At 55.1% G+C, this 57,671-nt stretch carries 49 protein-coding genes, 1 pseudogene and 1 riboswitch (1 of these 51 running past the window's edge); of the genes and pseudogenes, 32 read left to right on the forward strand and 18 right to left on the reverse strand.

Translation table 11 applies throughout. From position 1 onward, the window contains the following. Nucleotides 1–486 precede the first annotated feature (486 nt). From RB620_RS25460 to RB620_RS25475, 4 genes are all read right to left on the reverse strand, one after another. Entirely contained in the window at nucleotides 487–1,437 is a 951-nt protein-coding gene (locus RB620_RS25460) for a phosphotransferase (protein WP_308099315.1), read from the reverse strand. Nucleotides 1,438–1,574: 137 nt separating this feature from the next. Next, complete coding sequence (locus RB620_RS25465) at nucleotides 1,575–2,438, reverse strand: PhzF family phenazine biosynthesis protein (RefSeq protein WP_308099317.1); 864 nt, start codon at nucleotides 2,436–2,438, stop codon at nucleotides 1,575–1,577. A 14-nt stretch (nucleotides 2,439–2,452) separates the two neighbouring features. Then, nucleotides 2,453–3,229 carry an AraC family transcriptional regulator gene (locus RB620_RS25470; protein ID WP_308099319.1) on the reverse strand — a complete coding sequence of 259 codons (777 nt, stop codon included), beginning with the start codon at nucleotides 3,227–3,229 and terminating at the stop codon, nucleotides 2,453–2,455. A gap of 33 nt (nucleotides 3,230–3,262) precedes the next feature. Continuing rightward, a complete protein-coding gene (locus tag RB620_RS25475; RefSeq protein WP_308099320.1) occupies nucleotides 3,263–3,838 on the reverse strand; it encodes a LysE family translocator in 576 nt (191 codons plus the stop codon). Between the two features lie 181 nt (nucleotides 3,839–4,019). On the opposite strand from RB620_RS25475, the gene RB620_RS25480 reads away from it, so the two are divergent. From RB620_RS25480 to groL, 9 genes are all read left to right on the forward strand, one after another. After that, entirely contained in the window at nucleotides 4,020–4,970 is a 951-nt protein-coding gene (locus RB620_RS25480; protein ID WP_308099322.1) for a carbohydrate ABC transporter permease, read from the forward strand. Between the two features lie 248 nt (nucleotides 4,971–5,218). Then, nucleotides 5,219–6,007, forward strand: a complete 789-nt coding sequence (locus RB620_RS25485; RefSeq protein WP_308099431.1) for a carbohydrate ABC transporter permease — start codon at nucleotides 5,219–5,221, stop codon at nucleotides 6,005–6,007. Between the two features lie 401 nt (nucleotides 6,008–6,408). Further along, entirely contained in the window at nucleotides 6,409–7,812 is a 1,404-nt protein-coding gene (locus RB620_RS25490) for an ABC transporter substrate-binding protein (RefSeq protein ID WP_308099324.1), read from the forward strand. A gap of 295 nt (nucleotides 7,813–8,107) precedes the next feature. Beyond that, nucleotides 8,108–9,934, forward strand: coding sequence for a cache domain-containing sensor histidine kinase (locus tag RB620_RS25495; RefSeq protein WP_308099326.1), 1,827 nt, complete (start codon nucleotides 8,108–8,110; stop codon nucleotides 9,932–9,934). Then, the gene (locus RB620_RS25500; RefSeq protein ID WP_308099327.1) at nucleotides 9,927–11,540 is read left to right on the forward strand and encodes a response regulator transcription factor; all 1,614 of its coding nucleotides are present in this window, start codon (nucleotides 9,927–9,929) and stop codon (nucleotides 11,538–11,540) included. The genes RB620_RS25495 and RB620_RS25500 overlap by 8 nt, the downstream gene beginning before the upstream one ends. 13 nt (nucleotides 11,541–11,553) lie before the next feature. Next, nucleotides 11,554–13,425, forward strand: coding sequence for a heparinase II/III domain-containing protein (locus RB620_RS25505; RefSeq protein WP_308099329.1), 1,872 nt, complete (start codon nucleotides 11,554–11,556; stop codon nucleotides 13,423–13,425). 14 nt (nucleotides 13,426–13,439) lie between these two features. Continuing rightward, nucleotides 13,440–14,609 (forward strand): DUF2264 domain-containing protein, encoded by a 1,170-nt coding sequence (locus RB620_RS25510; protein WP_308099331.1) that lies wholly within the window; start codon nucleotides 13,440–13,442, stop codon nucleotides 14,607–14,609. Between the two features lie 167 nt (nucleotides 14,610–14,776). Further along, entirely contained in the window at nucleotides 14,777–15,058 is a 282-nt protein-coding gene (gene groES, locus RB620_RS25515) for a co-chaperone GroES (protein ID WP_087571121.1), read from the forward strand. Between the two features lie 46 nt (nucleotides 15,059–15,104). After that, nucleotides 15,105–16,739, forward strand: a complete 1,635-nt coding sequence (groL, locus tag RB620_RS25520) for a chaperonin GroEL (protein WP_308099334.1) — start codon at nucleotides 15,105–15,107, stop codon at nucleotides 16,737–16,739. A gap of 131 nt (nucleotides 16,740–16,870) precedes the next feature. Here groL and rpiA read toward each other — a convergent pair whose 3' ends face one another. Both rpiA and RB620_RS25530 read right to left on the reverse strand, forming a co-directional pair. Further along, nucleotides 16,871–17,551: a ribose-5-phosphate isomerase RpiA gene (rpiA, locus tag RB620_RS25525; protein ID WP_308099335.1), complete on the reverse strand. Its 681-nt coding sequence runs from the start codon at nucleotides 17,549–17,551 to the stop codon at nucleotides 16,871–16,873. A 27-nt stretch (nucleotides 17,552–17,578) separates the two neighbouring features. Continuing rightward, a complete protein-coding gene (locus tag RB620_RS25530; RefSeq protein WP_308099336.1) occupies nucleotides 17,579–18,799 on the reverse strand; it encodes a low temperature requirement protein A in 1,221 nt (406 codons plus the stop codon). Nucleotides 18,800–18,958: 159 nt separating this feature from the next. On the opposite strand from RB620_RS25530, the gene RB620_RS25535 reads away from it, so the two are divergent. From RB620_RS25535 to RB620_RS25545, 3 genes are all read left to right on the forward strand, one after another. Continuing rightward, entirely contained in the window at nucleotides 18,959–19,978 is a 1,020-nt protein-coding gene (locus tag RB620_RS25535; RefSeq protein WP_308099338.1) for a hypothetical protein, read from the forward strand. After that, nucleotides 19,971–20,141 carry a hypothetical protein gene (locus RB620_RS25540; RefSeq protein ID WP_308099339.1) on the forward strand — a complete coding sequence of 57 codons (171 nt, stop codon included), beginning with the start codon at nucleotides 19,971–19,973 and terminating at the stop codon, nucleotides 20,139–20,141. Before RB620_RS25535 ends, RB620_RS25540 begins: the two co-directional genes overlap by 8 nt. Nucleotides 20,142–20,314: 173 nt before the next feature. Beyond that, on the forward strand, nucleotides 20,315–20,533 hold the full coding sequence (locus RB620_RS25545; RefSeq protein ID WP_308099341.1) for a hypothetical protein: 219 nt from the start codon (nucleotides 20,315–20,317) through the stop codon (nucleotides 20,531–20,533). Nucleotides 20,534–20,542: 9 nt separating this feature from the next. On the opposite strand, the gene RB620_RS25550 is transcribed toward RB620_RS25545, so the two are convergent. After that, nucleotides 20,543–20,791: a Spo0E family sporulation regulatory protein-aspartic acid phosphatase gene (locus RB620_RS25550; RefSeq protein WP_308099343.1), complete on the reverse strand. Its 249-nt coding sequence runs from the start codon at nucleotides 20,789–20,791 to the stop codon at nucleotides 20,543–20,545. A 103-nt stretch (nucleotides 20,792–20,894) separates the two neighbouring features. Continuing rightward, a complete protein-coding gene (locus tag RB620_RS25555; protein ID WP_308099345.1) occupies nucleotides 20,895–21,818 on the reverse strand; it encodes a proline dehydrogenase family protein in 924 nt (307 codons plus the stop codon). Between the two features lie 582 nt (nucleotides 21,819–22,400). Between RB620_RS25555 and RB620_RS25560 the strand changes: the two genes are divergently transcribed. From RB620_RS25560 to RB620_RS25575, 4 genes are all read left to right on the forward strand, one after another. Continuing rightward, nucleotides 22,401–22,556, forward strand: coding sequence for a hypothetical protein (locus RB620_RS25560; protein ID WP_308099347.1), 156 nt, complete (start codon nucleotides 22,401–22,403; stop codon nucleotides 22,554–22,556). 181 nt (nucleotides 22,557–22,737) lie between these two features. After that, nucleotides 22,738–24,051: an extracellular solute-binding protein gene (locus RB620_RS25565; RefSeq protein WP_308099350.1), complete on the forward strand. Its 1,314-nt coding sequence runs from the start codon at nucleotides 22,738–22,740 to the stop codon at nucleotides 24,049–24,051. 53 nt (nucleotides 24,052–24,104) lie between these two features. Then, entirely contained in the window at nucleotides 24,105–25,112 is a 1,008-nt protein-coding gene (locus tag RB620_RS25570) for a CobW family GTP-binding protein (RefSeq protein ID WP_308099351.1), read from the forward strand. Between the two features lie 102 nt (nucleotides 25,113–25,214). Continuing rightward, nucleotides 25,215–25,988, forward strand: a complete 774-nt coding sequence (locus tag RB620_RS25575) for a hypothetical protein (RefSeq protein ID WP_308099353.1) — start codon at nucleotides 25,215–25,217, stop codon at nucleotides 25,986–25,988. Nucleotides 25,989–26,077: 89 nt separating this feature from the next. Here RB620_RS25575 and RB620_RS25580 read toward each other — a convergent pair whose 3' ends face one another. Next, nucleotides 26,078–27,331: a Gfo/Idh/MocA family protein gene (locus tag RB620_RS25580; protein WP_308099355.1), complete on the reverse strand. Its 1,254-nt coding sequence runs from the start codon at nucleotides 27,329–27,331 to the stop codon at nucleotides 26,078–26,080. A gap of 190 nt (nucleotides 27,332–27,521) precedes the next feature. Here RB620_RS25580 and RB620_RS25585 point away from each other — a divergent pair, with 190 nt between their 5' ends. Beyond that, the gene (locus RB620_RS25585; protein WP_308099357.1) at nucleotides 27,522–28,364 is read left to right on the forward strand and encodes a helix-turn-helix domain-containing protein; all 843 of its coding nucleotides are present in this window, start codon (nucleotides 27,522–27,524) and stop codon (nucleotides 28,362–28,364) included. 445 nt (nucleotides 28,365–28,809) lie between these two features. Here RB620_RS25585 and RB620_RS25590 read toward each other — a convergent pair whose 3' ends face one another. Continuing rightward, nucleotides 28,810–29,499, reverse strand: coding sequence for a hypothetical protein (locus RB620_RS25590; protein WP_308099359.1), 690 nt, complete (start codon nucleotides 29,497–29,499; stop codon nucleotides 28,810–28,812). A gap of 240 nt (nucleotides 29,500–29,739) precedes the next feature. Between RB620_RS25590 and RB620_RS25595 the strand changes: the two genes are divergently transcribed. Continuing rightward, the gene (locus tag RB620_RS25595; RefSeq protein WP_308099361.1) at nucleotides 29,740–30,801 is read left to right on the forward strand and encodes a LacI family DNA-binding transcriptional regulator; all 1,062 of its coding nucleotides are present in this window, start codon (nucleotides 29,740–29,742) and stop codon (nucleotides 30,799–30,801) included. 119 nt (nucleotides 30,802–30,920) lie between these two features. After that, nucleotides 30,921–33,113 (forward strand): alpha-galactosidase, encoded by a 2,193-nt coding sequence (locus tag RB620_RS25600; RefSeq protein ID WP_308099363.1) that lies wholly within the window; start codon nucleotides 30,921–30,923, stop codon nucleotides 33,111–33,113. A 551-nt stretch (nucleotides 33,114–33,664) separates the two neighbouring features. On the opposite strand, the gene RB620_RS25605 is transcribed toward RB620_RS25600, so the two are convergent. Next, entirely contained in the window at nucleotides 33,665–35,017 is a 1,353-nt protein-coding gene (locus tag RB620_RS25605; RefSeq protein ID WP_308099366.1) for an FAD-dependent oxidoreductase, read from the reverse strand. A 201-nt stretch (nucleotides 35,018–35,218) separates the two neighbouring features. After that, on the reverse strand, nucleotides 35,219–36,664 hold the full coding sequence (locus RB620_RS25610; RefSeq protein ID WP_374121459.1) for an RICIN domain-containing protein: 1,446 nt from the start codon (nucleotides 36,662–36,664) through the stop codon (nucleotides 35,219–35,221). Nucleotides 36,665–36,924: 260 nt separating this feature from the next. Further along, nucleotides 36,925–37,055: riboswitch (guanidine-I (ykkC/yxkD leader) on the forward strand. A 96-nt stretch (nucleotides 37,056–37,151) separates the two neighbouring features. Between RB620_RS25610 and RB620_RS25615 the strand changes: the two genes are divergently transcribed. The 8 genes from RB620_RS25615 (at nucleotide 37,152) to RB620_RS25650 (ending at nucleotide 47,910) form a co-directional block, all read left to right on the forward strand. Further along, nucleotides 37,152–38,171 (forward strand): ABC transporter substrate-binding protein, encoded by a 1,020-nt coding sequence (locus RB620_RS25615; RefSeq protein ID WP_308099368.1) that lies wholly within the window; start codon nucleotides 37,152–37,154, stop codon nucleotides 38,169–38,171. 5 nt (nucleotides 38,172–38,176) lie between these two features. Continuing rightward, nucleotides 38,177–38,983 carry an ABC transporter permease gene (locus tag RB620_RS25620; protein ID WP_308099370.1) on the forward strand — a complete coding sequence of 269 codons (807 nt, stop codon included), beginning with the start codon at nucleotides 38,177–38,179 and terminating at the stop codon, nucleotides 38,981–38,983. A 52-nt stretch (nucleotides 38,984–39,035) separates the two neighbouring features. Next, nucleotides 39,036–39,752, forward strand: a complete 717-nt coding sequence (locus RB620_RS25625; protein ID WP_308099372.1) for an urea amidolyase associated protein UAAP1 — start codon at nucleotides 39,036–39,038, stop codon at nucleotides 39,750–39,752. 44 nt (nucleotides 39,753–39,796) lie between these two features. Continuing rightward, the gene (locus tag RB620_RS25630) at nucleotides 39,797–40,447 is read left to right on the forward strand and encodes an urea amidolyase associated protein UAAP2 (RefSeq protein WP_308099374.1); all 651 of its coding nucleotides are present in this window, start codon (nucleotides 39,797–39,799) and stop codon (nucleotides 40,445–40,447) included. Nucleotides 40,448–40,451: 4 nt separating this feature from the next. Further along, nucleotides 40,452–44,192, forward strand: a complete 3,741-nt coding sequence (gene uca, locus RB620_RS25635) for an urea carboxylase (protein WP_308099375.1) — start codon at nucleotides 40,452–40,454, stop codon at nucleotides 44,190–44,192. Continuing rightward, a complete protein-coding gene (locus RB620_RS25640; protein ID WP_308099376.1) occupies nucleotides 44,192–46,135 on the forward strand; it encodes an allophanate hydrolase in 1,944 nt (647 codons plus the stop codon). The genes uca and RB620_RS25640 overlap by 1 nt, the downstream gene beginning before the upstream one ends. Nucleotides 46,136–46,137: 2 nt before the next feature. Then, entirely contained in the window at nucleotides 46,138–46,977 is an 840-nt protein-coding gene (locus RB620_RS25645; protein ID WP_308099377.1) for an ABC transporter ATP-binding protein, read from the forward strand. 177 nt (nucleotides 46,978–47,154) lie between these two features. Further along, nucleotides 47,155–47,910 (forward strand): SDR family NAD(P)-dependent oxidoreductase, encoded by a 756-nt coding sequence (locus RB620_RS25650; RefSeq protein WP_308099379.1) that lies wholly within the window; start codon nucleotides 47,155–47,157, stop codon nucleotides 47,908–47,910. A 36-nt stretch (nucleotides 47,911–47,946) separates the two neighbouring features. Here RB620_RS25650 and RB620_RS25655 read toward each other — a convergent pair whose 3' ends face one another. Then, nucleotides 47,947–48,489 (reverse strand): TetR/AcrR family transcriptional regulator, encoded by a 543-nt coding sequence (locus RB620_RS25655; RefSeq protein WP_308099381.1) that lies wholly within the window; start codon nucleotides 48,487–48,489, stop codon nucleotides 47,947–47,949. 151 nt (nucleotides 48,490–48,640) lie between these two features. Here RB620_RS25655 and RB620_RS25660 point away from each other — a divergent pair, with 151 nt between their 5' ends. Beyond that, nucleotides 48,641–49,489 (forward strand): SDR family NAD(P)-dependent oxidoreductase, encoded by an 849-nt coding sequence (locus tag RB620_RS25660; protein ID WP_308099383.1) that lies wholly within the window; start codon nucleotides 48,641–48,643, stop codon nucleotides 49,487–49,489. Between the two features lie 55 nt (nucleotides 49,490–49,544). Continuing rightward, a pseudogene (locus RB620_RS25665) lies at nucleotides 49,545–49,640 on the forward strand (SDR family NAD(P)-dependent oxidoreductase); the annotation flags it as partial. A gap of 214 nt (nucleotides 49,641–49,854) precedes the next feature. On the opposite strand, the gene RB620_RS25670 reads toward RB620_RS25665, so the two are convergent. The 3 genes from RB620_RS25670 to RB620_RS25680 all read right to left on the reverse strand — a co-directional run bounded on the left by RB620_RS25670 (nucleotide 49,855) and on the right by RB620_RS25680 (nucleotide 51,774). Beyond that, nucleotides 49,855–50,550 (reverse strand): PspA/IM30 family protein, encoded by a 696-nt coding sequence (locus RB620_RS25670; RefSeq protein WP_308099385.1) that lies wholly within the window; start codon nucleotides 50,548–50,550, stop codon nucleotides 49,855–49,857. 50 nt (nucleotides 50,551–50,600) lie between these two features. Beyond that, on the reverse strand, nucleotides 50,601–50,816 hold the full coding sequence (locus RB620_RS25675; protein WP_308099387.1) for a PspC domain-containing protein: 216 nt from the start codon (nucleotides 50,814–50,816) through the stop codon (nucleotides 50,601–50,603). A gap of 193 nt (nucleotides 50,817–51,009) precedes the next feature. Further along, on the reverse strand, nucleotides 51,010–51,774 hold the full coding sequence (locus RB620_RS25680) for an alpha/beta fold hydrolase (RefSeq protein ID WP_308099389.1): 765 nt from the start codon (nucleotides 51,772–51,774) through the stop codon (nucleotides 51,010–51,012). Between the two features lie 155 nt (nucleotides 51,775–51,929). Between RB620_RS25680 and RB620_RS25685 the strand changes: the two genes are divergently transcribed. Further along, complete coding sequence (locus RB620_RS25685) at nucleotides 51,930–52,886, forward strand: helix-turn-helix transcriptional regulator (RefSeq protein ID WP_308099391.1); 957 nt, start codon at nucleotides 51,930–51,932, stop codon at nucleotides 52,884–52,886. A gap of 32 nt (nucleotides 52,887–52,918) precedes the next feature. Here RB620_RS25685 and RB620_RS25690 read toward each other — a convergent pair whose 3' ends face one another. Together RB620_RS25690 and RB620_RS25695 are read right to left on the reverse strand one after the other, a co-directional pair. After that, nucleotides 52,919–53,749 carry a lipoate--protein ligase family protein gene (locus RB620_RS25690; RefSeq protein WP_308099393.1) on the reverse strand — a complete coding sequence of 277 codons (831 nt, stop codon included), beginning with the start codon at nucleotides 53,747–53,749 and terminating at the stop codon, nucleotides 52,919–52,921. Between the two features lie 174 nt (nucleotides 53,750–53,923). Next, on the reverse strand, nucleotides 53,924–54,925 hold the full coding sequence (locus RB620_RS25695) for an ABC transporter substrate-binding protein (protein ID WP_308099394.1): 1,002 nt from the start codon (nucleotides 54,923–54,925) through the stop codon (nucleotides 53,924–53,926). 294 nt (nucleotides 54,926–55,219) lie between these two features. On the opposite strand from RB620_RS25695, the gene RB620_RS25700 reads away from it, so the two are divergent. Together RB620_RS25700 and alr are read left to right on the forward strand one after the other, a co-directional pair. After that, a complete protein-coding gene (locus RB620_RS25700) occupies nucleotides 55,220–56,410 on the forward strand; it encodes a LolA family protein (protein WP_308099395.1) in 1,191 nt (396 codons plus the stop codon). 161 nt (nucleotides 56,411–56,571) lie between these two features. After that, nucleotides 56,572–57,671: the 5' portion of an alanine racemase gene (gene alr, locus RB620_RS25705; protein WP_308099396.1), read on the forward strand. 91 nt of this gene lie beyond the right edge of the window; 1,100 of the gene's 1,191 nt are visible here — the first part of the coding sequence; it begins with the start codon at nucleotides 56,572–56,574; the stop codon falls past the right edge of the window.

The following is a 57,671-nucleotide window of genomic DNA, read 5'->3' on the forward strand; positions in this document are numbered from 1 at the left end:
CCGTCGACGATCGTCTATGCCGAAAACCATCCGCCCCACCTGAAATTCATCATGTTGAAATCCTGCGAATGAGTGAGCATTCGTGAGATAATCCCTAAAATACGAGGGACGGAAGTATGATGCCTTATTTTGTGTTTCTACCTGAAAAATTGCTATTTCCAGGTAGATTAAGAGTTGTGAGCTCCGTTAGATATCCAGAGAGGCTCATAATCGCATAATAAGAGCGCTGAGCTCCGTTAGAGCATGGAATGGTTACATGACTCCCGCACCTGCTGCTTTGGGTCATTCAACGAAATCGTTCGTGCCAATTCGGCTCCACCGTTCGCCAAGCGTGGTTCAACCTGTCCGGTATTGGCGATGACAAAGTTTCGGTCCACGATCATCTTTACGGTATACATAGGGCGTTCACCCTTAATAATTTTAAACGTTTAAATTCAGCAATTCAATTACACTATAAACCCTTGGTTAGATTGAGATACACATCGCTTAATCTCTGCTAACCATAATCATGTCAACTACTTGTTTCGCGAACGCAGCGTAGGAATCGATCAGATCAGGACTTTGATCAATAGCCCACCTGAGGGTATCGAAAGCCCTTAATAGCAGCAAATGCCTCGTTTCAGAAAGGTCTTTTTCACTTATTCCGTACCCGTCCATTAACACGTTGAATTCCTCAATACTCGGGCCTTCTTCTAGTCCTAGGATTTGGTAATGCATCAATTGAGCAACAGTTGAATGCGGAACCACGCTTACTTCTGCATTGCCCCAATCCAGCAATATAACTTGGTTTGCCTGATTGACAATCGTATTCTTTAAAGAGATATCTCCATGGTTTAAACCGAAGCGGAACGTTTTTTTCTTCAAATTCTCGAACAGCGTTCTTACTCTCCGCGATTCCATCTGAGTGATTACTCCAAGCTCAATCAAGCGATCATGCTCAGTCAAACTATTGATATTATACTGCACATACCCTTGCCAACTGCCATCTGATCCGGCATGAGAAGGTGACTGAAACTCACCATGTTCTGGATCAATCAGATTCTCTCCATATCCCTTCACTTGAATCGAATGAATAAGCTTGGCATACTCGCCAAGCTGCCTCCAAACATCGGACTTGGGAACCTTACTGTCTACCCCGTTGTCGCCATGGATAAAAGTTTGAATCATATATGCGGTTTCATCAACCATACCAACGGACAACACCTCGGGCCCGGGAATGCCAACTGCGGCTGCTTGCTCGATACACCATTTTTCTTTGATAAAGCTTGGAAATGAATCTTTATCGTTCATGCGGACAACGACTTTGCGACTCTCCGTTTCGACTACGCAAACCTGATTTGTGATGCCTTTACCTATGATCTGATATGAGGTTTTTACTTGTTCCAGAAGAAAATCGCCTGCAATTCGTTCTGCTTGCATAACTACAGAATTTTCCATCGTTTCTTTCACCCCCACAAGTGTCGTGCTTCGACTAGATTACCACAGACTTGTTTGGAAAGTACTTTTAAAACTAAACTGTCCTGCCCGGCAGTTCAACGCAAAAGGCAGCCGAACCGGCTGCCTTTTCGTCCATATTAAGCTAATGTTAACGCACCCTCGATACAAGCAACTGAATAACCGCCGATTAAGATTTTTCCGTTATCCTGAAATTGAACCTCGACCTTCCCATTGCGCCCGACACAAAATCCCTGACTAGCGACATAGTTTGGTTGTTTGATAAGTTCAAGCTTTCTAACGAGCGTTGCCACGCATCCATTGCCGCTGCCGCACACCGGGTCTTCATCTACTCCGACAGTAGGGGCAAATGACCGTACTTCAAGATCAGACCCTGTATTTCCATTAGCTAATCCGAATACGGTAACGCCTGTTACTCCTGGCGGTATCAATGTAGAAAGTTTCGCGATATTGGGGCGCAGGCTTCGGACCTCGTCGGCATCGGATAGTTGCAGCGTAATCCATACTGCTCCTACATCAATCGTTGCGCTTGCTTTTACGCTATACGAAGGGACTCCCAGGGCATCTGCAAATTCAACTAAATCAGCAGATTGTATGTTCTGTACCTTCGGCTCAGGCATAGTAAGGAATAGTTTATCTCCATCCATAAAAACTGAGACTAAGCCGCTGCCGCATTCCTGTACCAAACATCCTTCTGTCTTCGGTTTATGTCCATTTTTAAGAACAGCAAAAGCGGATCCTATAGTAGGGTGTCCTGCAAAAGGAAGCTCGCTTTTAGGGGTGAAAATACGCAATCTATAGTCAGCCCGCGGGTCTGTCGGCGTGCATACGAAGGTGGTTTCGGATAGGTTCGTCCAATTTGCGATAGCTTGCATCTGCTCCGTGGACAGTTCATTTCCATCGAGAACCACGGCAACGGGGTTTCCCTGAAATGGAACTTCCGTAAATACATCAACTTGTTGGAACGGAACTTGGTGAGTCATTGATGTTTCCCCCTTCATCTAATATGTGACATGTATTCAAATGCGGTTGTTCCATATACGCTTTTAAAATGTTTATTTAAATGGGTCAAATCAACAAAACCGCATGCGGCAACTGCTGAATAAATATCTTTATGCTTCTCAATTAAACGTTTGGCGCGTTCGATTTTGCAGTTAAGAAAGTATTGGTAAGGTGAAATTCCGGTATGTGCCTTAAATAATCGGATAAACTGAAACTTCGATAACTGAAGCTCACTGCTGATTTCATCCAGTTTTAAAACATGTTCCAGGTTGGCATGAAGCATATCCTTTGCTTTTCGAATCAGGACGTTTTCCTTCTTTCCATCAGTCGAAAGCTTTGTTTGAACGAGACCGTCCGCGAGGGACAAAAATAATTCATTGCATAAAGCCTCGTTTTTTTCGCTCAATATTGCTTCTGTCAGGCTTAATATTCGTTGTTCAAGCCGAACATCATACACAATCGGGGTTAAAAACCTTGGAATATCTTTTTTTTCGATTACTTCCAATAACAATTGGGGCTCGATATAAAGCATGACATAATCGAGACCCGTCCTATCATGGGCCATTCCATCATGGGCTTGTTCCGGATTAAAAAACATAACGCCATTCTGATAGGATAATTGTAAACTGCCCTCCAAGTTATACTCCTGAATCCCACGTAACGTAACACCAATGGCATATTCTTGATGAGCATGCTTTTTATACGTAAAATCAGTCATGCTTGCCGATAACGCGGTAATACCGGCCGATTTTCTATAAATAAATTTGTTCATTTTGTTTCACCTCTCTCTACATAAGCCTACCGCCTACATCCAAATCATAACTGCAGCATAAACGAGAGATATTGCCATTATTGCATTAACAACCTTGTTATGCTTCTGTAGAAACGCTTTAAAGACCGTACCGAAAAGCACCCATGTCATAAAGGATAAAAACCCAATTGCTGTGATTGCTAAAATGCTGATGGACATCGCTGTACTTGAGCTATAGTAGGGCATAACGAAAGCGGGAATTACGCTAAATGCAAATAGTACGACCTTAGGATTAAGAAACTGCATAAGCAAGCCGGAAAAGAACGTAGCCGTTTGGTTTACGGCCGGGTTCGATGCATCCATTTTAAAGATCAGATAAGAAAGATAGAGCATATAAAAGCTTCCGAAGATCTGCATCACAGTCATTATTTTCGGTAAGACCGTTATTAGAATCGTATTCAACATTGCGGAAATAACCAGTAATAAACCAAAACCGATCGTTGCTCCATACGTAAATTTCATCGCCTTTTTCGCCCCAAGATTATGTACGGTGGACAATATGACGATATTCGTAGGTCCGGGCGTAACCGTAGCAATCATGCAGTAAATCAAAAAAGTCGTAATATCCATGAGAACCCCTCTTTCTTGCTATTCTCATATACTACAACTCGGATTAAAGGGCTTATAGTACATTATTGCACCCTCCGAGAAAAAGTCAAAATAACGGCATAGCCAATCAAAATAGCGTTAAAGCCGAGCCCGGGTTGTTTTCTATAATACGTATATGACAACGACAAGAGGTGAGGTAGAGATGCAAACGACAAAGACGGCGACGGGTTCGGCGGCCGCGGCAACGGGCGTCAGGCCGAAGCGGGGAAGCGGACGCTTGCAGCGGCACGAAACGATCGCGGGATTCCTGTTCATCGGACCTATGTTGATCGGCGTTACCGTGCTGACGCTTATTCCCATTATCGCGACATTTTTATTATCGCTCGCCGATTGGAATTTCATAGCGGGCATCAAAGATATCAAGTGGGTGGGCCTCGAAAATTTTCAAAAGCTGTTCCAGGACGATATCTTCCTGAAATCGATGCGCAACAATGCGCTGTTCCTGCTGGCCGTTCCGGTTTATTTGATCATCTCCATGTTCCTGGCCATCGTGATCGACAAACACATTTACATGAAGGCCTACTTCAAGGTCGCATATTTCATGCCTTACATCTCCAGCATCGTGGCCGTGGCCATCGTATGGCAAGTATTGTTTAATCCGTCGGCCGGACCGGTGAACCAATTCCTGACGTCGATCGGCATCGAGAATCCGCCGAAGTGGATCGCGGATCCGAAATACGCGCTGGTTTCCCTGATGATGATCTCGGTATGGACGGCCATCGGGTTTAACATGATCGTCTACATCGCGGGCCTTCAATCGATTCCGAGAGACTTGTACGAAGCGGCGGAAATCGACGGGGCGGGCACTTGGACGAAATTCAAAAGCATCACGTTCCCGCAGCTGTCGTCGACGACGTTTTTCCTGCTCGTCACAGGTATCATCTCGACCTTCAAAGTGTTCGACCTGATCGCCGTATTGACCAAAGGCGGCCCGCTGTCGTCCACCAGCATGATCGTCTGGCAGCTGTACGACACGGCGTTCGTCAACCTGAAGATCGGTTACGCCTCCTCCATGGCGGTCGTCCTGTTCTTCTGCGTGCTCGCCATTACGCTGCTTCAATGGATCGGACAAAAAAAATGGGTGAACTACTAGAATTGAAGTTCAAAAAGTCCGCCTTTGATCACGAAGTAAATCGAGAAGCAGATTCGACATCGAATCTTGAATTCAGCCGAAACTTCCGGTGCTCACGTAGCTACCACTACGCTCCGCTCCTCAGTTCCTAGCTTCATTCAACCTTCTCGGTGCTGAAAACCGGACTTTTTGAACAACTATTTAAGGGGGAGAGAAACTTGACCGCAACAACGACCGCGAAAATTCGAAAGGGCATCGTGACCGCGCTGATGTTCGCCTTAAGCATCCTGTTCCTGATGCCGTTCCTGTGGATGTTGTCCGCTTCCTTCAAGATCGAAGCCGAAGTGTTCACGTACCCGATCAAGTGGCTGCCCACGCAGTGGCACGCGATCGAAAACTACAAGGAAGTATGGGTGGGCAAATTCCCGTTCTACAAATATTATTGGAACACGATCAAAGTAACGGTGGCGACGACGGCCATTTCCTCGGTCGTATCGGCGCTGGCCGCGTACGGCTTCTCCAAAATCCAGTTCGGCGCAAGCAAATATCTGTTTCTGATCGTGCTCGCGACGTACATGATTCCGCAGCAGGCGATTCTGGTGCCGCAGTTCATCCTGTACCGGCAAATCGGATTTTTCGACAGCCATCTCGGCCTCATCATGCTCGGAAGCTTCAGCGTACTCGGAACGTTCATGTTACGGCAATTCTTCATGGGCATCCATAACGAATTCATCGAATCGGCCAAAATCGACGGGGCGGGCCACTGGCGTATCTTCTGGCGCATCGCGTTCCCGCTGGTCCGTCCGGCGATCGCGACTTACGCGATTCTCCGTTTTATCTGGACGTGGAACGATTATCAGAATCCGCTCATTTTCCTGAGGACGGACGCTTTGTACACGATCCAGCTCGCGATGCAGAAGTTTACGACGATCAACGGAGAGTTTTATTCCTTAATGATGGCGGCCGCCGTTTCCGCGATTCTGCCGCTGCTGATCATCTTCGTCATCGGCCAGAAGAGCGTGATCGAAGGCATCGCCCTCGGCGGCGTAAAAGGATAGTTTGGTCGAGGATGTGCGACCGCGCTTCAGAGGTAGGGAATTTTCATGTGGTGATAAAACCTTTATCGAAGTAATTCGAGGATGAGCGACCGCGCTTCAGAGGTAGGTTTTATCGCCAATCAACATGTGGTGATAAAACCTTTATCGAAGTAATTCGAGGATGAGCGACCGCGCTTTAATGGTAGGTTTTATCGCCAATCAACATCCGAACTATCTAATCCTATTTAGATAGTTTGGAGATGTTGATGTGGTAAAAATAGTCGTAATTGTAGTCAAGATCGTAGTATAGAGCGGCTGTAAGCGGTTGCTACAATAAAGTCAAGAAAGCGGATACAGGCGAATAAAGACGATGGGGTCGGCTTTCTAACGTATAATGGAGATACATTCAAGGAGGGGTACGGATGTTTAAAGGGAAAAAGATGTTCTTCGTTCTCGCGTTGTCGGCCGTCATGGCTTTGACGGGATGCGCGGGCAACAACGGCGGCAACAACGGCAATACAGCGGGCAATGGGGGCGCGTCGACGGCGCCAAGCGAACCGCCGAAGGCGGGCGACGAGCCGGTCACGATCCAGCTCCATACGTTCGGTAACGAAGCCACGTACAATTGGGCCAAGACGGTCGCCGCTTTCGAGGAAAAATATCCGAACATCAAAGTCAACGTGAACGTGCTCAGCGAAAAAGGCGATACCCAGGAAGCGATCCAGAAGCTCGATCTCGCGGCTTCTTCGGGCGAGCAGATGGACGTTATCATGTTCTCCGATCCCGCCAGCTACGCGCAGCGCGTAGGCCTCGGCATGGTTGCGCCGCTAGACGAATTTATCGCGGCCGAAGGCTACAAAGTGAACGAAGACTATAAAGTGGATACGACGCTGAACGGCAAAGTGTACGCGCTGCCGGGCAAATTCAATCCGTGGTACGTGCTGCTCAACAAAACGGATCTGGATAAAGCGGGCCTCGAGGTTCCGACCGATTGGACATGGGAGGACTTCGCGACTTACGCGAAAACGCTGACGACCGGCGAAGGCGCGGGCAAACATTACGGCACGTACTTCCACGGTCCGCAAAACGGCGGCTGGATGGAATTCATGAAGCTGGCGCTGGCGAACCAACCTGACAACACGGAATTCCTGAAGGAAGATGGAACGATGAACTTCGACAATCCGCTGTTCCGCAAGACGCTCGAGCTTCGAGTCCAGATGGAGAAAGAAGACGCGTCCGCTACGCCGTACACCGACATGCTATCCCAGAAACTTCATTACCGTAATCAGTTCTTCAACCAGGCCGTCAGCATGATCATGATCGGCAGCTGGATGAACACCGAGCTGGGCGGCACGGAGCAATTCCCGCTTAACTTCGACGTGGCGGTCGCGCCGATTCCGAAGAACGACGCAGCCGACGAAGGCGGTTATACGATGGTTACGACGGACTACGTGTCCGTGGCCGAAAGCTCCAAGAACAAGGAAGCGGCTTACCAGTTCGTTCGCTGGTACACGACGGATGGCCAAATCGCGCAGGGCAAAAACATCCCGGCATGGAACGGCGTAGACCAATCGCAGCTGGAAAGCATCATCGACATTATTCTGAGCGGCACCAAAAATCCGGAGAAGGTCAACAAAGCTTCGCTCGTGAACACGCTGTCGAACGCCAAGTCTTCCAAAATCATTCCTCCGGTGACGTACCAATCCGAGATGTACAAGGTCATCAACGAGGAATACGAGAAGCTGATCTACGGTCAGCAGGACATCGACCAAGTCATCGCGGCGCTGAACGATCGTGTCCAAAAAATCATTGATGCCAACAAATAATAATAAAGGTTCAAAAAGTCCGGTTTTCAGCACCGAGAAGGTTGAAAGAAGATAGGAAATGAGGAGCGGAGCGTAGTGGGAGCTACGTGAGCACCGGAAGTTCCGGCTGAATTCAAGATTCGATGTCGAATATGCTTCAGGTAAGCATCGTGATCAAAAGCGGATCTTTTTGAACATCCTTTAATAGGCTATACTTGTATTATTAAAAATGAGAGGTGCAGCGTAAGAACTGCGCCTCTTTTTTTTCCAACCGCGCCGCTGACGCGACATTATCGACATCCCGGGAGGAAATCGCATGCAAGTTCCCACGAAGCCTTGGCTGTGGTCCAGATCGTTCCGCTTCCGCCTTATGGTCACGGCGGTCGTCTGCATTCTCGTTCCCGCGTTCATTACGCTGGCGATCTATAATATGCTGACCAAGGACGCCGTCAAGGAAGAGGCGGTCGCGCAATCGCGCCAGAAGCTGCAGCTCGTGGACGGCTACGTGACGAACCTGTTCGACTACATGCTTTATATCGCGAACAGCGTGCAGAATGATTCCTCGCTTAGCGTCGTGCTCAAAGAAATCGCGAACGGGAAGACGTACGACGGTCCAAACGGGGAATACGAGCGGTTTCTTGATCAAGCCAAAATTTTGAGCAAAATCGATTTCTTGACCATTCAAGGCGATTCGGCTTACGTAACGATTTTACTCAAAAACGGAACCAAATTCACGAATTACCCGATATCCGATTTCGATCCGATCGCGCTGAAGGACGAACCGTGGTTCGGACAATTGGACGGCCTGACGGGCATGCAGTCCTTATGGATCGGCACGTCCCCGACCGTCTTTCCCATCGAACGGGTGAACAGTCCCTATCAAATTTCCATGGGCCGTACGCTCCGCGCAGGAGTGAAGCCGTACGGGTACGTGTTCGTGACCATCATGGAGAAGCAGGTCGGCGGCATCTTTGGCCGATTGTCGGAAGGGCAGGAGACGATGCTGCTGGACGGCGGCGGGCGCATCATGTCGCATCTCGACAAGGAGAAGATCGGGGAAAGCTTCTCGCATTCCGCGAATCTTGAATCGTCCGTCAGGCCCGAGATCGTGAACGTCGGGGACGAAAGTTATATTTTGACTTCGCAAAAACAAAAATTGACGGGCTGGGAGCTCGTTTCCTTGACGCCTTATAAACAAGCGGTGTTTAAGCTGAATTCGATCTTCAACCGCGTGGCCGTGCTGCAGCTGCTCTCATTTGTCGTTTTTGTGCTGCTGTTCCTGTATTTGCTCGGGACCTTCACGAGGCCCCTGGTACGTCTAGGGAAGATGGCTGAGACAGTGCAGCGCGGGAACCTCGAGGTCCGTTCGAATATACGGGGCAGCGACGAGATCGGTTACCTCGGCCAGTCGTTCGACCTTATGCTCGACCGGGTGAAGGGGATGATCGCGGAGATTACGTTAACCCAATCAAGGAAACGCAAAGCCGAGCTGGCGATGCTGCAGGCGCAGATCAATCCGCATTTCCTATTCAACGTGCTGAATTCCATTCGGATGAAAGTCATGAAGAGCGGCGACTTGGACAGCGCGGAGATGATCAGCTCCTTGTCCAAGCTGCTTCGGATGACGATTATCCAAAGCAAGGATACGATTCCGCTGCACGAAGAGCTGTCGACCATCGCGGATTACGTGCTGCTCATGAACATGCGCCAGAAGGAGAAGGCGGAGCTTCGGCTTGATCCGGCGCCGGACACGCTGATGTGCCTGGTTCCGAGATTTTTCCTGCAGCCGATTATCGAGAACGCGCTCATTCACGGGCTCAGCCAGCGGGCGGGTACGATCGAGATCGCGTCCAGCACTACGAGCCAGGATGTCGTCATCAGTGTCCGGGACAGCGGCTCGGGAATGGAGGAGGTCAAACTTGCTCATTTGCGGTCTAAGCTCGAGCCTGGCGCGGACCTAACCGAGGCGAACGGCGATTCGAGCGGCAGACTCTCCGGCTTCGGCCTGTATAACGTGTGCGAGCGCATGCGGATGACGTACGGCGAATCGTTCCGCATCGAGGTGGACAGCGCCGAGGACGCCGGGACAACGATTACGATGATCATTCCGAAGCAGAGGGCGGAGGTGGACCAGGATGTATAAAGTGATGCTCGTGGACGACGATTATCCCGTGTTGGAGCTAATTCATTATGCCATCGACTGGGAGAGCATGGGGCTCTCCGTCATCGGCATGCACGAGAACGGGGCAAGGGCGCTGGAAGCGGCCGCGACGGAAATGCCGGATATTCTCATTACGGACATCGGCATGCCCCAGATGAACGGACTGGAGCTGATCGCCAAGCTGAAGGACGCGAAGCCGGGCTTGCGTGCGGCCATTCTGTCCTGCCATGACGAATTCGAATACGCCAGGCAGGCCATGAAGCTGCAGGTGCAAGACTACCTGCTCAAGGATACGCTGGATCCGGCCGCGATCCGCGCGCTGCTCTCGCAATTCATCGCAAGCTTGGAAGAGGAGCGCGAGCATCAAACCAAGCAGCTCCGGATGGAAAGGCTGGTCGACCGCAACCGCTCGTTAATGAAGGAGAAGTTCATACGAGCCACGCTTCAGCAGCCGATGCTGGATATCGAGAAGTGGAAGTCGGAGCTCGAAAGTTATGGCCTGCCGCTTCGCGGCGGGGAAACGATCATCCCGGTTATCGGGCTCGTCGACGAGTTCCGGGCGGCGAAGCAACGATTTCAATCCGAAGAAGTGCTGCGGTTCGCGCTGGACAACGTGCTCGAAGAGACGATTCAGCAGTTCGGCCTGAAGGCCGTCCATTTTCAGTACAGTACCCAAGAAACGGTGCTGCTCGCGGCGTTTCAAGGCGGCTTGAAGGTGAACGGCTACGAGAAGACGCGAGAGCTTCTGCGCGCGATTCAAAAGGCGGTTCGAACCTTAAAGCTGTCAATGTCGTTTCTCATCGGCGACGGCTGCCCGGCACCGGAAGGGATCAAATCGTCGCTGCTCGGCATCCAGAAGGACGGGGTTGCCCGGTTCTACCGACAAGGCGGAGAGATCACGCGAGCGGAGGGGCGGGCTCCCGAAAGCTACGACATGTTCAAGGATTTCCAGAAATGCAGCGAGAAGCTGCGGGATTTGATTCTGGGCAAGAAGGTGGGGGAAATCCAATCCGCCGTATCCGGCTGGCTGGAAGAAGCGGAACGGCGGCGTCCGGATCCCGCGGTCGTCAAGGATTGGGTGCTCAGGCTGTTGCTGGATACGAGGTTGAAGCTGCAATCCGTGCTCGACTACCGTTCGGCGGGCAGGGGCGACGTGCTTCCTAATGAAGCGCTGGAGCTGGACACGATTACGGAGCTAAAGGAATGGATGATCAGCCACTGCCTGTCCATCATAGCGGCCGACATGTACGGGGGAATCGCGAGCAAACGAGCGGAAATCGCGGAAGCTTGCCAGTACGTCACGCAGCGCTTGGATCGCAAAATTACGCTGGAAGAAGTCGCGGAGCAGCTTTTTATGAACCCGAGCTATTTTAGCAGGCTGTTCAAGAAGGAAACGGGAGAGACGTTTATCGAATACGTTACGAGAATGAAAATGCACCGCGCGAAGGAACTGCTAGAAGAAAGTGCGACGCCGGTTGGCAAAATATGCGAAACGTTAGGCTACGACAACCAGAGTTACTTCATCAAATTGTTCAAATCGTTTTCGGGGCTTACGCCCGTCGAATACCGGAGCCAACTGCGCAAATAAGGGAGTGGACGCGATGAAGCGGGGAAATGTAGGATTGGGTGGTTTAGGGGAAGCTTTGCATGGCCGGGCGCGCGGGTTCGAGCTGCTCGGCGGCGCGGAAGATTCGCGCCGGATGGCGGACAGGCTGCTGCGCGACGGCTCGCTGTCCGGACTAGTAGGCGAGATCGAGTCGGAGGCGGATCGCATGCTCGGCGAGGAGGAGCCGCTGCTCACCGACGAGCTGTTCCGCGATTATGGCGAAACCGGGGAACGACTTCCTTACGAGCGCGTTTACTTCGAGAAGCGCAAACGGCTGAATGCGTTTGCTTTGATGGCATGGTTGAGGCCGTCCTCGCCGGCTTATTTGGATGCGCTGCACAAGACGGCATGGTCGGTTTGCGAGGAATTTACGTGGTGTTTGCCCGCCCATTACGGCGAGAAGCGCGGTCCGTACGGCAACATCGATTTGTTCGCGGCGGAGACGGGGTTCGCGCTTTGCGAGATGGCCGCATTGCTGGGCGACGCGCTTGAGCCGGAGCTTGCGAAGCGGATCGCGGAGGAGGCGGAGCGCCGGCTGTTCGAGCCGTATCTCGAGCAAGGGCCTTATCCGTGGGAGAAGCTGGAGAACAACTGGTCCTCGGTATGCGCGGGATCTATCGGCTCCGCGGCGCTATATGCGATTGCCGACGCGGACCGACTAGCTCGGGTGCTGGAGAAGGTGCAGGCGGCGATGGATTGTTTCCTGGCGGGATACGGCGAAGACGGCGCATGCGTCGAGGGGTACTCCTATTGGCAATACGGATTCGGCTATTACGTCTATTACGCGGATCTGCTAAAGACAGCGACTAGCGGGGCGTTCGACGGTTTCTCGGGATCAAAGGCGAGAGAGATCGCGTTGTTCCAGCAGCGCTGCTTCTCCGGCGGCGATACGGTCATCAATTTCTCGGATTCGCCGCAGTATAACGGCGTGTACATGGGGCTGACGATGCGGCTGCGCGACGAGTATCCGGAGGTTGCTCTGCCGAACCCTTCCCTTCGGGAGCCGTACGCGGCGGATCATTGCGGACGCTGGGCGCATGCCCTTCGTAATTTGATCTGGGCTTCTTCTTCGAGGGAAGGGGCTGTCATAGCGGAGGCCGAAGCGGGCGATTGGCCGACGGAAGCCCGGTACTTGGCGGACGCGGGCTGGTTCCTGTCGCGTTACGTTCCCGAGAGGGGAACCTCGTATTGCTTCGCGGCCAAAGGCGGCCATAACGGCGAATCGCATAACCATAACGATTGCGGCCATTTTATTCTGCACGCGGACGGCGAGGCGTATTTGGCCGATTTGGGAAGCGGCGTGTACACGAAGCAGTACTTCGGTCCAGATCGGTATACGTTCTGGTGCAACGGCTCGCAAGGCCATTCGCTTCCGATCGTGAACGGACAGCTGCAGGAAGCGGGAGAGCAGCGGAAAGCGCGAGTGACGGAAGCGAACGTCGGCGGCGAGGAAGATCGTTTCGCGCTCGAGTTAAGCGGCTTGTACCCTGCTTCGGCCGGCCTGGTTAGCTTAGCGAGAAGCTTCCGTTGGCGTAAAGCGGGCAAGCCGAGTTTGATTTTGACGGACCGGATTTCGTTCGGTCAAGTTTCGCCGGAGACGGATGCGGATAGCGTGAACAAGGTTGTCGAACGTTTCGTTACGATGCAAGAGCCAAAGCTCGGGGAAGAAGGTTGGTTGACGATCGAGGGCAAGCGCCTCCTGCGGATCGGATACGATGCTCGGCTATGGAAGCCCGTCGTCACGGCGCGAAGCGATCGGGACCATTTCGACCAAGAGAGACATTGGCATACGCTTGATTTTCATTCGGTGGCAGGAATGAGGGGGGCCGTTGTAGAAGCGGTCTTTACGTTCGAATTCATCACTTGAAGGGGGAGCAAGGAATGACGAGGGAACAAACGGCGGGCGACCGCGCCTATTGGCTGGACAGAATGAGAGCGGTTGCAGAGCCGGTATTGGTTGCGGCGGCGGAGCGTCGCCTAAGAAGGGACATGCCGGTGGAAGCGAAGGACGGATTGCTGGACGACCGGATGAAGTTTACTCATCTGGAGGCGATCGGGCGGCTGCTCTGCGGCATCGCTCCCTGGCTGGAGCGGCGCGAAGGCGGTTCGGACGCGGAGGAACAATCGTTACGGCAGCGGTATGCGGAGCTGGCGCGCAAAGCCATCGAGGCGGGAGTCGACCCGGCTTCCCCGGATTACTTGAACTTCACGGACGGCCACCAGCCGATCGTGGATGCCGCATTCCTCGCGCAGGCGCTGCTTCGCGCGCCTTCGGAGCTGTGGGGCAAGCTTGCGCCGGACGTTCAGCGCAACATCGTCGCGGGACTGAAGGCGACTCGCACGCGCAAGCCGTTCGCGAACAACTGGCTATTGTTCGCGGCAACGATTGAAGCGTTCCTCTATGTTGCGGGAGAGCCGGACTGGGATCCGATGCGGATCGACTACGCGCTCAGGCAGCATGAAGCTTGGTACGTCGGAGACGGCGCATATGGCGACGGTCCGCATTTCCATTGGGATTACTACAACAGCTTCGTCATCCAGCCGATGCTGTTGGACGTGCTCGAAGCCGTACATAAGCAGGACCAAACTTGGGAGCAGCATTACCCGAACGCTATCGCTCGCGCGCGGCGGTTCGCGGCCGTGCAGGAGCGGATGATCGCGCCGGACGGCACGTTCCCTCCGATCGGAAGATCGCTGGCCTACCGCTGCGGCGCGTTCCAAAGCTTGGCGCAGAGCGCCTTGCGCGGGGAGCTGCTGGAAGGACTGGCGCCGGGCGCGGTGCGAAGTGCGCTGACGGCGATCATCGGGCGAACGCTGGACGCGCCCGGCACCTTCACGGAAGACGGCTGGCTGACGATCGGGTTAAGCGGGCATCAGCCCGGCCTTGGCGAAGGGTATATTTCGACGGGCAGCACCTACCTGTGCGCGGCCGTCTTTCTGCCGCTCGGCTTGCCCGCTTCGGATCCGTTCTGGACCGAGCCCGGCCAGCCTTGGACATCCGTGCTCGCATGGAGCGGGTTGGCGACGCCGATCGATTCCGCGCTCAAGTAACGGGGAAGCGGTCTCTATTTTTGGGATGTAAATTTCGCGCAAAAATAAGGTCAGGCACTTGAAATTGATTGGGAAGTTGAGTATGATAAAAATGGCTGTTAGCACTAAACGCTTACGAGTGCTAACGATGTACAATAAGCGACAAATTTAGAAGGAGGCTATTTTCAATGATTAAACCATTGGGTGAACGCGTATTGATCGAACCAATCGCGAAGGAAGAAACGACTGCGAGCGGCATCGTGCTGCCGGATACGGCGAAGGAAAAGCCGCAAGAAGGCAAAGTCATCGCGGTAGGCAGCGGATCGCTGAAAGACGGCGTACGCGTGGCATTGGAAGTAAAAGAAGGCGACCGCGTTCTGTTCTCCAAATATGCGGGAACGGAAATCAAATACGAAGGCAAAGAGTATTTGATCATGAAAGAAAGCGACATCCACGCGATTTTCGGCTAAGTTCGCATACACATACTTAATTTAACCATTCGGGAGGTAATCGATCATGGCTAAAGAAATTAAATTTAGCGAAGAAGCGCGCCGTTCTATGCTGCGCGGCGTCGACGCTCTTGCAAACGCGGTGAAAGTCACGCTCGGTCCTAAAGGCCGCAACGTGGTACTCGAGAAGAAATTCGGAAGCCCGCTTATTACGAACGACGGCGTGTCCATCGCCAAAGAAATCGAGCTGGAAGACGCGTTCGAGAACATGGGCGCTCAACTGGTCAAAGAAGTAGCTACCAAAACTAACGACGTGGCTGGTGACGGCACGACGACCGCAACTGTTCTGGCTCAAGCGATGATTCGCGAAGGTCTGAAAAACGTAACTGCCGGCGCTAACCCGATGGTCATTCGCAAAGGCATCGAGAAAGCCGTTAAAGCGGCTGTCAACGAGCTCAAAGCGATCTCCAAGCCAATCGAAGGCAAACAATCGATCGCGCAAGTCGCTTCCATCTCCTCCGCTGACGAGGAAGTGGGCCAACTGATCGCGGAAGCGATGGAGAAAGTCGGCAACGACGGCGTTATCACGGTTGAAGAATCCAAAGGCTTCAACACGGAGCTTGAAGTGGTTGAAGGCATGCAGTTCGACCGCGGTTACGTTTCCCCTTACATGATCACGGACACGGACAAGATGGAAGCGGTGCTCGACAACCCTTACATCCTGATCACGGACAAAAAAGTATCCAACATCCAAGAGATCCTGCCTGTCCTGGAGAAAGTCGTTCAATCCGGCAAGCAGCTTCTGATCATCGCGGAAGACGTGGAAGGCGAAGCGCAAGCGACGCTGATCGTCAACAAACTGCGCGGCACGTTCACTTGTGTAGCGGTTAAAGCTCCTGGCTTCGGCGACCGCCGCAAAGCAATGCTGCAAGATATCGCTGCTCTGACAGGCGGCCAAGTGATCACGGAAGAGCTCGGCCTAGAGCTGAAATCGACGACGGTAGACCAACTGGGCTCCGCTCGCCAAATCCGTATCACCAAAGAAAACACGATCATCGTTGACGGCGCAGGCAACTCTGCCGACATCAGCGCTCGCGTGAACCAAATCCGCGCGCAGCTGGAAGAAACGACTTCCGACTTCGACAAAGAGAAGCTGCAAGAGCGCCTGGCGAAGCTTGCTGGCGGCGTAGCGGTTATCAAAGTCGGCGCGGCTACCGAAACCGAACTGAAAGAGCGCAAGCTCCGCATCGAAGACGCCCTGAACTCCACTCGCGCAGCGGTGGAAGAAGGTATCGTATCCGGCGGCGGCACGGCTCTGGTTAACGTATACAAAGCTGTAGCAGCTGTAGAAGCTGTTGGCGACGAAGCGACTGGCGTGAACATCGTTCTGCGCGCGCTTGAAGAGCCGATCCGCACGATCGCGGCGAACGCGGGCCAAGAAGGTTCCGTTATCGTTGAGCGTCTGAAAAACGAGCCTGTAGGCATTGGCTACAACGCGGCTACCGGCGAGTGGGTCAACATGTTCGACGCAGGTATCGTAGACCCTGCGAAAGTAACGCGTTCCGCATTGCAAAACGCTGCATCCGTAGCGGCTATGTTCCTGACGACCGAAGCGGTTGTTGCCGACAAACCGGAGCCTAAAGGCGCTGGCGGCGGCATGCCTGACATGGGCGGCATGGGCGGTATGGGCGGCATGATGTGATGAACTCATTATCGAAGTAATTCGATGATGAGCGACCGCGCCTAAGCGGTAACAATGAGAGGCCGAGCAAAAGTTCCGAGGAACTTCTGCGCGGCCTCTTTTTTGTTGTCGGGAGTAAGACGAAATCCGAATTACGGCCGAGGCCGATCAAGCACGTCTACGGTGCCGTCCGAACGGCCGACGATGACCTGAGCGGCCATCCCGATAAATAACCCGTGCTCGACGACGCCGGGAATGCGGTGGAGAGCGTCGGCGAGCAGCCCGGGCTGCTCGATGGGGCCGAACTCGCAGTCCATCGTAAAGTTCCCGTTGTCGGTCCTATAGGGCTGAGCGTCAGCAGCCATTCTCATCCTCAGCTCGCAGCCGAGCTGGCGCAGCTTCCGCTGCGTGAGCTCAAAGGCGAACGGGACCACCTCGACGGGCAGCGGGAATTGGCCGAGATGCCGCACAAGCTTGGATTCGTCGATGATCACTATCAGCCGTTTGCTTGCGTCGGCGACGATTTTTTCTCGCAGCAGCGCGCCGCCGCCGCCTTTGATTAAGTTCCATTCCGGGTCGACTTCGTCGGCGCCGTCAATCGTGACATCGATGTCCTCGACATCCGAGAACGAAATCATCGGAATGCCCAATTGCCTTGCCAGCTGCTCGGAGCGGACAGAAGTGGCTACAGCCTTGATCGTCAGCCCGTCCGCGACTTTCCTGCCGACCGCTTGAATGAAATGATAAACGGTCGATCCGGTACCCAAACCGACGGTCATGCCGTCTTCCAGCCATTCGACCGCCCGTTCGGCGGCCGCGCGTTTGGCATCCATGGAATCACCTCGCATATATTTCTTGAATTAGACGGATCCGGTGAGCTGTTTCGCTGCCGATGCGGGCTGTATTCTGCACAGCCGGTTCGAGAAAAACGATCCCCACAGCGAGACGGCAATCAGCACAAGATTGGTCAGTACGGTAAGGAGCAGCGCGTTCATGAAAGCGGACATGAAGCCGAGGACTCCGAGCGCGAGCAGGCCAATCAGGTAAGGCGACGAGACGACGCCCGACACGATCCGCATGAACAGGGCGTTGCCGAGCATGAACAAGGCGGGTCCTACGAGAGTGACGGCTATCGTTTGGGTGTCGATGTGGCCGACGGGATGGGCAAGCAGCAATTCATCGGCGACGGCCGTCACGATAATACCCGCGACCAGCAGCAGATGCGTATACGTGTAAGCGGATCTGGCGACGCGGCCCGGATCGGACGAATGGGCGATAAAATGATGTCCGGTTTTGGCGGTCGAACCGAAGTAGATCCACCACATCGCGGCCGAGCCGGCGAAAGCGGTCGCGAAGGCGGCTAACGTGGCCGGGCTCCAGTCCAGCTTGGCGAAGGTCGCTCCCGTTATCAGAATCGATTCGCCCAGCGCAATGATGATGAACAGGCCGCAGCGTTCGGCCATATGGGATCCTTCCACGTTCCAGACCGCTGTTGGCGTTCTGCCGAGTCGCGGCGTCCAGAAGCCTAACGAAGGAGCCGCGTATTCGATCGACAGCGCAATGATCCATAAAGCCATCCGCCATTCACTCTCTATGATTCCTCCGGCAATCCAGAACACGCCGGACAACGTCAGCCAAGCGAGTATACGGACAAAATTAACCCGGAGTTCATGAAGCCCGCCGCGAAGGAGCCATACCGTATACGCGGTCCGTCCCACTTGAAACAACGTGTAGGCGGCGGCAAAATAAAGGCCGGACGTTTCGAACGCTTTCGGAATCGAAGAGGACATGATCAACCCCAGCAGCATTAGTGCGATCAGCAGGACGCGCACCTGTTGGCTTTCGGGATTCAGGGAGTTAATGACCCAAGCGGTAAAGATCCAAGCCCACCAGACGGCCATCGTAATGAGCGCTAGTCGAACGGCGCCTTCCAGCGTGAAGTTTTCCAGGAAGGAATGCGACAGCTGCGTGATGGCAAAGACAAAGATCAAGTCGAAAAACAACTCAATAAACGATACTTTTCCCGAGTCGCTGCTCCCCCGGCTGCGCAGCAACAAGGCTCTTGCGGTTAACGGCTCCATCCTTTCACTCCTTATGAGATTGGTAAAACTATTCTAATAGACATCCATTGTAGCATGGGGATGCATTTTGGTCTCACATTAATGACCATGGTAGGGTTCGTTCATCGAACCTTTTCTGGTATAGTAGAGACATCTATTTCGGGAAGAAGAGGGCCGCTTATGGGGAAGAAGCTGTTCTGGTCGGATTGGTTGATTGTCGTGGGGTTTGTCTTGTGGTTCTGGGGCTCGGAGATCGTCAAGAAATACGCCGAGAAAACATGGTTTGAGCCGGTGCTGGCATGGCTGAACAACAACTTTATGTTTTCCGTCCCGTTTTGGTCGGTGTTTTTTTTCGCCGGCACGTTTGTGGCCATCTTCCTGCGTTATCATCAGCGCAGAGTGGCGGAGCTGGAGACGCTGCTCGAAGACGAGAAACGGATCATGTCCCTGCTGAACGAGGAGCAAAGGCCGCTTCAGCTGCGATATTTGCTTGGCAAGGCGGCGCGATCGTTCGTGGAGCGTAACCCGTACGCGATCGCGGCTCAGCTATTCCATTACGAGATCATGATCGGACGCGGCAATACGCGAATAGCAGTCAAAAATATCGGCGAATACGCCAGGGAAGGCGAGAACGTCAACATTTTCTCGCAGCATTACTACAACGTGCCGACTAGATTGTATCAGGAGCTGCGTGAAGCGCAAAAGGCGCTGGCCTCGCATGACTTGATGCCGGCGATCCTGATGGCCGAACGGCTGCAGTCCCGGCTGCGGGCGAAGAGCGCCGTTCATTATACGGGCAAGGACGCCGTGGAATTCGCGTTCTGCAGAATCGCGCTTGGCATGATGGCGACCTATCTCGACATCCGCGTCGATTACGAGCTGCCCGAGGACAAGGCGGAGAAGCTGGACGGCATGCTCCGCTCTGGCATTCTGATGGCCATTCTCATGCAAACGAACTACTACGTGTTCTCGAACCATGGCAGCGACGAGAAGCGGGACAGGGTTTACTACGCTACCGAGATCCAAATGCCGCGGGAGCGGATGCTCGCTTTGATCATTTTTAGTCCGGGTCTGCATGACGAATCGAGCCGCTTCATCGACGAGACGATGACGGAGGCTGATCAAGTTCTGCGTGAATTGTTGGCCAGAATATATTATAATGGGAAGAACGATGCTGGAGGAGGACGGAACCATGGATGATGTCCAAAAAATCCCCGTACTCCAAGGGGAAGAACGTACGAAGGCGCTGCAGAAGCTCGAAGCCTATGGCTTCAAGGTTAAGCCGGCCCAGTCCGAGGAGGAGCCAACCCCGAAGAATATTTCGTTCTTCGGACGCCGGACGGAACGGATGGTTATCGGCTAATCGCCTCGCCTCGCGAGCGCATAAGGGAGAGAGACGACCTCGTCGTCTCTTTTTTTTCGCATAAGAACGAATAATTTTCCGAACATATCGGAATAACATATGAGAATTTGCAAGGAAGCGCTTTTCTCACACGTCGGCCGCTCACCGCATACCGTATGGCAGGAGGGTGGAGCATGAAACGAACGAAGGCGGATTGGCTGGCGATACTTGCGGACCGCGGATTCAAGATCGGGTTGCCGGCGACGTACCGCGAACGCGGCTCTTATGTGGAGATCAGACGCAGCACGCTGACGCTTGCGCAGCTGGAAGCCCCCGAGAACGGGTTCCACCTGTCGCACGATCCACACCAATCCAGCCTATCTGGCGAATCTCGCAATCCGGGCTCGGTCTGATCGGTGTAATTATCCCGCGATCTTCTTCTTCTTCGGCAGGGAGCATAGCTGAACTTGATCGACTTCTTGCCAGCTCACCTTACCGGAGGAATTGCAAGCTTCGAGCTGAGGGCATTGCCTGTATTGGACAAGGGCGTCGTCAAGCGACTGACTCGCCTCGAGGACGGACGGGGCCGTAAACGATCCGTAGGTGTCGAACGTGAGCTCCATGATCCTGCGGAGCCGCTCGATTCGGTTTCTGCACTCGCATAGATTCATAGACATTCGCCTCCTTCGCGATAGAGTTGCTGGAACGCTTCATTATTTTACAACAAATAACGTTTATTGACTATATGTGGAAGCGTTCTTTTTTTCTCCATGACTAACGGAACATATTCCGCAGCACAAGCCATAGATTAGCCGGCTTCTCCGCGAGCCTGCGCGTGTAATAGGGGTACCACATCTCCCCGTACGGAACGTAACAGCGGATCCGGTATCCTTCGCGCGCCAAGTTTGCCTGCTCGTTCATTCGGAGGCCGTAGAGCATTTGGAATTCGAACGCGGACTTCGGAATGCGGCGTTCGAGCGCGTAACGTTTCACGTAGCGAATAATTGCGTCGTCATGCGTGGCGACTGCCGTATAGACGCCTTGATCCAGATGGAGGCGGATCATATGCTTGAACTGCTGAGCGACCTCGTCTTTCCTCTGATAGGCGATGGACGAGGGCTCCTTGTACGCGCCCTTCACGAGCCGCAAGCTAATGCCGTCATCGATGCAGCGTTCGGTATCCGAAGCGGTCCGGCGAAGATAGGCTTGCAGGACGGTGCCGACATTGCGGAGCCCTTCCGCATGAAGCCTCCTCACGATGTCGAGCGTTGCATCCGTATAAGGCGAATCCTCCATATCGAGTCGGACGAAGTTGCCGATCGAGGCGGCATGTCTCGCTACGGCCCTAATGTTCCGATAACAGGCTTCCCGGTCGAGGGCAAGCCCCATTTGTGTCGGCTTCAGGGAGACGTTGGAGGCGACGCCCTTGTCCGCGATGCCGTCCAGCAGTCTTATGTAGGCGTCGCGGTACGCTTCTGCCTCGGGCAGCTGCCGGATGCCCTCACCAAGATGATCGAGCGTGGCCATGATCCCTTTCTTGTTCAGCTCCTTCACCTGAAATAGCGCTTTCGGCAATTGCTGGCCGGCGATGAACCTGGAAGCCAATCTCTTGCCGTATTTGACCGTCAGCGCCCGAACCGCCCGGTTGCCTGCGATCGTCAGCAATGTTTTGCGATAAAGCTCCGTTCCGATTGCCATGCGAGACCTCCTTCACCGTTTCTCCCGCCTATAATGCATCGTTATACTATATGCGGGATGCCGCTCCCATTATTAGTTGGGGGGAAGGCTTGTCCCCGATCCAAAAAGCAGGAAAGACCCGTGCGGCACGGGTCTTTCGCCAAGATGCCTGCTGCGTCTCATGTCCTCATGCATGGAGGTTACAATCAGACATGGATTAATACCATTTAGAACCGAAGCTGAAGCTACAAGCGATAATCACCAGAAGGATGAAGAGAACCAGAATGGCTCCGACGTTATTATAAGCACCACCAACGCAACCGGACATTGTTACATGCACCTCCTTACGTTTTGAGTACTCTGTAGGTTATGCGCCTTTGGTTATCCGTGATTGGGTATCTGTTCCTATGGCATATAACTTCGGCTTAAGCCCAGTTTGCGGGACAAGTGTGGGGAATCGCATGGACAACGGCCGCGACGGGGTTCGATTGGTGAGGGTTTCGGCGCAAAATGTGCAAACGCACAATTTTCCTCTCCGCCTATACATTCGGGTGAAATATACATAGGATACTGTACCTTAACAATAAAGGAGCTGAAAATTTCATGAACTACGCAGCAAACGTTTCTGGCGGTGCTAACAACCACTATCCAGTTGCAGGTGCAGCTTGCGGTCCTGTAGGAGGCGCATTCAACAACGCTGGAGCCATTCTGGTCCTCTTCATCCTTTTGGTTATCATTGTGAAAACACTCTGCTATTAATCACCGCCGAACGCGTATCCACTAGCTGAAATAGCATGAAAACCCCCGAGCGGATCGGTTCCGCTTGGGGGTTTTACATTGCGCGCTTCCCTAGAAGCGGGTGTTGGCGCCGGACTCCACATTTCGACATAATAACTTTATAATGGACATAAGGTTCTGAAGATAAAGGGGGACGTGTCATTTGAGGAAAATAATCGCAACGGTCGGCTTATGGGCATTGCTCTTGGCCGTGCTAGCTGCTTGCGGTACGAATAACGATCGGACCGAGGCCGTCGCGGAGGAGAAGACGCAGCTGACGTTGTGGCATAATTTCCACGGGGACGATTTGCGTTCCGAGACGATGCGCGGAATCATCGAGGAATACAAGGAAGCGAATCCGACCGTCGAGCTGAAGATCGAAATCATCCATCCGGATGAATACCGCGCCAAGATAGGCAAAGCTGCGGAAGAGGACAAGCTTCCGGATGTGTTCGTCATGTGGAGCGGGGCAATGACAAGGGATTACGCCGCGGCGGGCCTCGTTCAGCCGATTAATGAGCTCTTAAGCGACAATCCGGAATGGAGGGACGGCTTCCTGCCGGGTTCGCTTGAAGCGTTCACGGAAGGCGATAATACGTACAGCGCGCCGATGGGGCTGTCGCCTACGTCGATTCTCTATTACAACAAATCGATTTTCCTGGATCAAAAGCTGACCGTTCCGCGGACCTGGGAGGAGCTGCAGGACGTTATCCGCAAGCTGAACGTTAACGGCATTACGCCGATCGCCCTTGGCAACAAGGCCGGCTGGCTGGCGCAATCGAGCATCTTCAGCTCGCTGGCCGACCGGGTCACGGGAACCGATTGGTTCATGAGAGCGGTCCGGCAGGACGGGGCGGCCTTCACGGATCAAATATTCGTGGACGCGCTTGCGTACATGGAGAGGCTTGGCGAAGCCGGTGCCTTCCAAGAAGGGTTTGGCGAGATCGATAACCTGGAGATGGAGCTCATGTTCGCGCGCGGCGAAGCGGCAATGATGATAGACGGCGGCTGGGCGCTCTCCAATCTGGCCGCGAATGCGACCGAAGACGAGCTGCAGCGGCTAGGCGCGACCGTGATGCCTTCGATGCCCGAAGGTCGAGGCGACGAGCGCGCGTTGTCCGGCGTCGTGGGCTCCGGCATGGCGCTCGGCAGCAAGGCGGAGGGTGCGAGGAAAGATGCCGCGCTGCGGTTGATCTACGCGATGTCTGGTCCCGACGCTCAGAGAAGGACGCTCGAGAGCAACCAATTGGTCAGCTACAAAATTCAGCTCGAGAGAAACAAGGTGTCGCCGATCTTCGCGGAAGTGTACGAGCTCGTGAACAGCGTCGGGCTCACGCCTGTATACGACGGCTATTTGTCCACTGAAGCGTCGAATGTTTTGAACGAAGGGTTGAAGAAGCTGCTCGCCGGCCAGGCGGAGCCGGAAGAGGTCGCGGAGAGTGTGCAAGCGGCGCAGGCCAAGTCGGCAAACCAATAACATCCGCAAAAATTAGCCGAAGCGGCAAATGGGGAGAAACCAAGGGGGAGCAAATGACGAACGAAACGAATAAAGGGCACGCGCCGGTTCCCGTCTACGTGCTGACGGGATTTTTGGGCAGCGGCAAGACGACGCTGCTGACACGGCTGCTGGAGCGGCTGAAATCCGGCGGGCTACAGCCGGCCGTTATTATGAACGAGCTCGGCGACATCAATCTGGACGGACAGCTCGTCGAAGGCGGCGTGCCGATGGCGGAGCTGCTGAGCGGCTGCATCTGCTGCAGCATGCGCGGCGATCTCGGACTCGAGATTGACGGCCTCATGCGCAAGCATCGTCCGGGAGCCATCGTGATCGAGGCGACCGGAGCGGCCAATCCGATGGAGCTGCTGGACGGGGTGACGGAGGCGGCGCTGTATCGGCCGGTCGAGCTGAAGTCCGTCATCGCGGTCGTGGACGGCCCGCAGCTGCTGGACCGAAGCCGCGACGGTAAAGGTCGCACGTTCAAACTGATGCGGGATCAGATTCGCTGCGGAACGGCGCTGCTGCTGAACAAATCGGACCGGCTAGCGCCCGAAGAGCTGGTGGAAGCGCAGCAGCTTCTACGGGACATGAACGCCTATGCGCCGATCATTCCGACCGTCCGCTGCGAGACAGAGGAGTGGGACAGGCTGCTTGGGGGAACCGGCGAAATGATTATCGAGGCTGGCGCGGCTGGCGGGCGGAGTTCCGATCACGAGACGGAAGGCAATCGGCATCATAGCCACTCCCATGTCATGGCGGTTACGCATTATTTGCGCGGACCTGTCGACAGCGAGGCGTTCGAGAGGCTGCTGAACGGGCTGCCAAGCGACATCTACAGGGCGAAGGGCATTGTCTCTTTCTCGGATACGTCGAGCGGAAGCCGGTTCTTGTTCCAATATGCGTACAAGGAAACGGATTTCATTCGAATCGAGCCGCAAGGCGAGGTATTGGACGTAGCCGTCTTCATCGGCGAACATTTCTCTCGGGAGCTATTGATCGAGAAGCTGCGCAAGCTGGAAAACGGGGAAGTGGAGTCATAATTTGTCGCATCATGTCTATTCGCGGGTATGGTTGGTTAAAATAATCCAGATGAGGCGATTACGCCTCGGCATACCAATGCGATGGAAAGGTGAGAGAAACATATGATGATCAGAAAAATATCGTGCGCGCTAGCGGCGGCGGTTATTCTATCGTCCGCGTACGGATTGACGTCCTCCGCGGCGGCAGAACGTGTATCGGGGGCAACGATGGCTTCGGTATCGGCGGAGGGTCCATTGCTCTCGCAGAAGGTCGAAGGCGAAGGCGGGCATCATCGCGGAGAGATGTCGCGCACGGAGTTCGAAGCTTATCGCCTGGAGAAGCTTCGCGAGATGGCGGCCTACTTCGGACTCGAAACTGACGGCAAATCGGCGGACCAGCTGAAGCAAGAGCTGAAGGAAGCGAGAAAAACGAATCCGGAGAGATGGGAAGCGTTCAAGGCGGAGCATCATGCGAAGCGGCTTGAGCGCCTGCAGCAGATCGCCAAGGAACAAGGCATCGCGATCGAAGGAAAGTCGGCGGAGCAGCTCCACAAGGAGCTGAAGAGCGCGCACGGCGAACAGTGGCCAGGACGCTCCAAGAAGGATACCCGTCAAGAGCCGGCACCTCCTCCGACGGTTGCTCCAGCGCCATCGCCGGCACCGTCCGTCGCGCCGACAGCGGCTCCGACGCCGATGCCGAAGCCGGACAAAAAGCCCGATGAGAAGGGTGCGGAATCGGAAGGCAAAGGCAACGTTGGCGGAGCCCAGGAGAAAGGCAACGTGGGCGGAGCCCAAGATAAAGGCAATGTAGGCGGAGCCCAGGAGAAAGGCAACGTCGGCGGAGCCCAGGAGAAAGGCAACGTGGGCGGAGTTCAGGAAGGCAAGCAGGACAAATAGAGCAAGCGGCAACAAAACAAGGCATGGATCCGGTTCGCGAGAACCCGGGTCCATGCCTTGTTTGAAATATAAGAAAGTAAGAGAAAGTTCTATGCCTCGAAGCATTCTTGAAATACTTTGCTTAATCCGTATTTGGACGGGGCCTCGTCTTTGCGGTCGATCCACTTCCCGCAGGTAAAGTCGGGGAAAGCCACCGGCATACTGCCTAGGGCTACGGATTCCTCAGACAGGCAGGTAACGGCCATCCAGGCTGCCGTATCATAAACGTCGATAGGCGCGGGAGTTTGGTTGAGTACGCTTTCGAAAAACGCCCGCAGCACGAGGAAATCCATACCCCCGTGGCCGCCTTTTACGCCGGAGCTTCGGAACTCCTTCCAAAGGGGGTGCTCATATTTGTCCATATAGCTCTCAAGGGGTTCCCAGGCGTCTTCCCCGGCCTCGTGCTCGGATGGAGATACGCCGTCGATATAAACGGACTTTTTGTCTTCCATCCAGATGCCCTTCGTGCCCTGGACTCTTCCGCCTCTGGAATAAACTCTCGGCAGCGAAGTATCGTGAATGAGGAAGATGGTTTCGCCATGGGCGCATTTGATCATCGTCGTAACGACATCGCCTTGAGCGAAGTCCAGGCTGGCATGTTCATGATTCTCGCCTTTGTTGTCGACGATCCACTGGCGCAAGCCTTTGGCTTTCGAAGACATGGAGGTTAAAGATACGAATCGGTTGCCCCTGTTGATATCCAGGTATTTGGCAATCGGCCCGATCTCGTGCGTCGGATAAACTTCTCCGTTCCGGTGCAAGTAATTTTGGAAACGATAATGGCGGTTCTCGAGTCCCGTGGCGATTTCGTGGCGCAGATCATGCTGATATCCGCCCTGGCAATGGATAAGCTCGCCGAATAGACCTTGCTTCACCATATTCAGAATGGTCAATTCTTCTCTGCCGTAACAGCAGTTCTCCAGCATCATGCAGTCGACCCCTGTTTCTTCGCTGACCCGTACCAGCTCCCATATTTCGTGAAGGGAACAGGCGCCGCCGACCTCCATGCCTACCGGCTTGCCGGCTTTCATGGAGGCAATGGCGATTTCTCTATGGGCCGTCCAGGAAGAAGGCGTAATGACGCAATCCACGTCGCTTCTTTTTACCGCCTCCTTATAGTCCCCGCATGTGTCCGGCCTGTAGCCGCGCAGCTCCATCACCAAATTCGCGGCATTCTCCATACGATCCTCGTACAAATCGCAAACGACGGTGATTTTTACATCCTCCATGTCGCATATGTTGCTCATCAGACCCAAACCGCGGCCGCTTACGCCGATTACCGCTACGTTAATCGTCTTATCCATATGATCCTCCCGCTCTAAAAAACCTGTACTATATTGCGATATTATGACCAAGTTTCTCATGCATCCATCAAAGAAATAGATTGATATTGATACACTTTTATTATATCTTTAGCCGTATGGAAGTACATGAACATAATCGGCATTAACCTGCAATATTTTGCTCTTATCTGATGTGAAAGGTTTGATCGGCATGCATGGCTACAGCGGATCGGTTCTGGAGGATAACGTCTACTTAGGCCACGAGGAATTGTCTGCTCCTTATTTCATTAACTGCTGCGGTTATTTGAAGCACGATGGTCTGGACGTATCCTTGGAGCGTACGAGAATGGATTTTTATTTGATTTACCTGATCAACGGGGCTGGCCATTACATCACGAGCAGTGGCACCGTAACGGCAAAGGCCGGCAGCATCGTCCTGTACAGGCCCGGCGAGCATCAGCATTACTTTTACGAGGCCGCCGACAAAGCGGAGCTCTATTGGATCCATTTTACGGGAGGGCAGGCGGAGAGCTTCATGAAGGAACTGGGGTTCAACGACAGCCATTTTTTTCAGGCGGGGATGCGCGCGGAGTATATCGAGCTTTTCGAAAACATCATCCACGAGCTGCAGATGAAAAAGCCCCATTACCATCAATTGAGCATAAGCTACTTTCTTCAACTGTTAACTCGGCTGTCGAGGGGCGCGGACGCTTCGGGTAACGGCGAAAAAAAATCCGAAAACAGCGATCTGGAAGCCGTGATCAAGGTTATGAACGAACAATTTCATCACGAGCATGCCATGGATCATTATGCGAAGATGAGCAATTTAAGCGTGTTTCAGTTCATTCGAAACTTTAAAAAACGAACCCGGTATTCTCCGGCCAAATATATAGAAAAGCTAAGAATCGCGAAGGCTAAGGAGCTGCTCCGCGATTCAAACTTATCAATAGCGGAGATTTCGGCGGTTGTCGGTTACAGGGATCCTTTTTATTTCAGCAAGGTTTTCAAGAAAACATCCGGTGCAACCCCCTCGGATTTCAGGGGCAGGGCGTAATACGGTCTAGGCGCGTTCAGCGATATCGCGTTCGGCGTAGGCAGGCGGGCGATTTGAGGGTGCACAACGGGACGAATGTGTACGAAAAATCGTGCTCGCAACGCCCATCCGGGGTGCATCTGGCCGAATGTGTACGAAAAATCGTGCTCACGACGCTCATTCGAGGTGCATCGGGCCGAATGTGTACGAAAAATCGTGCTCGCAACGCCCATCCGGGGCGCAACGAGACGAATGTGTACGAAAAATCGTACTTGCAACGTCCAACTGGGGTGCATCGGGCCGAATGTGTACGAAAAATCGTACTCACGACGCCCATTCGGGGTGCATCGGACCGAATGTGCAACGCCCAACTGGGGTGCAACGGGCTGAATGTATATGAAATTTCAAACACGCAGGGGCTGTCCCTAAGTCATCTATGACTTTCGGGACAGCCCCTCTTTCGTTCCTAAATCGTCCATCCGTTATGGACGAGCGCGCTGAGGTACCAGCCGCCTTCATGTGATTCCAGGACCAGAATGAGGCTCTCCCAATCCATGCCTTCATACTGCTCGTCGAAGCCGCTGAAATGGTAATCGACGACATAGCAGCCCGGGAACACATCCTTTAAGTTCGGCTCGGTATTGCCTTTCCCTAGGATTTCGTCCCAGCCGACCTTCTCCGCGTAAAGGAAATCCTTGTCGTAGATGAACTTCTTGAAGTAATCGCCGAACGTAAGCTCGATGGGTTCACCGGATCCGTCGTACGAGCCCCAAACGTGCAGCACGTCATCCGCCAATCCCGGAAGCTCTTCCGGCGAAAACCGTTTGGCTTGTGCGGCATCGACATGCACATAGGGGGAGAACAACACGCCTTTCTCCGGATGAACGTACGACTTCAAGGTTTCCGGATCGGAATCCTTTAAGGCAAGCATAATCGCAGCGGCCGCATCCTGCGGCGTCCCGAACTTCTTGTCCTGTCCGCCGCCTTCGGCGGAAGGGCTTGGTTCGGCGGACGGTCCGGGCGTGCTCTCGGCTCCGGAAGCCGAAGGCTTCGCGGTCGCGCTGCCGACCGGATCGTTGCCAGGCCGATTCTCCCCGGTCGAGCATCCCGTCAAGAATGCTGCCGTTATGATGAATAGAATCGCTAATCGCTTCATTTTGCCGCACCTCGCTTTGGTCTTGACGACCTTTAATGGATTACATTTCAGAATGGCCTCGTTAGAAAGTGATATCATTTCTTGATTATTGTTACACTATTCAGACGATATCTATGAGCATAATTGTTGCAACTTATTGCGTCTTGTTTTCTTCAGCTTCGTCTGTTAGGATAGAAATTGTTTAGTAAAATTATTAACTAAAACAGATAAAATGAACGAACGAAGAACGGGAGCGAAGGAATGGCAACGATCAAACAAATCGCCGCAGAGGCGGGCGTATCGGCCGCGACGGTATCCCGCGTGCTCAACAACGACGCGACGCTGGCCGTGAGCGAGGACACGAGGACCCGTATTTTCCACATCGCCGAGAGACTCGCCTACAAACCGGCAAGGCTGAAGAAGCTGAAGCAGGAAGAGCATCTCTCCCGTCAGCAGATCGGGTTGCTGATGTGGTCCTCCCTGGAGGACGAACGCGACGATCCCTACTTCTCGTCCATCCGCAGGGGAATCGAGCTGCGATGCGAGGAGCTAGGCATGACGATCGCGAAGGTGCTTCGGGGGCGCGGCGGCTCCGAGTTGTCGCCTTGTCATCACCTGGACGGCTTCATCGCCGTCGGCTCTCTCCGCGTAGAGGACGTTATCGAACTCTACGGAAATCCGGACCGAATCGTGTTCGTGAACCATCCGGAAGTTCCTGCCGCGTGCGATTCGGTCAACTTGAACTTCGAAGCCGCGACCCGGGAGGCGCTCTCGCATCTGCTTGCGCTCGGCCATACCCGAATCGCCTATGTCGGCGGTCCGGAAACGATACACGGCCTAGGACCGGGTGGCATCTCGGACGACGCCGACCGCGTCCCGGCCAACGATCCGCGCCGTTCCGCCTTCAAGGCGTTGATGAGCGCCAATGGGATGTACCGGGACGAATACGACATCGTGTCCGAATGGTCTTCGAACGGCGGATACGTCGGCATGCAAGCGCTGCTGGAGCTGGACGAACGTCCGACGGCGTGTATGCTGGGCAGTGATCCCATGGCGGTCGGAGCCCTTCGCGCGTTGCATGAAGCGGGAGTCGCGGTGCCCGGCGGCATGGCAATCATCGGCTTCGACGATATCGAAATTTCGGCTTATCTGAGCCCGCCGTTGACGACGGTGAAGGTGCATACCGAGCTTATGGGGCGTACGGCCGTGCAGCTGCTGCTGGAGCGGATCCAGGGGCGCGAGCCGGCTATTCACGCGATAGTGAACACCACGATGGTCGTCCGGGAAAGCTGCGGAAGCCGGCTACCGCAGATCGTGGAGTGAGCGGAGCAAGCGCGTCCTTACGCCAAGCCCGTCTTCGACTCGTCCGGCTACGATTATTCGGAGATTGGCAGTTCTTCGCGTATACAACCGATTTTTAATAATAGGGAGGCCTACTCAACATGTCCATTCATTATGATGAAAAGAGCCACATTTTCCATCTTCAATCCGGCGGCGCTAGCTATGTGCTCGGCGTGACGAAACAAGGTTATTTGGCCCACTATTATTGGGGCAGGAAGGTTCGCGGCACCGCGCTCGAGCGGCTGCTGGAGCTGAAGGAGCGCGCGTCCTTCTCCCCGAGCACGGATCTGGAGCAGCGCGAGCTGTCGCTGGACGTCATGCCGCAGGAATACCCCGTGTACGGAAGCTCCGACTTCCGCATGCCGGCCTTCCAGGCGCAGCTTGCCGACGGGACGACCGTCACGGAGTTCGTCTACGACTCGCATCGCATCGTGCCGGGCAAGCCGGCATTGCCGGGTCTTCCGGCGGTTTATGCCGAAAGCGCCGAAGAGGCGGAGACGCTCGAGATCGACTTGCTGGACGCGCATTCCGGCCTTCGCGTCACGTTGTCCTACACCGCATTCGCGAACCACAACGCGATCGCCCGTTCCGTTAATGTGGCCAACGATGGCCAAACGCCGATCAAGCTGCTGCGCGCTTACAGCGCGAGCTTCGATCTGCCGCATGACCGGTTCGAGCTGCTCCAGCTGTCTGGCGCTTGGTCGCGCGAACGTTACGTGCACAAGCGCAAGCTGGTGCCCGGCCTGCAAGCGGTGGAGAGCCGCAGAGGCTCCAGCAGCCATATGCAGAACCCGTTCATCGCTTTGCTCTCGGAAGGCTCGACGGAGGAGCACGGCGACGTTTACGGGGTCAGCCTCGTCTACAGCGGAAGCTTCGCCGCTGGGGTCGAGGTGGACCAATTCCACACCGCGCGCGTCTTCGCGGGTCTGAACAGCTTCGATTTCAGCTGGCTGCTCGAGCCGGGCGAGACGTTCCAGACGCCGGAAGCGATCATGGTCTTCTCTGGCGAGGGTCTCGGCGGCATGTCTCGGAGCTACCATGAGCTGTACCGGACCCGCCTGTGCCGTGGCGCGTTCCGCGACCAAGCGCGTCCGATCCTGATCAACAACTGGGAAGCAACTTATTTCAATTTCAATGCTGGCAAGATCGAAGCAATCGCGCGGGCGGGGCAGGAGCTTGGCATCGAGCTGTTCGTGCTGGACGACGGCTGGTTCGGCAAGCGCGACAGCGACAATTCATCGCTCGGCGATTGGTTCGTCGACCGGAACAAGCTGCCGAACGGCCTCGAGGATCTCGTATCGCGGGTGACGTCGTCGGGCATGGAATTCGGACTATGGTTCGAGCCGGAGATGGTGTCCCCGGATAGCGAGCTCTACCGCAAACATCCCGATTGGTGCTTGCATGTTGAAGGGCGCAGACGGACGCAAGCCCGCCAGCAGCTTATCCTTGATCTGTCGAGGAAGGATGTCCAGGACTACATCGTCGAGGTCATTACCGCGATTCTGTCCAGCGCGCCGATTACGTATGTGAAGTGGGACATGAACCGCAACATGACGGAGATCGGCTCCGCGCTGCTTCCGGCCGAACGGCAGCGGGAAACCGCGCATCGCTACATGCTAGGCTTGTACGCCGTGCTGGAGCAAATCACTTCGAGCTTCCCGCATGTCCTGTTCGAAAGCTGCTCCGGCGGCGGCGGACGCTTCGATCCCGGCATGCTGTACTACATGCCGCAGACTTGGACGAGCGACAATACCGACGCGATCTCGAGGCTTAAGATCCAGTACGGCACGAGCATCGTTTATCCGATCAGCGCGATGGGCTCCCACGTATCCGCCGTGCCGAACCATCAGGTCGGCCGGATCACTTCGCTTGAGACAAGGGGCAACGTGGCCCTGTCGGGCAACTTCGGCTACGAGCTGGACCTGACCCAGTTCACGGACGAAGAGAAGGAGCTCGTGAAGGAGCAGGTAGCCAAGTACAAGGAGATCCGCCATCTCGTGCAATTCGGCGACTTCTACCGGCTGCTCAGCCCGTTCGAAGGCAACGATACTGCTTGGATGTACGTGTCGAAGGACAAAAGCGAGGCGGCGGTCGTGTTCGTGTCCGTGCTGCAGGAGGCGAATCCGCCGCTCGGCCGATTCTGCATGCAAGGGCTGGATCCAGCGGCCGATTACGAGCTGCAGGGGGAAGGCGGCAGCTACGGCGGCGACGAGCTCATGTATGCAGGCCTCGCGAAGCCGCAGTTCCATGGCGATTTTGCGAGCAAGGTGTACCATTTGAAGAGAAGCGAATAAACCTTCTGCCGATTTGCGAAACAGAGTGGAACAGAACGGAGAGTAACAGAACGGAGAGTAACAGAACGGAGCGGAGCGGTGCCGACGAGGCGCGACGCTCCGTTTTGTTTTTGGGAACGTCTCGTAGATTGCTGCATTTGGTACAGTAAATATTGATTGAACCCCATTGAGTTAGAGCTATTCCAGCATTTCGTACATGATTTTTTTAAGTTTTCTAGCCTTTGTAGAGCGTTGAGCAGGTAATTGCTGCAGGGAATGCAGGAATTATAGATATGCTTTCAATCCACATGCAAAATGATGCACAGAATACAGGATTGTTTACACCGTTCACGCTGCCGATCCATTATCGGTCAAGAGCCTGGAGCATTCATGGAAAAAAAGGTTGCGCTTGACGTTACGTCAAACGATATGCTGGCGACATTAAAAGTGCCGCACCCCGTCTGAGGTTTGCGGACTAATTGCAGAAATGCATCTAATGCGCCGCGGGCCAGGCCGTTGCGGCGACATCAGATGCACTAAAGTTCTTTTCGTGATTCCGTCCGACTCGCTCCCTACACCGCCTGCAGTCCGGCCTGATTCAGCAAGTTCCACGGTTTGTTGTAGTGCGGCTGGAAGAAGAAGTCGACGAAGCTGAGCTGATCCATCGTCATGCCGTTCTGGATGCATACCGACAGCGTGTTGATCGATTGCGTCAGATCGACCTTCGAGAGCACCTGCGCCCCAAGGATGCGACCGGTCTCGGCGTCGTAGACGACTTTCAGCGTAACGGGTTCGTACGTCGGCATAAATTCCGGACGGTAGTTGTCTTGTATTGTGACATTTTTCACATTTATGCCCGCGGCAACGGCGGCCGTCTCCGTCAATCCGGTCGAAGCGATGTTGTAATCGTATATTTTGATGCCCGACGTACCCTGCGTACCCAGGTATTTGACGGTTGGAGCCATCAGGTTGCGGGCGACGAGCGTGCCCATACGAACGGCATTCGTCGCCAGCGGAATGTAGGCGTGCGCGCCTGTCGGGTTGTAACGGACCGCGCAGCTGTCTCCGGCCGCGAATACGTCCGGCTTGCTGGTGCGCATGTATTCGTCAACGAGAATGGCACCGTTCGGCAGCATGTCGATCTGTCCGCGAAGCAGTTCCGTGTTGGGACGGAAACCGATGCACAGGACGACCATATCCGCTTCGAATTCGCCGTTGTCCGTGACGACCGCGGCCACCATGCCTTCGGCGTCGCCCTTGAACGATTGCGCGGTTCGGCCGAGGGCAAGCTCCACGCCTCTGTCCGCAAGCTCCCGCTCGGTCACGTCCGTGAATTCCCGGTCCAAATATTTGTAAAGAATTCGGTCCATATTATCGATTAGCGTCACCTGTTTGCCAAGCGTTTCGAACGCCTCCACGAGTTCGATCCCGATGTAGCCGGCGCCGATGACCGCTATGCGGCGGGCGTCCTTCGCCTTCTCGATGATCGTCTGGGCATGGCCGTAGTTTTTGCATAACAGAATATTGTCCAGCCCGATGCCTTCCAGCTTCGGAATGATCGGCCACGAGCCGGTCGTGACGACGAGCTTGTCGAACGAATGCGCGAAGCTTTCGCCGGTCGTTAAATTCCTTACTTGCAGGTTCTTGTTTTCCGTATCGACGGCGAGCACCTCATGCTGCATATGCGTCTTCACCCCGAGTTCCGCAAGCTGCGCAGGCGTTGCGTAGAACAGGTCTTCGGCTTTCTTCACGACGCCGCCGACATGCAGCGCGATGCCGCACGAGAGGAACGAGATCGTGTCATTTTTCTCGAATACGTTAATTTCTGCGTCCGGATACAACTTCGCCATGTTCAGAATCGCGGCTGTTCCAGCGTGCGTGCAACCGATCACGGCAATGCGGGTTGGGTTTGTCATAAGTGTCATATTTAACGCCTCCTAGTCAGTAATCGTGAATGTTTTCACAATCTAATCCGTAATGTGATTTAATTCACAATCTTATCTTGCTCTTATCATATGCCAGTTTGGCAAAAATGACAATGGCTAATTTGTGAACAATTTCACAGCCGCAACTTCCCACGCGATGAGCGCAAGAATTTGCGGCTGTCCGATTGCCGATGTAGCTAGTTAACTCGTCGTCTCGAACGAAAACTGTTGATCCGTTCCGCCGTCATCCGTCATCTGGATCGCGTCGGCGCCGTTCGAGGTGGAGCCGTCCGTAATGGTGATGACTTTGCGGCTTTTCACATTCATGAGCTTGTAGTAGCCGCTGCCTGCGCTAATGACGCGGAACAGCTGGTTTAATCCGCCGTTGTCGGTATATTGAATCAAGGTCGCTCCGTCGGTGGTCGCTCCGCTCGTGATGTCGAAGATTTTGCCGCTGTTTCGATTCTTGATCTTGTAGTACCTGCCTCCAACGTCGGTGAACTGCCAATGCTGACTCGTCCAGCCCCCGTCCGAATACTGCTCGATGACTGCGTTATTGGCCGTAGAACCGCTCGTAACGCCAAGAATGAGTCCGCTGCCCCGATTCTTGAATTTGTACCAGGACGTAGTGTTGACCGGCGGGTTGGTCGATCCGGATAACGTGCCTGCCGCCGCGTCGATCGTAAGCTGGTCATACCAGTTCAGAGACATTGAAGTTGACGTGGGGAACGAGATCGGCAGCCAGACGTATTCCGACGTGTTGACCGGTCCGCCCCATGCGCCTGCCCAGCGGTCTCCCATGTAGAGGAAGGAGGTGTCAGACGAGCCTTCAACCGGAAGAACGTATGTCGATTGCGACTGGTACGTGTTAGCGTTGCCTACATTTACGAGCGAGCTCCATGTCCCGGTAATGCTGGATGCGGTCGCGTATTTGGCCTGATTCGGGTTCCAGCCCGTCGCGCCGGACGTGACGAGGAAGTAAGTACTGCCGCGCTTGAATAAAGCGGGAGCTTCGCGGTATTGGTTATCCCATAGGGTGGTGACGAGCGAGTCGACGCTCAGGAAATCGGAAGAGAGGCGGTAAATGTTGAGGTCGGCGTTCACTTGCGTGGCGGAGATCAGATAAGCGGTGCCATTATCGTTGTAGACGGTCATATCGCGGGAATCGTAGCCGAGCGGCCGGAAGCTGCCATGGTAAGTATAGGGGCCTTCGATGCTCGAAGCGGAAGCGACGGCGACTCTGGCTTCGCCGTAATCGACGCCGTTTTCCTTGTGCATCCACATGACGTACTTGCCGGTAGAGGCGTTGTAAATAACCTTCGGCCGTTCAATGTTCGCCGTGGCAAGCTCCGGCGCCGAAGTTTTGCTGAGGACATGCGCGCGAAACTCCCAGTTCTTGAGGTCCGCGGACCGATAGACGGAAACGTAATTGGTGCCGTCCCGATTTTCTCCGAACCAGTAATAGTAGCTGCCCGACTTCAAAATGCCGCCGCCGTGCGCTTGAATCGGATTGCCGCTCGTATCCTTGAACTGAAAGCCGTTGTCGATCGTTACCGGCGCCGCCGAGGCAGGGAAAACAAAGACGCTCCCGCCGAAGCTGATCAAGAGCAGATAAACGCAAAAAAAGCGAAACTTACGGTTCACCATTCATTCCTCCTTTGAAATAGGGGTCATCCTGGCATTCGTTTTCCGGAAGCGCTTCCAGATCTATTTTGGCATATGGGCGGCTTCTCTGCATCCAACTATTTTTACGAATCGGGTAAAAATCGCGGTATAGGCCGCAAAACTTAAATGTAAGATTATCTAACATTTATGATTGACGAAACGCGGAGTCGCAACTATAATGATGACAAGAGTCAGGAAACATAACATTAGAATATCGGTTCCCAAAAGATAGAATAGTGGAACGCCAAGCCGTCTAGGGTTCCGTTCGCTGCGCAGCAGTCGAAGCCTGGTCCGAGAGACGGCGTATGGAAGCCTATAAGCCAATCGCGGCCGGACGCTTCCATATACACGGAAGGACAAAAGCCTGGGAGATTATCTCCCGGGCTTTTTCTTATTTTTTGCAGCCATCGGTTGCTGGCAGGAGAGAGAAGGCGGCGAATCACAACCAATTGGAGGGAGCTCTGTGACGATGATGAAAAGATGGAAAACGGGTCTTGCTTTGGCGGTTCTATTGCTAATGGGGTTGGTAGGGGCCGGATGCAGCGAAGGTTCGGGCGGCAATTCGGGGGACGGAGGTTCCGACGAGCCGATCACGCTCGCGCTTAGCCCTTGGCCGGGCTGGTACATGTGGTACATAGCGGAGGAGAAAGGATTGTTCGAGAAACATGGCGTTAACGTGAAGCTGGAGTTTTTCCCGGTCTACAGCGATTCGCTGCAGGCGCTCGCCACGGGCAAGGTGGACGCGAACAGCCAGACGCTGAGCGATACGCTTGCTCCGCTCTCCAAAGGCATCAAGCTGAAGGCGGTCCTCGTGAACGACAACTCCGACGGCGGCGACGCGATCGTCAGCAAAACGGAGATCGGGTCGATCGCGGAGCTGAAAGGCAAGACGGTCGCGACGGAACTCGGCACGGTCGATCACCTGCTGCTGCTGACGGCGCTGGCGGAGAACGGCATGACGGAGAAGGATGTCAACTTCGTCAATATGACGGTCAACGACGCGGGCCCTGCTTTTATCTCGGGCAATACGGACGCGTCTGTGCTGTGGGAGCCGTTCCAGACGATCGCGGTGAAGGAAGGCAAAGGTAAGGTGTTGTTCTCCTCGAAGGATACGCCGGGGCTGATCCCGGATCTGCTCGTGTTCCGCCAGGAAGTCGTGGAGAAGCGGGCGGATGACGTGCAGGCCATTATCGATGCTTGGTTCGAGGCGCTGGCCTACTACGAGGAGAATCAAGAGGAAGCGATCGCTCTCTTGGCGGAGAAGGCGGAGACGACGCCGGAAGACTTCAAGCTGGGACTCGACAGCATCAAGCTGTTCAGCGCGGAAGACAACGTCCATGCGTTCGAGGCGCGCGAAGAATACACGTCGCTGAGCTACACGGGCAAGAAGACGGCGGAATTTCTGAAGAGCTTGGATATGGTGGACGAAATCAAAGATATTAACGTGCTGTTCGAGCCGAAATTCGTTCAAGCCGTCGCGGAGAGGTGAACGCCATGAAGCCGCAAACATCGAAGAGGCGAAAGCCGCTCAGCAGCAAAATGTTCAGGGAATTAGGCACCCGGCCGTTCGCGCTGACGGCGCTGGCATCGTTCCTGTTCTTGCTTGTCGGTTGGTCTTTACTCAGCTACACAGAGGCGGTAAACCCGACCTTCCTGCCAACGCCGGATAAGGTTATCGCCGAGCTGGGCATCCAGCTGACCAGTCCCGAATACTGGGAGCATATCGGCATCAGCGTATTCCGCGTCACGGCCGGCTTCCTGCTCGCCTGCATCGTGGGCATCCCGCTCGGCATATTGGCCGGATCGTTTAAGTACGGGGAGGCGTTCATCGAACCTCCCATGGAGTTCATCAGGTACATGCCGGCCGTCGCCTTCATCCCGCTTATTATGGTGTGGGCCGGAATAGGGGAGTGGGCGAAAATATGGCTCATCTTCATCGGCTGTTTCTTCCAGCTGGTGCTGATGGTGGCAGATATTACCCGTCGCGTTCCGCCGGACCTGATTCAAGCTTCGGCTACGCTCGGAGCGGGACGATGGAAAATGATCGAGACGGTCATCGTCCCCGCCATACGGCCGCAGCTGATGAACACCCTTCGCCTGATCTTGGGCTGGGCGTGGACGTATCTGGTCGTATCGGAGCTGATTGCTGTTAACAGCGGGCTTGGTTATGCCATCATGAAGGCTCAGCGATTCCTGAATACGGAGGAAATCTTCGTGGGAATTATCGTGATCGGCGGGCTTGGATTAATAAGTGACAGAATATTCGCATTTTTGAATAAACGGTTATTCCCTTGGGCGTAAGGGATGTGATTGACTGCAAGGCATGACAGGCTATTAGCGAGGGGGAAATGACATGAACGCTATGTGGGGAATGACTTTGGGACCGGGGGCCAAATGGTCCGGCGCGGTCGGCCGCGGCAAGCTGCTGCGGTTCACGGCTATGGGTGAAGGCGCGAACGTGTCGCTGCTGCTCTATAACTTGAAGGATTTGACGGAGCGATACAACATGCCCGACACGCTAAAAGCGCAGCATACGTCCCATCTGACCATAGGGCATGTGCTTATGAGCGACAACGGCCGGGCGATGGCCGGCATCGTCGAGGACAGCTTGGGCTGGCATGATCCCATCGGGGGATATACGACGAGAGAGTCGACGGATGCCAAATACGGCAAAACGACGTACCAGGCGCTTCGCAACGATTGGCTGCGCAGCGGGCAAGAAAATTTGACGGTGGAGCTGATCCGCAACGGGCTGACGAAACGGGATTTGGTTCCCGTCGTTAATTTGTTCTCGAAGGTGACATGCGCAAGCGACGGATCTATGGCTTACGATACCGGCCACTGCGTAGCGGGGGCGACGATCACGCTGCGAACCGAGATGGATGTGCTGGTCGTGCTGTCGAATACGCCGTCGCCGCTCGATCCGAGGGAAGGATACCCATCCGTGCCGGTCAAGGTAGAAGCGACGCGGGCCGATGCGGTAACGAACGACGATTTTTGCTTGAATTTCCGTCCGGAGAACAGGCGGGCTTACGAAAACACGGAGAGCTATTACGCATTATTGGGATAAACGAAATAAACCGGATGACGGAAGCGACAAAGGGGGAGAGGGCTATGACGGTATTTAACCGGGTAGAAAGCGGGCGCAAGCCGGAGGAGGCCATTTATGCGGCGACGGTGGAAGCCGGCGACGGCTGGATCTACGACATCGAACCGGGACAGGTGCTGCGGATCGTAGATGTGGAAGGGAACCAAGCGGCGGATACGCTGTTCTACGACGCGGACGCGCCGGAGGATCATTACAGCGCGATCCGGACCATTACGGGCCAAAACAATGTGTACTTGACGGCGGGCTCCGTGCTTCGCGCCGAATCGGGCAACGGACTGCTGGAGTTCGTCGCGGACACTTGCGGCAGACATGACACGCTTGGCGGCTCCTGCTCGGCGCAGAGCAACACGGTCAGGTACGCCCATGACAAGCTGCCGATGCACAATTGCCGGGATACTTTCATGCTGCAGCTGGCGGGACGCGGAGAGCCGTACTCGAAGCGGGATCTCGCTCCCAACATCAATTTTTTCATGAACGTCCCTCTCACGCCGGATGGCGGACTAACCTTCGCGGACGGCGTATCGTCTCCAGGAGCTTACGTGGAGCTGAAGGCGCTCAGGCGGACGACGGTGCTGATCAGCAATTGCCCGCAATTAAACAATCCATGCAACGCTTATAATCCAACGCCGATCGAGGTCATCGTCTGGGAGGGATAGCCGTATGTTCAACAAGATTCTCATCGCCAATCGCGGCGCCATTGCCGTAAGAATCGAGCGCACGCTGAAGAGGCTCGGCATCGCGTCCGTGGCCGTTTATACGAAAGCCGACCAGGACAGCCGCCATGTCGATCTGGCCGACGAAGCGGTGCTGATCGGCGAAGGGCCGGCCAAGGAAAGTTATTTGAATGCTTCTCGTATCCTTGATATCGCGGAGAGGACGGGGGTTCAGGCTATTCATCCCGGCTACGGCTTCCTGAGCGAGAACGCCGATTTCGCGAGAGCGTGCAGGGAGAGAGGGATCGCGTTCATCGGTCCGACTCCGGAGCAGATGGAGCAATTCGGGCTCAAACATTCCGCTAGAGAGATCGCGGGACGCGCGGGCGTGCCGATGCTGTCCGGGACTCCGCTGATCGAAGAGCTTGCCGAAGCCTTGTCCGCGGCTGACCGGATCGGTTATCCCGTCATGCTGAAGAGCACGGCCGGCGGCGGAGGCATCGGCATGCGGGTATGCGCCGATGCGGAAGCGCTCCAGGCGGCGTTCGAAGGGGTCCGCCATTTGGCGGAGACGAACTTCAAGAACGGCGGCGTATTCCTGGAGAAATACATCGCCCGCGCGAGACATGTCGAGGTCCAAATCTTCGGCAACCGCTTTGGCGAAGTCGCGGCGCTCGGGGAGCGGGATTGCTCCGTGCAGCGGCGCAACCAGAAGGTGCTCGAGGAGAGCCCCGCACCGAATCTGCCGGAGGATGTGCGCCAATCGATGTTTGCCGCCGCAAAACGGCTGGCGGCCGAGGTTGGCTACCGTTCTGCCGGAACGGTGGAATTTTTGTACGACCCGGATGCTTGCGAGTTTTATTTCCTTGAAGTGAATACGCGGCTGCAGGTGGAGCACGGCGTTACGGAGGAAGTGCTCGGCATCGATCTGGTGGAATGGATGGTTCGCGAAGCGGCGGACGAGTTGACCGGCTTGGATAAACTGGTCGGCTCCCCGCAAGGACACAGCATTCAAGCGAGAATCTATGCGGAGGACTGCCTGCAGGACTTCCGTCCGAGCGCGGGCCAGCTGGATCGCGCGGTGTTCCCGGGCGATGCGCGCGTCGAGACTTGGGTTCGCGACGGTATGACCGTCACGACGCTCTACGACCCGATGCTGGCAAAAATTATCGTCCGCGCCGGAAGTCGGGAGGAAGCGCTGGATAAGCTGTCCGTGGCGCTCGCGGAAACGCGGTTCCACGGTCTCACGACCAATCTGTCGTACCTTCAAGCTTTGCTGCTCGGAGAGGAGTGCCGCAGCGGCAACGTCTACACCCGGATGCTGAACGGGTTCTCGCCGGCGGAGCATGCGCTCGAGGTGCTGGACGGCGGGGTGCAGACGACGGTTCAAGATTATCCCGGACGTTCGGGTTATTGGGATGTTGGCGTCCCGCCAAGCGGGCCGATGGATGCGTTGTCCTTCCGGATCGGCAACAGGCTGCTGGGTAACCATGAGGAGGCAAGCGGCCTGGAGCTCACGCTTCGCGGCGGATCCTACAGGTTCCGCGACGACATTCGGTTCTGCGTCACCGGCGCGGAGATGTCGCCGAAGCTGGACGGACAGCCGGTCGAACGCGGCGTGCCGACGATCGCCAGACGGGGCGAAACGTTAACGTTCGGCGAAGCGGCCGAAGGCATGCGAGCGTATCTGCTCGTAGAAGGCGGCTTCGATATGCCGGGCGTGCTCGGCAGCTCGTCGACCTTCACGCTTGGCGGCTTCGGCGGCTACGGCGGCCGAGCGCTGCGGACCGGAGACGTGCTGGGCGTGCACAGAGTACCTTCTGGTGCGCTTATCGGATGGGGTTCCGAGAGCAACGGTCGCTCTGACGTCACCTTTGCTGCCGATCTTCCTCCCGGTCCTGCGTCCGACTCGTCTTTGGCCGCGTTGAAGAATCGTCCCGCGCTCTCCGGCATCGTCCCGATGACGAGGGAATGGACGATCGGCGTTGTCCCGGGGCCGCATTGCACGGGCGAATACTTGCGGGAGCATTATCTCCGGGAGCTTGCGGAGACCCGGTTCGAAGTCCACTTCAACAGCTCCCGGACGGGCGTGCGACTCATCGGCCCGGTACCGGCATGGGCGCGCGAAGACGGCGGGGAAGCGGGTCTCCATCCATCCAATATTCATGATAACGCCTACGCGGTGGGGACGCTGGACTTGACCGGCGACATGCCGATTCTGCTCGGTCCGGACGGCCCCAGCCTCGGCGGGTTCGTCTGCCCGGTCACGACCGCCACGGCCGAGCTGTGGAAGCTCGGCCAACTGCGCCCGGGAGATTCCGTGCGATTCAAGCTGATCACGCTCGAGCAGGCTGCGCTCCTTCGGCGGAAACAAGAAGGGCTGTTGAATGCGATAGGCAATGTCGCTGGCGCCGCGGGAGACGAGGAGCTCGCGTTCGATGCGCTAGCTGCGATGGAGCAGGCCGAGCTTGGCTCGGATTATCCGCTTCTCGTGAGCGAAAGCGCGGGCAGACGGTTCAAAATCGTCATCCGCTGCGCGGGCGATGCGAATCTGTTGGTCGAATACGGAGAGATGGAGCTGAATTTGCTGCTTCGCTTCCAAGCGCATGCGCTTATGGAAGCGATCAAGAACAGCGGAGACATTCCGGTGCTCGATCTTACGCCGGGCATCCGATCGCTTCAAGTGCATTATGATCCGGAGCGGATCGGCGCGAAGGAGGCTTGCCGCCGCATTCTGGCGCTCGACGCGGGCCTGCCTCCGCTGGAATCGATGAAAGTGCCGTCGCGCGTCGTCCGTCTGCCGCTGTCCTGGGACGATCCCGAGACGCAGCTGGCGATCGAGCGGTACCAGAACAACGTTCGGCCCGACGCGCCTTGGTGTCCGAGCAATCTGGAGTTTATCCGCCGGATGAACGGCCTGGACGGCATCGAGGACGTCATGGATGTCGTGTATAACGCGAACTATCTGGTGCTCGGGCTCGGCGACGTCTATCTCGGAGCGCCGGTCGCCACGCCGCTGGATCCGCGCCATCGGCTCGTCACGACCAAATACAACCCGGCAAGAACATGGACGCCGGAGAATGCGGTCGGCATCGGCGGCGCGTACATGTGCGTGTACGGCATGGAAGGACCGGGCGGCTATCAGTTCGTCGGCCGGACGATCCAGATGTGGAACAAACTTAGGGAGACGGAGAGCTTCAAGCCGGGAAGCCCGTGGCTGCTTCGTTTCTTCGACCAAATCCGATTTTATCCGGTGGAAGCGGACGAATTGCTGCAGCTCAGGGAAGATTTCCTGCGCGGACGGTTCGAGGCGGACATCGTGGAGACGACGTTCGATCTCGGCGAATATTTAACCTTCCTTGATTCGATTGGCGAAAGCGCAGGCGTCTTCAAGGCCGCGCAGCAGGCCGCTTTCCGCGAAGAACGGGAGCGTTGGCGGGAGCTTGGCATCGCAGAGTACGTGTCCGAACAGGAGTCGGCAACGGAGTTGAGAGAGGAAGCCGCTCCCGAAGGCGCGGTCGCCGTACGCTGCTCGATGCCGGGGAGCGTCTGGAAGGTGAAGGTGGAGCCGGGCCAGCGCGTGGAACGAGGGGAAGTCATCGTCGTCGAGGAGAGCATGAAGATGGAGTTCGCCCAGGAAGCCCCGTGCTCGGGAATCATCGATTCGATTTTCGTGAAGCCGGGCGACGAGGTGCAGGCCGGACAGCTCCTCGCTTATATTTTGGAAGAAAGCGGGGTGCTGGTCTGATGGGGAATGGGAAACCGGCTGCAAGTTGGACGATTGAAGCGCTTCGCGAAGCATACCGCAGCGGCGAAACAACGCCGGAAGCCGTGATCGAAGCGATCGTAGAGCAAGCCGAGAGGGACACGGGAATGAACATCTGGATCGCTCCGCCCGATCGGGAACGCATCCGACCTTATTTGGAAAGGCTCTCCGAGCTCGATCCCGAAGAAGCTCCGTTATGGGGCATCCCTTTCGCTGTCAAAGATAACATCGATCTGGCAGGCGTGCCGACAACGGCGGCTTGTCCGTCTTTCGCCTACGAACCGGCCGCGCATGCGCCGGTCGTGGCAAGACTCATCGGCGCCGGAGCGATTCCCGTCGGGAAGACGAACCTGGATCAGTTCGCGACCGGGCTCGTAGGGACCAGAAGCCCTTACGGCGAGACGCATAACGCGCTGCGGCCCGAGCTGATCAGCGGCGGCTCCAGCTCCGGCTCGGCCGTTGCCGTGGCTCGAGGGCAAGCGGCGTTCGCGCTCGGCACGGACACCGCCGGCTCCGGCCGCGTCCCGGCCGCGCTTCAAGGGCTCGTCGGCTGGAAGCCGAGCCTTGGGGCATGGCCGACACTCGGCGTCGTGCCCGCTTGCGCCAGTCTCGATTGCATCACCGTATTCGCCCATTCGCTAGCGGATGCGCGGCTCGTCGACGGGATCGCGCGCGGGCCTCACGCCGAAGACCCTTGGTCGCGGGACGTTGCGGCGTTTACCGTATCCGGTTCCGCTTTATCGGGTGAATCCGCAGATGGCGATGTTTCGGACTTCGTCGCCATTGGCGGAGCCAAGGCTGGCGGATCGATCCGGCCAGCGAATACCGCCAAGATTTTGTTGCCCTCGGCGGACCCGGAATTCTACGGTCCGTTCGCTTCGGAATACCGCGCCGCATGGCGAAGCACGGTGGAGAAGCTGGATCGTCTGGGCGCGCCGATCCATCGCGTAGATACCGCGTTGTTCGCCGAAGCCGCGGCCATCCTGTACGATGGTCCCTGGGTGGCGGAGCGCTGGGCGGCGCTTGGCGAGTTCATCGAAGAACATCCGGGAGCGGCTTTCCCCGTTACGGAACGGATTCTGCGCACGGGGGCTTCGAAGGAGCATGACGCGGCTTCGGTATTCCGTGCCATGCACAAGCTGCAGCGACTCAAGCTAGAGGCGCGCGGGTTGCTCGAAGGGGCGGCGCTTCTGCTGCCGACCTGCGGCGGAACGTGGACGCGGGAGGAAGTCTTGCGCGATCCGGTAGGGACGAACAGGGACATGGGCAGATACACGAACCATTGCAACCTGCTCGACCTGTGCGCCGTCGCATTGCCGGCCTATGAAGCTGCGACCGAGCTTCCGTTCGGAGTCACGCTGTTCGCGCTCGCCGAGAACGAAAGCCTGCTGTGGGAGTTGGGTGCTCGGTGGACGGGCGAAACGACGGTCTCTGACGGTCGACTGGAGACGGATCCGGCTCCCGATACCGATCCCGCGGAGCCTGCGCTTGCCGAACTCGCCAGCCCGTCTCCCGGCATGACGCATGTCGCGGTTTGCGGCTTGCATATGCAGGGTTACCCGCTGGAAGCCCAAATGAACGCGTGCGGCGCGCGGTTCCTGCGCAGGATGAGGTCGGCGCCGAGTTACCAACTCCTTCGTCTACCGACGGTTCCGCCGAAACCCGGCATGGTGAAACGCCAGACAGGCGGCTCCGCCATCGAGCTTGAGGTTTGGGAGATGCCGCTTGCTTCCTTCGGAGGCTTTGCGGCGGGCATCCCGGCCCCGCTTGGCATCGGCAAGGTCGAGCTGGAGGACGGCACGGAAGTGCCGGGCTTTATTTGCGAAGGTTATGCCGCTCATTTGAACGGCGCGGAAGACATTACGGCGACCGGAGGCTGGCGAATGGCCTCGCCATTGCCGATATTCGAGACAAAGGAGCGATAGGGATGTCTATTCAGCTAGCTAAAGCTATAAGCGTCAAGGAAGCTGATTCAGACGCGAGGAGCCATGACGGAGAGACGGTTCAAGAGACGCGCGGACGTATCCATATCGAAGGACTTCAAAAGGTGTACGGATCCAAAAAACATACCTTCGAAGCGCTTCGCGACATCGACCTGACGATCGAGCATAACGAGTTTCTGACGATACTCGGTCCATCCGGCTGCGGCAAGTCGACGCTTCTGCGTATCGTAGCCGGTCTCGAAGAGCATACCGAGGGCAGCCTGTCGCTGGACGAGGAAGAGATTGCGGGCCCGGGACCGGATCGCGGAATGGTATTTCAGGGGTATACGCTGTTCCCGTGGCTGACCGTTCGAGAGAACATTGAATACGGACCGAAGCTGCAGGGCATTCCGATTCTCATCCGCCGCCAAATCTCGAACTATTGGCTCCGAATCATTCGGCTGGAATCGTTCGCGAACGCGTATCCGAAGCAGCTTTCGGGAGGCATGAAGCAGCGGGTTGCCATCGCGAGGGCGCTCGCGAACCGACCGAAGGTGATGCTGATGGACGAACCGTTCGGCGCGCTGGACGCGCAGACGAAACAAGAAATGCAGGCGATGCTGCTTGAAGTATGGGAGAAGGAGAAGACGACCGTCATGTTCATCACGCATGACATCGACGAGGCGATTTTCCTGTCCCAGCGAATCGTCGTCATGGGCGCCAATCCGGGACGCATTCTGAAGGAATACAAGGTACAGCTGCCCGCGGAGCGAGGCGAGGATGTGCGCGAACATCCGGAGTTTCTGGCCCTGAAGCGCGAGATCGCGCAGCTGCTCAAGCATTAACGGCAGGCGTTGAATCCGCATCCGTGCACGCATCATCCGCAAGAGCGTAACGTATCGTGTAATGCATTGCGCACTGCATCAGAGCTCCCTTACCGGGGAGCTTTTTTGCTTTTTGATTTAGGATGATAAAATGGACACAACGATAACTTTCGAAGGAGAAAAGGAGTGAATCATCGTATGGCACATGGAACACATGACGGGAAAATCGTTTTGATCACCGGGGCAGGGGCCGGAATCGGCCGGGCGCTCGCGCAAGCTTACGGACGCGAAGGCGCGCTTGCCGTAATAGCGGACAGGAACGAAGCGGGACTCGAGGAGACGGCGGCTCTTCTGCAGGAAGAAGGTTTCGATTCCGTGGCCTTCACGGCGGATGTCAGCAAGCCGGATGAAATCAGCCGCATGTTCGCGGACCTCGAAGCGATGCTGGGCCGGGTCGACTGCGTCATTAACAACGCGGGGTTCGGCATATGGAAATCTCCTTACGATCTGGAGCTTGAGGAGTGGGACAGCGTCGTGAACACGAATTTGAGAGGGACATTCCTCTGCTCGCGCGAAGGAGCGAAGCTAATGCGGAGGGACGGCGGGGGTGGCGCCATCGTGAATATTTCCTCCACGCGGGCGCTTATGTCCGAAGCGAATTCGGAAGCCTACGCGGCGTCCAAAGGCGGCATTCTGTCTCTGACCCATGCGCTCGCCGTGTCGCTTGGACCCGAACGCATTACGGTGAACGCGATCTGTCCGGGCTGGATCGAGACGGGCGACTACGCGCAGCTTCGGCCCGAGGATCACGGCCAGCATCCCTCGGGGAGGGTCGGCAAACCTGAAGATATCGCGAGAGCGTGCCTCTATCTTACCGATCCGCGGAATGATTTTATTACCGGCACGCATATTACCGTCGACGGCGGGATGACGCGCCGGATGATTTATGAGTAGTTGTTAGATGACAATAAATACATCCTAGAAATTGATTCATCTTAATTCAAATAACGAGACTTTCTTGGCAATTGTCTCTTTATCAAAAGATACTTGACCAGAAGCCCATAAGTATCCTGCCTCAAGTATGATGTTGGCATAGATCGGTACATAAAAACTCATCTCTATATCTGTAAATTTGTAAACTAAAATGTTCGATAAATATTTTTTCAACTCAATTAACATTTTGTCTTTCAATTGAGGGATTAAATTTAAATAACTGCGTCGACATTGAATATTCGGTTGTTGATTAAATTCGCATACAGCTAGAACGAGTTGATAAATAATGTCTTCAAATTTCTCTACTTCTGCTGTATGTTTTGCAATGATGTTTGAAGCAGATTCATCAACAATATAGTCCAATAATTCGTACTTATCATTGAAATGGGCATAGAACGTTGCACGATTTACATTCGCTCCCCTTGTCAAATCCGCAATTGTTATTTTATCAAAATCCTTTTCATTCACCAGATTTACAAAGGCATTAATCAAAGACTGCTTTGTTAATGTCGTTCGTAAATTTCTTACTTTTGTCCCCATTTTCATCACTCCTAACCTTAACCATTTTAATCCAGTTGCTATGGCAACATTACGGCCTTATTGTTGGTTGTTCTGCTTATATAATCGGTGTATGTTTATTAAGCCAACACTTGTTGCTTTAATATATCACAAAAAGGAGGAAGCATACACTTTGAAGACCATATTAATAACAGGCGGAACGGATGGAATTGGAAAAGGGATTGCAAATCACTTCTTAAATAAAGGCGACCGAGTAATCGTTGTCGGCAGCTCATCTGCTAAAGGAGACCTCTTTTTAAGGGATGCTAGACAGTTCGGAGCAGAGGATAGAGCTATATTTCTTCAAGCAAATTTGAGTTTGGTCAAAGAAAACAAGCGGATTATTGAAGAAGTAAAAAGCCGGTTCGATTCATTAGATAAGATTGTTTTTTGTGCAACCAACCACAAAACCAACAAAGAGTATTTTGAAACCCAAGAGGGAATTGAGTTTAGCTTTGGGTTATCCTATTTGAGCAGATTTGTTCTTGGTTATGGATTAAAAGAGGTTTTGGAACAGGGAGACAGCCCCGTTATTCTTAATGTTTGCGCTCCGGGAATGAACGGAACGGTTAACTTAGATGATATCCAAAACAAGCGGAATTATAGCGGTGCAAAAGCTAAATATCACGGCAGCCGATTAAACGACTTGCTAGGTGTTGCCTTTGCTCACAACGATACGATTGGAAAAATAAAATATATTCTTTTTAACCCTTGGGCTGTACAAACCTCAGGTACCTTTGAAGCTATTGATCATCCTGTTACGAAGAGCATCATGAAGCTCATTTATAAAACAATAGGAAAACCAGTAGATGAAGCTATTCTTCCAATTATTGATTTGTTAGATAATCCGCCTAAACATTCTTTATCTGCTTTTAAACAGCGAAAAAAAGTAAGTCTTTCGATGAAAACTTTTGATAAAGAAAATGCTCAAAAGCTTCATAATATCACTGGTCAAATGCTGGAAGGCTTGTCAAAAAAATGACCATGTTCTTGCCGCTGTAGCTAGACAAAAAATCATTTATTTGGGGGAGTAGAAAATGAAAATATTAGTGACAGGTGCAACAGGACAATTAGGGGCAAAGGTTATAGAAGCATTATTAAAAACTGTACCAGCGAATGAGTTAGCTGTTAGTCGAGATGGTGGATTAGAGATAGAAAGTAACGATTTAGAAAATTTACTTGGCCGCCCTGCTACACCGATTAACGAGGCTTTGAGCCAAGTTGTCAGTCAAATTCCCCATCGTTAAAACGATAACAGGTAGCCGACTTCAGCGATTACGCGTTGCCTTACCGCAATTCGCAAAAGACCGCCATGCATGAATGCATGGCGGTCCCGCTATATGAAGGCTAGTTGCCGGGTTTCTTCAGCAGTTGCCGCAGCTGCTCTTCCACAAGCGCGGAACGCTGCTCGTGTTTCAGGTCGACAGGCGCGTGGCTGCCGCCGAAGCCGCCTCCGCCTGGGGCTGTTTTTGCAAGCTCGCGAGCGGCTTCCCACTCCATGACCTTCTGCTCGATGCGCTCGAAACCTTTTGCAGCCGAGCTGCCTTGCAGACGAGCCGCGCCGTAACCGCCCGCACCGTTGTTGCCAGTGCCGCCGCTTGCCTCCATCTGGCGAACGCGAGTCATGAGCTCGGCGCGTTTGCCCTGCAGGCGCGTTTTCTCTTCCTTCAGCGATTCTACGCGCAGCTGCAAGTCGTTGGCGGCTTGCTTCGCCAGATCGCGCAGCTTAACCGTTTCTTCCGCTTGCTCCAGATAGAGCAGCTTCGCTTCCAGCGCCATGCGAGCCTCCGCTTCGCGGCCCTCTCTTGCGGCTTGCACCGCTTTGCCTTCGTAATAATTCGCCTGCGCATGCAGCTCTTCCAGCTTGGAGCCCATCAGGCGCTCCTGTACTTGCTGCTGGGCCAACGTGCGTTCGGTGCGCTCGATCTCCTCGTCCAAATCCCGCAAATAGTGGTTCAGCATCATGACTGGATTTTCCATTTTGTCCAGCATTTCATTGGCTGCTGCCTTCGTCATGTTCATTACGCGTTGTAAAATTCCCATCTTAATCTCTCTCCCTTATGTGTATTGGTTATTGGGGGCTTGACCCGGTCCTAGTAGTGGTCGACGAAACGGAAGTCATTGTACGGGGCCTTCGGAATAAACAGGCTAGCGATCAAATATATGAGAATTACGCTGCCGAAGCTGAAGAAACCCGCGATGACGACCAGCATCCTGACGATGTTGGAATCGATGCCCAGCCACTGTCCAAGTCCTCCGCAAAGTCCGGTTAATTTACTGTCCGATGTGGAACGAAACAATTTTTTCATCTCGCATTCATCCTTTCGTCTTGCTCATCTATGACTTAATTGTAGAGGGCAAACGAAGGAATCGTAACGGTCCCCGGTCTATTCTTGTAACTGGTCTTAAGGCGGGGATGGGCTCGGACGGACGGCGGGGTTGAAGGGAATCGCGCGAAAAAAAGATGTGCGGAGCAGCCGTGCTGCGATAATGGACAGCCTCCTAAGAGGCTGGAATCGTTTCGCGAAACCGGACAAGCGCTTCGCGTACCCCGTTCGGATCGCTGATCATGGGCAAATGTCCCGTGTTCAGCTCGGCAACGAGCGGTTCATGCAAGCCGGCTATCATACGATCCTGCAAGTCGGCCGGAAATTCACGGTCGTTCAGCAGCTTGACGTAAAGCGATGGAAGCTTCGGCGAGACTGCTTCGCATCTTTCCTTATAAAGACGAACAGCTTCCGGCAAAAAGCCCCTCACGACTTGATCCGATTGCTCGGCGGCCAGATCGTTGCACAACCCTGCGCGTATGGCGGCTTCGGGAGGTTTGGTTCCGGCGAGGGTGAGAATGGCCGAGAACATCATTCTTTTGCCCAAGGGCAGCGCGGACAGAAACGAGCCGCCGTCGCGCGGAATCGCGGCGCCGACCGCAGCCAAGCCCGCGACACGGTCTCCCAGCTCGTCGCAAAGCTTCAGCGCAAGGACGCCGCCGATGGAATGCGCGACAATAATGAACCTTCGCGTACCCCATTCGCCGAGCTGTTCCTTAATCGACTGAACGTACTGGCTTAAGCCAAGCTTCTTCCGATCGAGCTCGCTGCCATCACGAAGCGGGAAATCAGCAAGCAGGAAGGGGGCATCGATCTCTTCCGCCACCTTCCGCCATACATTCCCCCTCAGGCCCGCACCGTGCACGAAAAGGAATCCGATTTGCTCCTGTTCTTTAACCTTAACCTCGCGAGTATCTGCTACCTTTTGAGTTCCGTTCATTCCAGATCATCCTCTCCAACTATTCTACGTACAGCATAACGTTAAAATAAGACAAATTATGTCTTATTTGTTGAGTATCCTCTACAATAAAGGCAAACGTATTTTCGTTGGCGTTTGGCTGGTCGGAAGACGATGCGGACTGGAGGCAACGGAGGATGCAAAAAGCGCAAAGGCTGATTCAAATGATGATGATCATAAATGCCCGCAAGTCCTTCACCGTAAGGGAGCTGGCGGATGAGTTCGGCTTGTCTACGAGGACGGTCACGCGGGATTTGCAGGAGCTGAGCGAGCTGGGTGTACCCGTCTATACCGTTCAAGGCAGGGGCGGGGGTTACCGTCTGCTGCGGGAGCGAATGCTGCCTCCGATCAGCTTCACTGAGGGGGAGGCGGTGGCGATTTTTTTTGCTTGCCAGTCGCTGCAGTTTCTTGGATCGTTGCCATTCGGGGGAGGAGCGGATTCGGCGCTTCATAAGTTCTATCATTACATGCCGGCCGACGCGCGCGGGAAAATCGATGCGATGAAGGAGCGGGTTATGATATGGAGTCCTTACCGCCGCATGTCCGCGGAAGTGCTCGAGACGCTGCTGCGGGCGATCATGGAGAAATCGGTCGTTCGAATCCGCTACCGATCGAGCGCGGGGGAATCCGAGCGGGACGTGCAGCCGATCGGCCTATATGCCAGCTCCGGTTATTGGTATTGCCCGGCTTACTGCATGAAACGGGAGGAAATGAGACAATTCCGCGCCGATCGGATCGTAACGGCCGAGCTTCGGCCCGATATTCCGTATAGGGAGGAGCTCGCATCGCTGACGCTTCAAAATAAGCCGGATCAGAGCCATCTGGAGAAAGTTGAGCTCGTCGCTCAGCTTACTGCGGAAGGCGCGTGGCAGCTTGAGTCCAATCGGTGGTTCGGCCCGCATCTGGAGCGGTGTGAAGACGGGAGCGGACTCGTCCGCGTTCAAGTTCCGAAAACAGATCTTCCGTATTACGTGGACGCCGTATGGTCGCTTGGCGCTCAGGCGCGAGTATTGGCGCCGCTGGAAGCGATCGATTTGCTGCAAGGGAAGCTGAAGGAGCTGGAAGGGCTGTACGCTGCCGACGGGGACGGATAGCGCATCGGGGATTAGCTTCGTCTTAGAATCAATTACTCGGCATTCTCGTAGCGCGTTCTTAACGATTCGATCATCGCGTTTATTTGTTCCGCGCTCGGCATTACAAGTCTGGACGAGGCTTCAGCTACGCCTTCCGCGGTCTGACCGTCCCGGATCGTCTTTTTGACTTCCGTCGCGAAGGCATGCGCTCCTTGCGGACCGAGGCCGGCAAGCTCTTCTAGGCTCGCGGTGCTGTCTCCGGCCACGATCGGATGGCCGAGAGTGTCGTTGCCGCCGGACGCGATTTCGTAGAAGGAGCGGACGAATTCGGCGCGGGCGCGGCCGGAGCCTTCGGCCACGACGAACGCTTGCACGATGGACGCGTGGGTCTGCCGCCTTTGCGCGATGCCGCAAAATTTGTAGCCGTCTATGCTGAGGTCGAAGTCTCCTGGGCAAAAAGCGCCCGAGATCTCGCCTTTCTCTACGGTTCTGCCGGTTCCTTGCAACGCGCGTGCAATCAGCCCGTACATCCGCTCGAAGTCGTTATGAAAGTGCAGCTCCATCGCATTCGCTTTGGGCAGGATGAGCGAAACGTTGACCACGCCCGCGTCGAGCGGAACTGCGGCACCGCCTGAGTTGCGGACGATCACCCGCCAGCCGCTCGATTCCAGCCATTGCCGAGCTTCTCTTGCATAGGGCATTCGGCTATCCCGAAGTCCCATCACGAATGCATGCGGATGACGCCATAGATGGCAAATGGCCGGACCGCCCTTGCCCGCGCTTCGGCACAGCAGCTCGTCCAGCGCGAAAGCGTACATGGGATCCGGTTGGCCGAAATCGTTCATTCGATCCAGCAGCAGCATGTTCTCCCAGTTCCAACTCATCTCGGTTCTTCCCCTCTGGATGCTCATCATTCAAATGCAAAACTGCATGTATCGCGGAGATTGGCATCTCGTGGTTGCACGAACAGATGCCTTTATGCATGTAATTGTATCATAAGCAGAAGGAGCCGCCATGGCGTCAAACGCCGGGCGGCTCCTTCATATTTATTTAGCGTCTTACTTTACGGACAGTAAACTTTCCGAAATGAATGTCAACTGAGCTTCAAGCGACACCGGATCGTTGTAAGTGTCGGCCGCCGGATTGAGCTGGAACACGTTACCGGCTTTGACCGCCGGGAGGCCAGTCCAGATGGCGTTGTCGTACACGGCGCTCGGATCCGCATCGTCGCCGGACCACGGACAAGTGAAAATGATGTCCCCCGCGAATTGCGGAATCGTCTCGAGGGAGATCGATGCCCAGCCCGTTCCGCTGTTGATGGCTTGCTTCTGCGCTTCGGCAGGCGCCTTCAAGCCGAACTCGCCATAGATAATTTCGCCGCCGCGGCCGAAATTGTGACCGAAAACGTACAAGCCCTTGGAGTAAGGGTTCAGGATCGAAACGGTTTTGTCGCCAACGGCTTCTTGAACCTTTGGTTTCAATTCCGCGATTTGTTTCTCCCATTGTTCGATCCATGCTTTTGCTTCCGCGTCCTTGTTCGTCAGCTTGCCGAACTCGATCATTTGCTCCTTGTACGTCTTTTTGCCATATTCGATCGCAACGACCGGCGCGATTTCTTCCAGCTTGTCGATGCCTTCCGTGCCGGTATATACAATAATCAGGTCGGGATCCAGCGCGAGTATATTTTCGGGCGTCGGGGCGTTGCCTAAGCTTGTGACGCCGCCCAGCATACCTTCGAAATACGGATTGGCCATGGCGTCTTCCATGATGCCGACTGGCTTAATGCCGAGCGCCAGGAAATAGCCGGTATTGAAGGCGGTGGCGTCTACGATGCGCTGCGGATTTTTGGGCACCTCGATGTCGCCGTTGGCAGCTGGGAAAATAACCGTTTCTCCGTCCCCGCCCGCGTTCGCGTTATCGGTCGTCACGGCGGCGGCCTCGTTGTTCGGCGAACCGGCATTCTTCCCGCCGTTGTTCGAGTTCTGTCCGCAAGCTCCAAGCACCAATACGATGGCAAGCGAAAGAAGCATAAGCGAGATTAACTTGTTGGATTTCAGCAAAATTGTTTCACTCCTATGTATATGATATTGATAATCGTTATCAATATACAGCAGAGGATTATCCTTGTCAAATGTTTTCTTCTCTTACTTCGACCTTACTTCACACTGTGACGCGAGCGAAGGCGGCGGTTACGATTTACCGTTTTCTACATTATTCATGGCTTTTCCGGAAGGGACAACGGCGGGCGATTTCCGGCCCGCTATGCTTGTCAAACTAGTCCGCATAAATGTCCAAGTCCCCTCATAGACATGTTATCATCCAGTAAAATTTAATGTTGCAGAGGGGATGATTTCATGCGTCGCATGGCATGGACGGCGGCAATAATGATGGTATTCACGCTCATCTTGTCCGCTTGCGGTACGAAGGACGCCGAGTCCGTGGTGAAGGAGCTCGAGAAGTACGTGAACAGCATGGAGAGTTATCAGGGAAGCGGCACGATGACGCTGCATACCGGCCAGCAGCCGCTGACGTATCAAGTGGAGGTATCGTACCAAACGCCGCATTTTTACCGCATTAAGCTGACGAACCAAGAGAAGGACATTACGCAGATCGTGCTGCGCAACGACGAAGGCGTGTTCGTCCTGACGCCGAAGCTGAACAAGGTATTCCGGTTCCAAAGCGATTGGCCGCAAAACCAAGGCCAAGTGTATCTGTACCAGACGCTCGCGCAAAGCATTATCGTGGACAATTCCAGGGTGTTCGCGATTGACGAGGACGCGTACGTGTTCGACGTCATGGCCAGCTACAATAACGGATCGCTGGCGCGCCAGAAGATTTGGCTCGACAAATCCGATCTCAGTCCGGTTCAAGTGGAAGTGAGCGACACGAACGCTTCGGTCGTCGTGGACGTGAAGTTCGACACGTTCGAATTCGGCACGAAGTTCGAGCAGAGCGTGTTCGAGACAGAGGCGAACATGCAGGCGGAAGCTTCGCCTTCGGCGGGCAACGGCGATGAGCCGACGATCGCGACGCCGGAGAACAGCGACGATGCCTCCGCGCCTGGCGACGACGGTGCCGCAGGCGAAGAAGGCACGGAAAGCACGGTGGACGGCAGCGGCAACAAAGAAGACGAAGCCGGCGACGACGAAACGGCCGGCACGGAAGACGAAGATGCGTCAACGGACGCCGAAGGCGAAACGCCGATCGATTTCATCGCAATGGGACCATCGTACTGGCCCGAAGGTGTAGCGGTGAAGGACACCAAGGACATCGAGTTCGGTGGCAATCCGGGCATGATGACGGTCTATGACGGCGAGTACAGCTACACGCTCATTCAGACGATGCCGAAAGACATGGCGACGACGCTCGTGCCGGGACGAATGGTTGATCTGGGCTACAATATCGGCGAGATGACGGGCGATGGCGAGCTCCAGACGTTGACATGGACGTACGAAGGCCAGCAATTCCGCCTTACCAGCGATAACTTGCCGGAGACCGAAATGATTAAGGTCGCGCAATCCGTCCAAGGCGAAATGGCCAAATAAACGACTCGCCGAAGCGGCATAAAAGCGCGATTTCCAAGACGTGCTAGCCGATTCTGGAGCGCATTTCATTGACAGTCCCAGCAGCAACGTTTAACATTGATTTTATTGATGTTTGCTGCTCGGACTGTTCTTGCGTTTCAGATGAGGAGAAGGTGGAAGACTTGGATTCGTATTATCGCCCCACTTGGGCAGAGATTTCATTAGATGCTTTGCGGCATAACTTGTCGGCTGTTCGCGGCTCGCTGCCGGCAGGCTGCCGGCTGATGGCCTCCGTGAAAGCGAATGCGTACGGTCATGGAGCGGTAGAGATCGCGAAAGCCGCCGAACGTTTCGGCGTCGATTACTTGGGCGTGGCGTTCCTGGACGAAGCGCTCCAATTGCGGGAGAGCGGCGTTCGGGCGCCTATTCTCGTGCTCGGATACGTGCCTGCGGAAGCGCTGGATCTGGCGCGGGAGCAGGACATTTCGATCAGCTTGTTCAGGGAAGACGTACGCAAGGCGGCGGAGTCGCTGCCTGCGGACGCGGATGGACGAAAGCTGAAAATTCATGTGAAGGTCGACACCGGCATGGGCCGTCTCGGCGTGCTGGGACATGAGGAGACGCTTGCGTTTATCGAGCGGTGCTTGAACACGCCTCAGCTTGAGGTCGAAGGTTTGTTCACGCATTACGCGCGCGCGGATGAGCTGGACAAAAGCTATACGCAATTGCAATACGACCGGTTCTCGAGCATCGCGGAAGCGGTCAAGTCGCGCGGCTGGACGATTCCGATCGTACACGCGGCGAATAGCGCGGCGGGAATCGATACGCCGGAATGGGCCGGCGGGATGGTGCGCCTTGGCATCGGCATGTACGGCCTTTATCCGTCGGGCGAAGTGAATCGGGATCGGATCAAGTTGGAGCCGGTCATGTCGCTGAAGACGCGAATCACCCACGTGAAGCAGGCGCCTCCGGGCTGGGGAATCAGCTACGGTACACGTTATTTCACGGAGCGGGAGGAGCGAATCGGCACGCTTCCGATCGGATATGCCGACGGCTACAGCCGAATGTTGACCGGTAAGGCGAACGGTCTCGTCCGCGGCGTCAAGCTGCCGATCCGGGGCACGATTTGCATGGACCAATGCATGATCACGCTTGACGACACGCGGCTGAACGCGCAATCCGAAGGCTCCGTAGAGCCGGGAGAAGAGGTCGTGTTGATCGGCCGGCAAGGCGACGAGTCCATACCGATGGAAGAGGTTGCGGACCAGCTCGGCACCATCAA

It is taken from the genome of Paenibacillus sp. LHD-117 (assembly GCF_030929555.1).
Taxonomy (GTDB): domain Bacteria; phylum Bacillota; class Bacilli; order Paenibacillales; family Paenibacillaceae; genus Pristimantibacillus.

Coding starts and splice junctions, on each gene's coding strand:
- RB620_RS25630 (WP_308099374.1), top strand. CDS start 39,797: ATGACGGTATTTAACCGGGTAGAAAGCGGGCGCAAGCCGGAGGAGGCC.
- RB620_RS25620 (WP_308099370.1), top strand. CDS start 38,177: ATGAAGCCGCAAACATCGAAGAGGCGAAAGCCGCTCAGCAGCAAAATG.
- RB620_RS25480 (WP_308099322.1), top strand. CDS start 4,020: ATGCAAACGACAAAGACGGCGACGGGTTCGGCGGCCGCGGCAACGGGC.
- RB620_RS25605 (WP_308099366.1), bottom strand. CDS start 35,017: ATGACACTTATGACAAACCCAACCCGCATTGCCGTGATCGGTTGCACG.
- RB620_RS25530 (WP_308099336.1), bottom strand. CDS start 18,799: ATGGAGCCGTTAACCGCAAGAGCCTTGTTGCTGCGCAGCCGGGGGAGC.
- RB620_RS25610 (WP_374121459.1), bottom strand. CDS start 36,664: ATGGTGAACCGTAAGTTTCGCTTTTTTTGCGTTTATCTGCTCTTGATC.
- RB620_RS25560 (WP_308099347.1), top strand. CDS start 22,401: ATGAACTACGCAGCAAACGTTTCTGGCGGTGCTAACAACCACTATCCA.
- RB620_RS25550 (WP_308099343.1), bottom strand. CDS start 20,791: ATGAATCTATGCGAGTGCAGAAACCGAATCGAGCGGCTCCGCAGGATC.
- RB620_RS25590 (WP_308099359.1), bottom strand. CDS start 29,499: ATGAAGCGATTAGCGATTCTATTCATCATAACGGCAGCATTCTTGACG.
- RB620_RS25580 (WP_308099355.1), bottom strand. CDS start 27,331: ATGGATAAGACGATTAACGTAGCGGTAATCGGCGTAAGCGGCCGCGGT.
- RB620_RS25680 (WP_308099389.1), bottom strand. CDS start 51,774: ATGAACGGAACTCAAAAGGTAGCAGATACTCGCGAGGTTAAGGTTAAA.
- RB620_RS25500 (WP_308099327.1), top strand. CDS start 9,927: ATGTATAAAGTGATGCTCGTGGACGACGATTATCCCGTGTTGGAGCTA.
- RB620_RS25600 (WP_308099363.1), top strand. CDS start 30,921: ATGTCCATTCATTATGATGAAAAGAGCCACATTTTCCATCTTCAATCC.
- RB620_RS25650 (WP_308099379.1), top strand. CDS start 47,155: ATGGCACATGGAACACATGACGGGAAAATCGTTTTGATCACCGGGGCA.
- groES (WP_087571121.1), top strand. CDS start 14,777: ATGATTAAACCATTGGGTGAACGCGTATTGATCGAACCAATCGCGAAG.
- RB620_RS25645 (WP_308099377.1), top strand. CDS start 46,138: ATGTCTATTCAGCTAGCTAAAGCTATAAGCGTCAAGGAAGCTGATTCA.
- RB620_RS25685 (WP_308099391.1), top strand. CDS start 51,930: ATGCAAAAAGCGCAAAGGCTGATTCAAATGATGATGATCATAAATGCC.
- RB620_RS25570 (WP_308099351.1), top strand. CDS start 24,105: ATGACGAACGAAACGAATAAAGGGCACGCGCCGGTTCCCGTCTACGTG.
- uca (WP_308099375.1), top strand. CDS start 40,452: ATGTTCAACAAGATTCTCATCGCCAATCGCGGCGCCATTGCCGTAAGA.
- RB620_RS25470 (WP_308099319.1), bottom strand. CDS start 3,229: ATGAACAAATTTATTTATAGAAAATCGGCCGGTATTACCGCGTTATCG.
- groL (WP_308099334.1), top strand. CDS start 15,105: ATGGCTAAAGAAATTAAATTTAGCGAAGAAGCGCGCCGTTCTATGCTG.
- RB620_RS25640 (WP_308099376.1), top strand. CDS start 44,192: ATGGGGAATGGGAAACCGGCTGCAAGTTGGACGATTGAAGCGCTTCGC.
- RB620_RS25655 (WP_308099381.1), bottom strand. CDS start 48,489: ATGGGGACAAAAGTAAGAAATTTACGAACGACATTAACAAAGCAGTCT.
- RB620_RS25475 (WP_308099320.1), bottom strand. CDS start 3,838: ATGGATATTACGACTTTTTTGATTTACTGCATGATTGCTACGGTTACG.
- rpiA (WP_308099335.1), bottom strand. CDS start 17,551: ATGGATGCCAAACGCGCGGCCGCCGAACGGGCGGTCGAATGGCTGGAA.
- RB620_RS25585 (WP_308099357.1), top strand. CDS start 27,522: ATGCATGGCTACAGCGGATCGGTTCTGGAGGATAACGTCTACTTAGGC.
- RB620_RS25575 (WP_308099353.1), top strand. CDS start 25,215: ATGATGATCAGAAAAATATCGTGCGCGCTAGCGGCGGCGGTTATTCTA.
- RB620_RS25615 (WP_308099368.1), top strand. CDS start 37,152: ATGATGAAAAGATGGAAAACGGGTCTTGCTTTGGCGGTTCTATTGCTA.
- RB620_RS25675 (WP_308099387.1), bottom strand. CDS start 50,816: ATGAAAAAATTGTTTCGTTCCACATCGGACAGTAAATTAACCGGACTT.
- RB620_RS25490 (WP_308099324.1), top strand. CDS start 6,409: ATGTTTAAAGGGAAAAAGATGTTCTTCGTTCTCGCGTTGTCGGCCGTC.
- RB620_RS25460 (WP_308099315.1), bottom strand. CDS start 1,437: ATGGAAAATTCTGTAGTTATGCAAGCAGAACGAATTGCAGGCGATTTT.
- RB620_RS25625 (WP_308099372.1), top strand. CDS start 39,036: ATGAACGCTATGTGGGGAATGACTTTGGGACCGGGGGCCAAATGGTCC.
- RB620_RS25505 (WP_308099329.1), top strand. CDS start 11,554: ATGAAGCGGGGAAATGTAGGATTGGGTGGTTTAGGGGAAGCTTTGCAT.
- RB620_RS25555 (WP_308099345.1), bottom strand. CDS start 21,818: ATGGCAATCGGAACGGAGCTTTATCGCAAAACATTGCTGACGATCGCA.
- RB620_RS25670 (WP_308099385.1), bottom strand. CDS start 50,550: ATGGGAATTTTACAACGCGTAATGAACATGACGAAGGCAGCAGCCAAT.
- RB620_RS25700 (WP_308099395.1), top strand. CDS start 55,220: ATGCGTCGCATGGCATGGACGGCGGCAATAATGATGGTATTCACGCTC.
- RB620_RS25485 (WP_308099431.1), top strand. CDS start 5,219: ATGTTCGCCTTAAGCATCCTGTTCCTGATGCCGTTCCTGTGGATGTTG.
- RB620_RS25545 (WP_308099341.1), top strand. CDS start 20,315: ATGAAACGAACGAAGGCGGATTGGCTGGCGATACTTGCGGACCGCGGA.
- RB620_RS25595 (WP_308099361.1), top strand. CDS start 29,740: ATGGCAACGATCAAACAAATCGCCGCAGAGGCGGGCGTATCGGCCGCG.
- RB620_RS25690 (WP_308099393.1), bottom strand. CDS start 53,749: ATGAGTTGGAACTGGGAGAACATGCTGCTGCTGGATCGAATGAACGAT.
- RB620_RS25540 (WP_308099339.1), top strand. CDS start 19,971: ATGGATGATGTCCAAAAAATCCCCGTACTCCAAGGGGAAGAACGTACG.
- RB620_RS25535 (WP_308099338.1), top strand. CDS start 18,959: ATGGGGAAGAAGCTGTTCTGGTCGGATTGGTTGATTGTCGTGGGGTTT.
- RB620_RS25495 (WP_308099326.1), top strand. CDS start 8,108: ATGCAAGTTCCCACGAAGCCTTGGCTGTGGTCCAGATCGTTCCGCTTC.
- RB620_RS25465 (WP_308099317.1), bottom strand. CDS start 2,438: ATGACTCACCAAGTTCCGTTCCAACAAGTTGATGTATTTACGGAAGTT.
- RB620_RS25510 (WP_308099331.1), top strand. CDS start 13,440: ATGACGAGGGAACAAACGGCGGGCGACCGCGCCTATTGGCTGGACAGA.